Source organism: Pseudomonas sp. NBRC 111130 (assembly GCF_001320485.1).
GTDB classification, from domain to species: Bacteria; Pseudomonadota; Gammaproteobacteria; order Pseudomonadales; family Pseudomonadaceae; genus Aquipseudomonas; species Aquipseudomonas vlassakiae.
This window is the reverse complement of sequence record NZ_BCBG01000039.1, coordinates 1-52,499: the sequence shown is the minus strand read 5'-3', so window position 1 is coordinate 52,499 and position 52,499 is coordinate 1. Positions and strand designations below refer to the sequence as shown.

Here is a 52,499-nt window from a genome sequence, read left to right as displayed (position 1 = left end):
AACGCCTCGGCCTCACTGCCAAACGCCACCTGGTTCTTCTGCGAAACCTGGCTGTACCCCGGGCACCCACTGGCCAGGTGATACACATGGCTATTGCGGTTACCCACCACCGCACCACTTGCCGCCGTACTGGCCAGCGTCGGCTTGGCCGCCTCTTTCACTGCCGTGGCCGGCACCACAGCCGCACCTTGCGGGGTATACCCCAACGCCCACTTGCGCTCACCGGTCACGAACGGGTTGTTGTGCCCCATGATCGCGGCAATGCGCTGGTCACGCTGCTTTTCCCATGCTGTCACCGGGTGTTGCTTGTCCCAGGCCATCAGCACCTGTTGCTGCTGGCGCGACATGCTCAGCTTGTAGCGATCGAACATGTAGAACGTGGTGCGTGCCACCAGCCCCTTCACCTCGTCGCGTGGCTCGGCGGTTTTCTGCTGGAAGTCGATCCTGGTGGTGCACTGGCCGTACTGCGGCGCAACGCCAGAGACCATGCCGTAGTTGAAGTTGCTGCGGTCTCCGTTCACTTCGCCCACGGACGGGTAGAGGTTGAACAGGTCGGCCTCCATGGCGCGGAAGGTCGGGTCGCTGTCGACGCACTGCTCGCGCCCGCCGTTCTGCCAGCACTGGCGCTGGTGGCCGAAGGTCCAGGCCGGGACGATGTGCTCCCACTCGGTACGCTCGGCGCGGGTCTGCAGCTTGCGGGTTTCATAACCACAGGATTTCAGGTCGACCCGGCCGCCAGACTTGCCCACCCAGGTCCACTTGCAGCCACAGTACAGCTCGCCCATGGCGCTGTTGCCCTGGTCCTGGTAGATCTTCTGTTTGGCGACCACCTTGGCTTCGGTGAAGGTGGCGGGCGGGGTGGCGAAGGCGGCGGGGATGGCGGCGAAGGCGAGGGCGACGGCGCAAAGCAGTTTCTTCATGAAATACGTCTTAGGCTTACAAAAAAACGCGATTATACGGCTTGAACGCTTTGATAGAAGAGAGATGAAAGGCTTGCACTTGAGCGCTGCGGCGCTATCGTTTGCGGGTCGTGATCCAGTCGAGCGCGTTGTCATGCAAATCGCCCCGTCGCCTCTCAACGAGGCAGCCCGCCTGTGTTTCCTCGAGAGCCTGAACATTCTCGATACCCCGGCCGAGGAAACCTTCGACCGCATTACCCGGTTGGCCAGTGTGCTGCTCGCGGTGCCTATGGCCCTGGTGTCGCTGGTCGACATGAACCGCCAGTGGTTCAAGTCGCGCCAGGGCATCGATGTCGCCGAGACGACGCGCGATGTGGCGTTCTGTGCCCATGCCCTGCATGCCGAAGATGTTCTGGTGATCCCGGATGCCAGCGCCGATCCGCGTTTCGAAAACAACCCGCTGGTGACCGGTGGGCCAGGCATCCGCTTCTACGCCGGTGTGCCGCTGCGCTTTGCCGGCGAGCTGACCGTGGGCACTCTCTGTGTGCTGGACACCCGGCCCCGCCAGGTGTCGGAAACCGAGTTGGCGCACTTGCGCGACCTGGCGCGGATCGTCGAGCGCGAGATGCTGCACCGTAGCCTGGCCATCGACTCGGGCAGCGCGGTGCAACACGCGGAGCAGGGCGCCCTGGCCTCTTCCGAGGCGCGTTTTCACCGGGTGTTCGCCAACAGCCCAACGAGCAAGGCGCTGGTGGGCCTTGATGGGCGCATCCTTGAGCCCAACCGGGAATTTTGCCAGTTGCTGGGCAGGGCCAAGGAGTGGCTGGTGCTGACCCGCTTGGGTGAGTTGATCGACCCTCAGGACCTGGCCAAGCTGGACGAGCCCTGGCAGCGGATCGTTGCCGGTGAGCAGGATGCGCTGGTCATCGAAGTACGGCTGGTGACCCCTGGCAATGGCGCCTTGTGGAGCGAGCTGAGTGTTTCGGCGCTGCGCAACGAGCGCGGCGTTACCGAGCAGCTGGTGGTGTTCGTGCGCGACATCAGCGAGCGCAGGCGCCGCCAGCAGCAACTGCAACGCTACCAGGCGACCCTGGAGCAGCAGGTGGCGCAGCGCACCGAAGAGCTGGCCCGCAGCCAGGAAACCCTGCAAGCCATCGCCGACAATATCCCGGTGCTGATCGCGCATATCGGCACCCACCTCGAATACCGCTTCAACAACGCCGTGTACCGGCAGATTTTCGGCGTCGAGCCGACCCAGCTCAAAGGCCGCAAGGTGCGGGATGTGCTGCCGGCGGATGTGTATGAGCAGCTGTTGCCTTGCTTCCAGAAAGCGCTGGCCGGCGAGCGGGTGGAGGCTGACAACGTGCGTTACAGCCTCGACGACCCGCGGATCTGGCACGCGACGTATGTGCCCGATATCCGCAACGGCAAGGTCGAGGGCTTTTTCGTCATGTCGCTGGATGTGACCGAACGCAAGCGCAAGGAAAAGACCCTGCTCGACCAGGCCACGCTCGACCCGCTGACCGGGCTCCCCAACCGCGCGGCGTTGCATGAGGAACTGGACTTCGCCTTGAAGCAGCGGGCGGCGTTTGCCTTGTTCTTCATCGACCTGGATGGCTTCAAGCAAGTCAACGACCAGCATGGCCACGAAGCGGGCGATGCCGTGCTGCAGGCTGCTGCGGGGCGCATGCTGGCGATCATGCGTGCCGATGACATGGTGGCCAGGCTGGCCGGAGACGAGTTCGTGGTGATCGCCCAGGCCGTCGCCAATCAGGCGTCAGCCCGGGATATCGCGCGCAAGCTGTGCGATGTGCTGTCGGCGCCGGTTGCGGTGGAGGGGGTTGAAGTGGTTGTGGGGGCCAGTATCGGAGTTTATCTGAACTTGTCCGGGCATGACCCGCAGAGTGCCGAGGAGGCTTTGGCGTTGGCGGACAAGGCGATGTATGAGGCCAAGCGAGGGGGGCGGAACAGGTTTAGGCTGGTGGGGGATTGAGGGAGATCGCCTGAAGAGGGCATCAGGCCTCCATGTGCCTGCCACAACAGTTGTAGCGCCTGTGAGATCGAGCGCCGCCCGCGCGGCGCATCGCGGGCAAGTCGGATCGCCGCACCGCCGCTCCCACATCTGTTTCGGGCCAGTTATTCCTGTGCCGCCAACAGGATCCGCCTTGTTCGCATGGCGATACATCTCGGTGGCTCCACCTGTCTCCTGTCATGCACCAAGGCGGTCCCTGTTGGCTTCACAGGAGGGACTGGCCCGAAACAGATGTAGGAGCGACCTTGGTCGCGATGCGCCGCGCGGGCGGCGCTCGATCTCACAGGCGCTACAACTGTCGTGGCAGGCACATGGAGGCCCTGATGCCATCCTCGGCCAATCACACCCCCAAATACCGCAACCCCCACAACACCCCCATACCCACCGCCAAGGTCAGGAGCGTACTGCGCGTACGCCAGGCAACCAATCCGGCCACCACAGCCGCCGGTATCTGCGGGTTGCTCCAGTCGATACCCGGCTGCCCGGCCTTGAACACCACGGCCGGCAGCACCAGTGCCGCCAACACGCTGGCCGGCACATACACCAGCGCACGGCGCAACATCGGTGGAATGCGTAACGTACCGTAGAACTCGATGAACGACAGCCGTATCGCGAAGGTGCCCAGGCCAATCAGGGCAAAGGTGATCCATGGGTTGATGTCGGTCATGGCGCCTCCGCTGCCACGGCTGCGCCCTTGCGCAGCTGTTCGATGCACAGCCCACAGAGCACGCCGCCCAGCGAGGCGACCAGCAAGCCGAGGTTGTAGGGCAGGTCGTGTGCCAGCACCGCCAGCGCGCCACCCACCGCCGCAGCGCCCAGCATCGCCGGGTTACGGATACCCGGTACCAGCAATGCCAGGAACGACAGCGGAATGGCAAAGCCCAGCGACCAGGACTCCGGAATGCCCGTCCCCAAGTACACCCCGGCCAGCACCGCCAGGTTCCAGCCGAACCACATCGGCAAGGCGGTGCCCAGGTAGTAGGGGAAGGCAAATCGCCCGAGGCCGTTGGTACCGAATTTCAGGCTGCACAGGGCGAACGACTGGTCGGACAGCAGGTAGGACAACGACCAGCTCTTGCGCCGCGGCAGATCGCTCAGGTGCGGGGCCAGGGCAGCGCTGTACATCAGGAAGCGCAGGTTGATCACCAACGCAGTCACCACCATTGTCAGCGGCAGCGCGCCGCTCTGCATCAGTTGCAGCACCACCATTTGCGCGGAGCCGGAATAGAACAGCAGGGTCATGCCCATCGCATCGAGCGGCGACATGCCGATACCGATGGCCGTGACCCCGGTAATCAGACCGAACGGCACCATGCCGGTCATGAGTGGCAGAACTGCGCGGACACCCTCGGTGAATGCGTGCATCGCGCTTTTGTAATGCATGGGAGTTCCTTGGAAATTCATCAGGCTCGCTCAAGGTAAAACCCGCACAGCTTGGTCACAACGCAGATTTCTGGAATATTAGGCCTAAAAAAACTAGGCCTGAAACCATGTCACTCGATTCACCCACCCGGCACACCCTGCAGCTCAATGCCCTGCGCGCGTTCGAAGCCTCGGCACGGCTCGGTGGCTTTGCCCGGGCTGCCCACGAATTGAAGGTAACGCCCGGGGCGATTGCGGCGCTGATCAAGACCCTGGAAGCCCAATACGGCGCCGCTCTGTTCGAGCGCCATGCCAAGGGCGTACGCCTGACCCCACTGGGCGAAAGCGTGAAGACGCAGTTCACCGAGGCCTTCGATGCGGTGGAGGAGGCTGCCCGTACCTTGCGCCGGCTGGCCGCGCCGCAGCGGGTGCATATCGTCACCTCGCCGGCTTTGGCCCAGCTGTGGATCGGGCCGCGGCTGCCGCGCCTGACCGAAATGCTCGCCCCCATCGAGGTCTCCGTGACGGCGGTCGATGAACCGCCCAACCTCAAGCGCAGCCCGTTCGACCTTTGCCTGTTCTACGTCGAGCAGGTCGAGCGTGGCCAGTGCAAGCTGGCCGATGAAGATATCCTGCCGGTGTGCAGCCCCGCGCTGGCCGCGCAGATTACCGCGCCGGCAGACCTGGCCAATGCGCGCTGCATCAAGGATGTCGGTTGGCAGGACTGGGATGTCTGGTCGGCGGCGATCATGCCTGAACAGCACTTCGTGGCCCGAGGCCCGGGTTTTTCCCTTTATTCGATCGCGGTGCAGCAAGCCTTGCTGGGCGCCGGTGTGCTGATCGGGCGCAGGAGCCTGATCCAGCCGTATCTCGACAGCGGCGAACTGGTCGCCCCCTTGGCCCGTTCGGTGCCATTGGGGTTGACCATCGCGGCATGGCGCTTGCCGGGTGCCACGGGCAACCCACGCGTGGCAGCGGTGGAAGAGGCCTTGAAGCGGCTGGCCTGAAGTGGCCAACGTTGCGCTGGCCACACCCAGGCTTCAGACCTGCTCGGTTTGCGCTGTCTGCGCGGCCACCTTGGCCTGGGTCTTGAGCTCGATGTCTTCCTTCATGCGCTGGGCGATCTGGTCATCGACCTTGGCCTGTTGCTCAGGTGGCAGGGCGTTGTAGTCGTCCTCGGTCATGCCCAGTTCCTGGAGGATCTTTTCCTTGATCTTCTCTTCCGGCGATTTGGCCATGTAGTCGCGGAAATCCTGCACTGCATCGCTGGTTGCCTGGGTGCTGGCGCCGGCCTGCTGGCGGGCGGCGAGGTCGGGGTTCTGCAGCATCACCTTGAGCTTGGCGAAGGCCTCTTCGCGGGCATCGTCGGCAGTCTGCTGCGAAGTGCTGCCCTGGCTGTTCTGCTGCGCAGACGCATTGCTGGCGGCCAGCGGCGCACGGAACGGTACCAGCTCGGCCTGCGCCTGGTCGTGGTTGATGCGCTGCTGCTGGTGCACGGTGGCCTGCCAACCCAGGCCATTGAGAGTGATTGCCATGTTCTCCTCCTTGGACGTTGCAAAGCCAGAAAGGCAGGGCAAGTCCCATGCCAGCCGTGCAGGCCGCGAAAATAGGACGTTCAGGCTATTTTGATCGTTGGTCGCCAGGCATATGCTTGCCTGTCACAGGAAACAAGTTGCCGCCTGCGGCAAACACAAGCACTGTCGGCAGCCCCTTCATCGGGGCGCAGTTGCTGGACACCAGGGAGAGCGTCCATGAGTCAGGAAGCGATGCCGGCACCTGCCGGCTTCAGTGAACAGCAGCTGGCCACCCTGTTCGCGTTGATCAGCGATGGCATCTGGGACTGGAATGCCAATACCGGCTACGTCTACCGCAACCCTGGCTGGTACGCCATGCTCGGCTACGAAAGCCATTCCATGGCCAACACCGTACTGACCTGGGAAAGCGTGATCCACCCCGAGGACTACCCCCGGGTGATGGCGCACTTCGAGGCCTATATCAACCAGCGCAACGAGCGCTATCTCATCGAGTACCGCTGCCGCTGCCACGATGGCAGCTACCTGTGGGTCGAGGACAGCGGCCATATCATCGACCGCAACGAGGATGGCTCGGTGGCGCGCATGCTCGGCGCGCACCGCAATATCGATGCGGGCAAGCGCCTGGTGGCGCAGCTGGAGCAGAAGAATCATTCGCTGGAAACCCAGGTGGCCGAGCGCACCCGCGAGCTGTCGTGGGTCAACCAACAATTGCAGCGCCAGCTGGACGAGAACCGCATTTTGGCCGAGCGCGACGCGCTGACGCGTATCGCCAATCGCTACCGTTTGGAGAAGACCCTGCAGCAGGAGTGCGAGCGGGCCAAGCGCTTCCGCCAGCCGCTGGCGCTGGTGGCCATGGACCTGGATGATTTCAAGCCGATCAATGACCGCTATGGCCACGCCCGTGGCGATGCGGCGTTGATCCGCGTCGTCGAAAACCTGAGCACCAGCCTGCGTGAACTTGACCTGCTGGCGCGCTGGGGCGGCGACGAGTTCGTCATGGTGCTGCCGCAGACCACGCTGGGCGAGGCACTGGACCTGGCGGGGCTGTTGCGCCGGGCGATGGAGCGGCTTGAACCGGTGGGTGATTACCGGCTGACCATGAGTTATGGCGTGGTGCAATGGCAGGAAGGGGAAGGCCAGGAAGCGCTGCTGGCCCGGGCTGACAAGGCCTTGTACCGGGCCAAGGAGGCGGGCAAGAACACGATTTCCGAGTGAGTCGCGGTCATTGTCTGTCTCGCTTGATTCTCAAATGCTGGCGCAATCCCTGTGGGAGCGGGCGTGCCCGCGAAGCAGGCACCGCGATGGATGGCACGGGCTTCGCCCGTGTTCGCGGGCGCGCCCGCTCCCACAGCGTTCGTGCAGTGCCTGGATAAAAAAGACCCGCGGCGCCAGGGGCGCAGCGGGTCAAATCGGCCTGGGCCGCTTCAGTGTCAGATATGCAGTGCGTGGCCTAGCGCGCGCAGTGCTGCTTCCTGCACCGCCTCTCCCAGCGTCGGGTGAGCATGGATGGTGCCGGCCACATCTTCCAGCCGTGCGCCCATCTCCAGCGACTGGGCAAACGCCGTGGACAGTTCCGAAACCGCCACGCCAACCGCCTGCCAGCCCACGATCAGGTGGTTGTCACGCCGCGCCACCACCCGTACGAAACCGCTTTTCGATTCCAGGCTCATGGCCCGGCCATTGGCGGCGAACGGGAACTGCGCGACGATGCAGTCCAAGCCTTGCTGGCTGGCTTGCTCCGGCGTCTTGCCCGCCACCACGACCTCCGGGTCGGTGAAGCACACCGCGGCAATCGCTGCAGGTTCGAAACGCCGGGTCTTGCCGGCAATGATTTCGGCAACCATCTCGCCTTGGGCCATGGCGCGGTGGGCGAGCATCGGCTCGCCGGCCACGTCACCGATGGCCCAGACGTTGCGCATGCTGGTGTGGCAGCGCTCGTCGATGGCGATGGCGGCGCCGTTCATTTTCAGGTCCAGGCATTCCAGGTTGAAGCCTTTGGTCCGTGGCCGCCGGCCGACGGCCACCAATACCCGGTCGGCTTCCAGGCGCAGTTGCCCGCCCTGGCCATCGCTGGCCAGCAAGCAGCCGCTTTCGTAGCCTTCGACGCTGTGGCCCAGGTGCAGGGCGATGCCCAGCTTCCTCAACGATTCGGCCACCGGCGCAGTCAGTTCGCTGTCGTAGGTAGGTAGAATGCGCTCACGCGATTCCACCACGCTGACCTGCGCGCCCAGCTTGCGATAGGCGATGCCCAGCTCCAGGCCGATGTAACCGCCGCCCACCACCACCAGGTGCTTGGGCAGGGCCTTGGGCGCCAGGGCTTCGGTGGAGGAGATGATTGGCCCGCCGAGCGGCAGCATCGGCAGTTCGACGCTGTTCGAGCCGGTGGCCAGCAGCAGGTGTTCGCACTGGATGCGCTGGCCGTCGACCTCGACCTGTTTGCCGTCGAGGATCTTCGCCCAACCGTGAATCACCTTGACCCCATGCTTTTTCAGCAAGGCGGCCACGCCGGTGGTCAGGCGGTCGACGATGCCGTCCTTCCAGGCCACGCTCTGGCCGAGGTCCAGGCGCGGGCTATCGACGCTGATGCCCAGCGGCGACTGCCCGGCGAAACGTGCGGTCTGGTGGAACTGCTCGGCCACGTGGATCAGCGCCTTGGACGGGATGCAGCCGATGTTCAGGCAAGTGCCGCCCAGGGCCTGGCCTTCGACCAGCACGGTAGGGATGCCCAGTTGCCCGGCGCGGATGGCGGCCACATAGCCGCCGGGGCCGCCACCGATGATCAGCAGGGTGGTGTCGATGATCTGGGACATGCTCACTCCAGGAACAGACAGGCAGGTTGTTCAAGCAGGCCACGCACGGCCTGGATGAACTGCGCGGCATCCATGCCATCGACCACCCGGTGGTCGAACGAGCTGGACAGGTTCATCATCTTGCGCACGACGATCTGGCCGTCGATCACCACCGGGCGCTCGACGATGCGGTTGACGCCGACGATCGCCACTTCCGGGGTGTTGACCACCGGGGTGCTGACGATGCCGCCCAGTGCGCCGAGGCTGGTCAGGGTGATGGTCGAGCCGCTCAGTTCTTCACGGCTTGCCTTGTTGCTGCGTGCGGCGTTGGCCAGGCGCGAGATTTCGCCGGCATTGGCCCACAGGCTGCCAGCCTCGGCATGGCGCAGCACCGGCACCATCAGGCCGTTGTCGCCCTGAGTGGCGATGCCCACATGCACAGCACCATGGCGGGTGATGACCTGAGCTTCGTCGTCATAGGTGGCGTTGATCTGCGGGAAGTCGCGCAACGCCACGACCATGGCGCGGACCAGGAACGGCAGCAGGGTCAGCTTGCCACGCGTGTTGCCGTGCTTGGCATTGAGTTGCTGGCGCAGGGCCTCAACAGCGGTGACGTCGATCTCTTCCACGTAGCTGAAGTGCGCGACGCGACGCTTGGCGTCCTGCATGCGCTGGGCGATCTTGCGGCGCAGGCCGATCACCTGCACCTGCTCGCTGTCGGTGCGCTTGGCATAGCCACTCGGCGCCTGGCCGGCAGCGCTGTGCGGCTTGCTCATGAAGGCGTCGAGGTCTTCGTGCAGGATGCGCCCGGCCGGGCCGCTGCCATGCACGTAGCGCAGCTCGATACCGGCATCCAGGGCGCGCTTGCGCACCGCCGGCGAGGCCAGCGGCTTGTCGCCCGGCTGGCGCGGCACGATCGCTGCTTCAACGTGCTGCTCGGGTGCCTGCAAGGCTGCCGGCTGCGGCACTTTCGCTTCTGGCTTGGGGGCAACAGGCGGCACGGGCGCGCTGTGCGCTTCCACAGGTTTGGCCTGCGGCACATCCACATGGTTGCCGCTGCCTTCCACTTCGATGCGGATCAGCTCGCTGCCGACCGCCATCACCTCACCTGGCTGGCCACCCAGGGCCAGCACCTTGCCGCTGACCGGCGAAGGGATTTCCACGGTGGCCTTGTCGGTCATGACATCGGCCACCACCTGGTCTTCGGCGATCACGTCGCCGACCTTGACGAACCATTCCACCAACTCGACCTGCGCGATGCCTTCGCCAATGTCCGGCATCTTGATGACGTGCGTGCCCATTCAGACCTCCATGACCCGTTTCAATGCCGCGCCTACCCGCGAAGGGCCTGGGAAGTAGGCCCATTCCTGTGCGTGGGGGTAGGGGGTGTCCCAGCCGGTGACGCGTTCGATCGGCGCTTCGAGGTGATGGAAGCAGTGCTCTTGCACCAGCGACACCAGTTCGGCGCCGAAGCCGCAGGTGCGGGTCGCTTCATGCACGACCACGCAGCGGCCGGTCTTCTTCACCGACGCGACGATGGTCTCCAGGTCCAGCGGCCAGAGGCTGCGCAGGTCGATCACTTCGGCGTCGACGCCGGTCTCCTCGGCGGCCACCTGGGCCACGTAGACCGTGGTGCCGTAGGTCAGCACGGTGACATCGTTGCCCGGGCGGGTGATCGCCGCCTTGTCCAGCGGCACGGTGTAGTAGCCGTCCGGCACGGCGCTTTGCGGGTGCTTCGACCAGGGCGTGACAGGGCGGTCGTGGTGGCCGTCGAACGGGCCGTTGTACAGGCGCTTGGGCTCGAGGAAGATTACCGGGTCGTCGCATTCGATCGAGGCGATCAACAGGCCTTTGGCGTCATACGGGTTGGATGGCATCACCGTGCGCAGGCCGCAGACCTGGGTGAACATCGCTTCCGGGCTCTGGCTGTGGGTCTGGCCGCCATAGATGCCGCCGCCGCAGGGCATGCGCAAGGTCAGCGGGGCGATGAACTCGCCGGCCGAACGGTAGCGCAGGCGGGCCATCTCCGAGACTATCTGGTCCGAGGCCGGGTAGAAGTAATCGGCGAACTGGATTTCCACCACCGGGCGCAGGCCGTAGGCACCCATGCCCACGGCAGTGCCGACGATACCGCTTTCCGAAATCGGCGCGTCGAACACCCGCGATTTGCCGTACTTGTTCTGCAGGCCTTCGGTGCAACGGAACACGCCGCCGAAGTAACCGACGTCCTGGCCGTAGATCACCACATTGTCGTCGCGCTCGAGCATGACATCCATGGCTGAGCGCAGGGCCTGGATCATGGTCAGTGTGCTGGTGGCCATGGCGGTTTCCGGGTTGATGCTGTTGTTGTGATCGTTCATCTCAGACCCCCAGTTCCTGGCGCTGACGGCGCAGGTGGTCAGGCATTTCCTTGTACACGTCCTCGAACATCGAAGCCGCGCTCGGGATGTGGCCGTTGGCCAGGGTGCCGTACTGTTCCGCTTCCTTCTGCGCAGCGATGACCGCGGCTTCGAACTCGGCAGTGGTGGCCTGGTGTTCTTCCTCGGACCAGTGACCGATCTTGATCAGGTGCTGCTTCAGGCGGGCGATCGGGTCGCCCAGCGGGAAGTGGCTCCAGTCATCGGCCGGGCGGTACTTGGACGGGTCGTCCGAGGTCGAGTGCGGGCCGGCGCGGTAGGTGACCCACTCGATCAGCGAGGGGCCCAGGCCGCGGCGGGCGCGTTCGGCGGCCCAGCGCGAGGCGGCGTAGACGGCGACGAAATCGTTGCCGTCGACCCGCAGCGAAGCGATGCCGCAACCCACGCCACGGCCGGCAAAGGTGGTCTGCTCGCCACCGGCGATGGCCTGGAAGGTGGAGATCGCCCACTGGTTGTTTACCACGTTGAGGATCACCGGGGCGCGGTAGACGTGGGCGAAGGTGAGGGCGGTGTGGAAGTCCGACTCGGCGGTGGCGCCGTCGCCGATCCAGGCCGAGGCGATCTTGGTATCGCCCTTGATCGCCGAAGCCATGGCCCAGCCGACCGCCTGTACGAACTGGGTCGCCAGGTTGCCGCTGATGGTGAAGAAACCGGCTTCGCGCACCGAATACATGATGGGCAGCTGGCGGCCCTTGAGCGGGTCGCGCTCGTTGGACAGCAGTTGGCAGATCATCTCGACCAGCGACACGTCGCGGGCCATGAGGATGCTCTGTTGGCGATAGGTGGGGAAGCACATGTCGGTGCGGTTGAGCGCCAGCGCCTGGGCGCTGCCGATGGCTTCTTCGCCCAGGCTCTGCATGTAGAAGGACATCTTCTTCTGGCGCTGGGCAACCACCATGCGGCTGTCGAAGATGCGCGTCTTGAGCATTGCGCGCATGCCTTGGCGGAGGATTTGCGGGTCGATGTCCTCGGCCCATGGGCCTTGGGCGTTGCCTTGCTCGTCGAGCACGCGGACCAGGCTGTAGGACAGGTCGGCAGTGTCGGCAGCGTCGACATCGATCGGCGGTTTACGGACTTGCCCTGCGTCGTTCAGGCGCAGGTAGGAGAAATCGGTCTGGCAGCCTGGCCGGCCGGTGGGCTCGGGCACATGCAAACGCAGGGGGGCGTACTCGTTCATGCTTTTTACGCTCGCTCGGATGTTGTTTTTGTGAGCTCTGAAGCGGCCGCCGCTGAGTACCGGCTTGTGACTGGTAGGTCAGCGTCATCTACATCTTAGTGGCAGGGCAGGAGAATTTTTCTCTCAAGTTGATTGCCTTTGCCTGACGGTGGAGATAAACATTCCGGATAAACACAAAAAACCGGTGAATTTGTCTCATGCGCAAGCTCGATCGTACCGATATCGGCATTCTCAACAGCCTCCAGGACAATGCCCGCATCACCAACGCAGAACTGGCGCGCTCGGTGAACCTGTCGCCGACGCCCTGTTTCAACCGGGTCAAGGCCATGGAAGAGTTGGGGGTGATCCGCCAGCAGGTGACCTTGTTGTCGCCGGAAGTGCTGGGGCTGGATGTGAATGTGTTCATTCATGTCAGCCTGGAGAAGCAGGTGGAGCAGGCGTTGCACCGCTTCGAGGAAGAGATCGCCGAACGGCCCGAGGTGATGGAGTGCTACCTGATGACCGGCGACCCGGATTACCTGTTGCGCGTGCTGTTGCCGAGCATCCAGGCGCTGGAGCGGTTTCTCGATTACCTGACGCGGTTGCCGGGGGTGGCCAATATCCGTTCGAGCTTTGCCCTCAAGCAGGTGCGGTACAAGACGGCGTTACCGTTGCCTTCCAATGGCATGACTTTGCGCGAATAATTTTCACCTTTACTGGCCTCTTCGCGGGCTCGCCCGCTCCCACAGGACAGCACGAGCCTCAGGCATTGTGTGATCCCTGTGGGCAAGCCCGCGAAGAGGCCGGAACAGGCAACACAGGGGGTGCTTGATATTTTAAACACCCCAAGCCTATGTTGTTGTCAGCCTATAACAACAAGGACAAGCGTCATGACCACCGCCGCCCACCGCTCGCTGGCCGAGCACCTCCAGGGCATCGACCAGATCGAATGCGTCACCCCCGACCTCAACGGCATTCCCCGCGGCAAAGTAATGACCGCCGAGGGCTTCCTCGAAGGCCGCCGCCTGCAGATGGCCCGGGGAGTGATGCTGCAATGCATCATGGGCGGCTACCCGCCGGCGCGTTTCTATGGCAGCGATGACGGCGACCTGGCCCTGGTGGCGGAGCCCTCGCAGATTCACCGGCTGCCCTGGAGCGAAGAAGGGCTGGCGCTGGCCATTTGTGACGCCAATGAACTGGATGGCCGGCCCTCGGCGCTGTCCACCCGTGGTCAGCTCAAGGCGGTGATCGCCCGCTACGCCGCCTTGGGCCTGGCACCGGTGGTGGCGACCGAGCTGGAGTTCTTCGTCTTCGCCCCCAACACCGACCCGCAGCAACCCTTCTTGCCACCCATGGGCAAGGATGGCCGCCGCGAGCTTGGCCATTCGGCGTTCAGCGTCAGCTCCAACAACGGCCTGCGTCCGTTCTTCCAGGAGGTCTACCAGTGCATGGCGGCCCTGGGCCTGCCGCGTGACACCTTCATGCACGAAATGGGCGTGAGCCAGTTCGAGATCAATTTACTGCACGGCGACCCCCTGTTGCTGGCCGACCAGACTTTCCTGTTCAAGCACCTGCTCAAGGAGGTGGCGCTCAAGCACGGTCTGAGCGTGGTATGCATGGCCAAGCCATTGGCGCACACTCCGGGCAGCTCCATGCACATTCACCAGAGCGTCGTGGAGATCGCCAGTGGGCGTAATGTGTTCAGCGACGAGCAAGGCCAGCCGACCGAGGCCTTCTACCACTTCATTGGTGGGCAGCAGGCGTGCATGGCCGACTTCACCGCGCTGTTCGCGCCCAACGTCAACTCCTACCAGCGGCTCTGCCATCCCTACGCTTCGCCGAACAATGCCTGCTGGTCCGAGGACAACCGCGCGGCCGGCCTGCGCATTCCGGCCAGTGCCCCGGTGGCGCGGCGGGTCGAGAACCGCCTGCCGGGTGCCGACGCCAACCCCTACCTGGCCATTGCGGCCAGCCTGGCCGCCGGCCTGCACGGTATCGAGCAGCGCCTGCAGCCTGCCCCGGCGATCCAGGGCGAGTTCGAGGTGCCGGAACCCCTGAGCCTGCCGTGCACCCTGCATGCGGCGCTTGAGCGTCTCAAGCGCAGCGGCCTGGCGCGGGAACTGTTCGGCAGCGAGTTCATCGAAGGCTACATTGCCAGCAAGACCCTGGAACTGACGGACTTCTTCAACGAGATCACCCCCTGGGAACGGCGCGTGCTGGCAGCACAGGCCTGATCGCGACACAATCGGCACTGGACGCGCCCCTGTCCGCTTATTTGGCGGGCAGGGGACTGCGCCGTGGCCATTTTGCTTTTATGCTTGCCAGCAAGCCAACGCCACCTGACCACGGAGCTCGACGGGACGTATGCGAAACATCTGGAAGCCCTTTCAGTCGTTGTATTTCGCCGCCTTGATGATGTTGATCGGCTCGGGCCTGCTCAGTACCTACCTGGCGCTGCGCCTGGCGGCCGATCATGTCGACAGCCTGTGGGTCGGTGCCTTGATGGCCGCCAACTACTTCGGCCTGGCCGTGGGCGGCAAGGTCGGCCACCGCCTGATCGGCCGGGTAGGGCACATCAGGGCCTACGCCACGTGCGCTGGCATCGTCTGCGCGGCCGTGCTGGGGCATGGCATGACCAGCTGGTTGCCGGTGTGGGTCGGGCTGCGGATGATCGTCGGCCTGGGGATGATGTGCCAGTACATGGTCATCGAAAGCTGGCTCAATGAGCAGGCCGAGGCCAAGCACCGAGGGGCGGTGTTCAGTGGCTACATGATTGCGTCCTACCTTGGCCTGGTGCTTGGCCAGCTGATCCTGGTGGTGCACCCGCAACTGGGCCCGGAACTGTTGATGCTGGTGGCCATGTGCTTCGCCCTGTGCCTGGTGCCGGTGGCGATGACCCGGCGCATCCACCCGGCACCCCTGCGCCCGGCACCGATGGAGCCCAAGTTCTTCATCAAGCGGGTACCGCAGTCGCTCAGTACGGTGCTGGGGTCAGGCCTGATCGTCGGTTCGTTCTATGGCCTGGCGCCGCTCTACGCCTCCAGCCAGGGCTTGTCTACCGAGCAGATCGGTCTGTTCATGGGTTGCTGCATCTTTGCCGGGCTGCTGGTGCAATGGCCCTTGGGCTGGTTGTCCGACCGCTACGACCGGGCGGTGCTGATCCGCAGCGTTGCAATAGGCCTGGCGCTGGCTTCGGTGCCGCTGGCATTGCTGCCGAGTGTGCCGCTGGAGGTGTTGTTCAGCATAGGCTTCGTGATTTCATTGTTGCAGTTCTGCCTGTACCCGCTGGCCGTGGCGTTTTCCAATGACCATGTAGAGAGCGAGCGGCGGGTGTCGCTGACGGCCATGCTGCTGGTCACCTATGGCGTCGGTGCCTGTATCGGGCCGCTGGCGGCGGGGGTACTGATGAAGGTGCTGGGGGCGCAGATGCTCTATGCGTTCTTCGCGTTCTTCGCTTTGGTACTGGTGTGGCGCATCCGGCCGAAGGCGGTCACCGGGCTGCACCAGGTGCAGGATGCGCCGCTGGGCCACGTGGCCATGCCGGCGGCCGGTTCGCCGCTGTCGGCGGCGCTCGACCCGCGGGTGGATGAGCAGACCGTGCAGGAGGTGATGCAGGCGCCGGTGGCGGCTGAGGATACAGAGGATGATCAGAAGGCCGAGCCGGTTGCCGAGGCTCGGGCAGAGGATGAGGTCAGCAAGTCGGTTTAAGCCTGTGCCGGCCTCTTCGCGGGCTTGCCCGCTCCCACAGGTACTGCAAAGGTTTCGAGACCGGTGCAGTCCCTGTGGGAGCGGGCGAGCCCGCGAAGAGGCCTGTCCTGCAAACATAGAAACAGAAACGCCACCCGATGGGTGGCGTTCTTGTATTGGCAGACGACTCAGTAGTCGTCCTTGTCGAACCGCCGCGCCTCACGCTGCAGCTGGTAGACAAAACTTTCGACCTTGCGCTGTGCCTGGCCATTGAGGTTATGGAAACGCACACCGGCGAAGGTGGTGTTGATCCGCTCTTCATAGTGCAAGTGGCGCAGCTCGACCATGGTGTCTACCAGGCCCAGCGGGTTGCTGGCCTTGAAGCGCTCGTATACCTGGCCCAATTGCAGGCGGTCCTCGACATTGCCCTCGAAGCGCAGCTTGCAGCCGGTGGCAGAGATGTCCAGCAGCTTGCCGCGCAAGGCTCCGTTACCCTTGAGGTAGCTGCCGTCGAGAATGATGTCGACCAGTTGCGACAGCTTCAGCGCGGCGCGGAAGGCATTGCGACGCTGGTGGTAGGTCATCTCTTCGGGCATCGCGCCACGGTAGCAGCGGTGGCCGTCCACTTCGCTGATCTTCAATTCATGATTGCACTCCCAGGCGATGCGCACACCGTCATGGAAGCCTTCGACGCGAAACGGTTCGCCGTTTTCGATGAATTTCTCGCCGTCGCGCGGGATCATTTCGTCCAGCGCGAGGATATTGCTGTCACGGTCCACGTGTACCACGTAGCTCTGGAACCGCTGGCTGCGCTCATGGAAGGTGATGATCAGCGGATCATGGCTGTCTTGCAGCTGGCGCAGGTTGGCCGCGATCTCCAAGGGCGTGTTCAGCACCTTCGGCGGTTGCGGGGCATCGGTTTCATTGAACACGGGTTTTCAATCTCCAGGCAAAAACGACACACGCAAGTAACGGCATTTTGCCAGTATGTTCCGTGCCTTGATAGAAGTAATCACACTTGGCTGAGCGCCCGGGGCTTGGCAAGTGGAGAAGTGGCGCCACGGCTGTCATAGAGCGACGGTGCTTCGCCACCCTGAAGGATTCTGATCTGGTTGGCCGTGACGTGTTGTTGCACCTGGATGATCCGGCCATTGGTCTCGTTGACCTTCTGGCAGGCATCCATCAGCTGGGTCAGCACATCGAGCTGCTGCATGATCAGCTCGCCGTTGTCCGATTGTGCCGCCAATGCCTGCACGCCGGCACGGTTGGCGCTCAGGCCAAGGCTGGCAAGCAGGTTGTTGCGGCGCGTGCCTTGCTGCTCGAGCAGGACGATCAGCGACTGCTTGCGGGCGAGGATGCCCTCCAGCGGCGCCATGTCGCGACCGTGCAAGGCCACTGACTCCTGCTGGAGCAGGTCGAGCAGTTCCTGGGTCGGAGCGATGTCGTCTTCGATCAGTTGCAGCAAAGTGATGTCGTGCATGGCTAACTCTTGGCTTTACATAGCGTCCGTGAAGTCAGCGCGCCGAACGGTCAGCGCTGGGCTTCGAAATCGAGCAGTTTGCTGGCGACGCGGCCGGCATCGACCTGATAGCTGCCGTCTGCGATCGCCTGCTTCAACTGAGCCACGCGGGCACTGTTGACGACGGGCTGGTCGCGCAGCTTGTCGCTGACCTTTTGCAACTGCTGTGCCTCTTGGCTGAGGTGTACCGCTTCTCCGCTGGCGCTTTTTGGCGCTTCTTGGGTTTCGCCGGTTTTCTCGGCGTTGCCGGACGTGGCGTTGCCACGAACGCCGCCCGTGATGGACGGAGAATTATTCAAACGACTGAAGTCGATGACCATGATCAGAAACCTCTGGGTATTTGGACGCTTGCCTTGTTTTCGGCCAACCCGAAAGAAACTTTAGGCGTAAATGCATAGCCGCCTGTCAGCAAGCTCGCGAACCCGTGTTCTGACACAGTTTAGGAAAAGCGGTTCCTCACCGCCAGCGCAATCTACATGGCGACCTCGACCTGCCCGGGGCCGGTGACACGGGCTTTTACCACGCGCTGCGAATTGAGGTTGCGTACGCGGATCTGTTCGCCTTGGCCGCCCTTGGCCAAGGCTTCGCCAGGCATGCGCACGCTCAAGGTGCCGCTGCGCGCGGTAATCACCACATGATCGCCTTTACGCACCACTTCGGCTTGCTCCAGGTGCTGCGGCGTGAGGACCTGGTCGAGTACGGTCGGGCGCAGCATCTTCATGCCTACCGCCTGGTCGAGGTCGGTGAGAAAGCCCTGGGGCAGCGTGCCGACGTCACGCTCGCGCAGGGCCACGTCAGCTTCGCCAACGACGTTGTCGCGCTTGAGCGGGCGGGTCACCACCACCACATCGCGGAACAGCTTCACGGTTGCCGGCACGAAGATGGTCCACGGCGCGCTGCCGTCACAGCGGACCCGCACGGTGACCCGGCCAAGCGGTTGCGCCGGGCTCTCCAGCGAGGCGTCCAGCTGCTGGCTGCACAGTGGCATGCGCAGACGCGGATCGAGCGGGTTGACCTGGATTTCGTAGCGCCCGGGCGTCTGGGTGGTGGCCAGGTAATCCTCGACACTGAATTCAAGAAACCCTTGGGTGACACCGATAAGCTGTTCAGGCAAGGTAACCGCATCCGCCAGCGTGCGAACGCCGGGTGCCAGCAGGCACAGCACGGCGAGCGTGCCGCTCAGCAGGCGCGTCAGTCGTCGGAAATTTGTCGTTTTCGTGTACATGGCGCTCAAAAAAGCAAAGCCCGTGCCGACTTGGTGGTCATGTAGCACCAAAAAGGCAGAACGCATAAGGAGTCAGGCATGGCGGGGGTAATGGATTCAGTCAACCAGCGTACGCAGCTGGTTGGGCAGAATCGCCTGGAATTGCTGCTGTTCCGTCTCAACGGGGCGCAGCTGTACGGCATCAACGTGTTCAAGGTTCGCGAAGTGCTGCAGTGTCCGGAGCTGACCGTGCTGCCCAAGTCGCACCCGGTGGTGCGCGGCGTGGCCAACATTCGCGGGGCGACCATCCCGATCCTCGACCTGTCGATGGCGACCGGCCTGCCGGGGTTGCAGGAAGACACGCGCAACAGCTTCGTGATCATCACCGAGTACAACACCAAGACCCAGGGCTTTTTGGTGCACTCGGTCGAGCGCATCGTCAACATGAACTGGGAAGAGATCCATCCGCCACCCAAGGGCACGGGCCGCGACCACTACCTGACCGCCGTCACCCGGGTCGACAACCGCATGGTCGAGATCATCGATGTGGAAAAGGTGCTGGCCGAAGTGGCGCCATCGTCCGAGTCGGTGTCTGCCGGCGTGGTCGATGCCGAGGTGCAGGACAAGGCCACGCTGCTGCGGGTGCTGACCGTCGACGATTCGTCGGTGGCGCGCAAGCAGGTCAGCCGCTGCCTGCAGACGGTGGGGGTGGACGTGGTGGCGCTCAACGATGGCCGACAGGCGCTCGACTACCTGCGCAAGCTGGTGGAGGAGGGCAAAAAGCCTGAAGAAGAGTTCCTGATGATGATCTCCGACATTGAAATGCCGGAAATGGATGGCTATACGCTTACCGCAGAGATCCGCAGCGATCCGCGCATGCAAAAATTGCACATCTGCCTGCATACTTCGCTGTCCGGGGTATTCAACCAGGCGATGGTCAAGAAGGTCGGGGCGGATGATTTCCTGGCCAAGTTCAAGCCGGACGACTTGGCCCAGCGCGTGGTCGACCGGATCAAGGCAGCGAATTGAAGCAGCCGGGGCATGTTTCCGGCACCAGTGATTTAAAAGAGGCGGCAGTAGTGTCTACGGGTAATTTGGAGTTCGAACAGTTCAGGGTCTTCCTGGAAAAAGCCTGTGGCATCCTGCTGGGCGAGAATAAGCAGTACCTGGTTTCCAGCCGTCTCAACAAGTTGATGGAGCAGCAGGGCATCAAGAGCCTGGGCGAGCTGGTGCAGCGGATCCAGACCCAGCCGCGGGGTGGCCTGCGCGAACAGGTGGTGGATGCGATGACCACCAACGAAACCCTGTGGTTTCGCGATACCTACCCGTTCGAAGTGTTGAAGAACAAGGTCATTCCCGAGTTCATCAGGAACAACCCCGGGCAGCGCCTGCGCATGTGGTCGGCGGCTTGCTCCTCGGGGCAGGAGCCGTACTCGATCTCGATGGCCATCGACGAGTTCGAGCGCAGCAACCTGGGCCAGTTGAAGATGGGGGCTCAGATCGTGGCCACCGACCTGTCCGGCTCGATGCTGACCAACTGCAAGACCGGTGAGTACGACAGCCTGGCCATCGCCCGTGGCCTGTCCCAGGAGCGCCTGCAACGTTACTTCGACGCCAAGGGGCCGGGGCGCTGGGCGGTCAAGCCGGCAATCCGTAGCCGCGTCGAGTTCCGCTCGTTCAACCTGCTCGACAGCTATGCGAGCCTGGGCAAGTTCGACATCGTGTTCTGTCGCAATGTGCTGATCTACTTCTCGGCACAGGTGAAGAAGGACATCCTGATGCGTATCCACAGCACCCTGAAGCCTGGGGGCTACCTGTTCCTCGGTGCCTCGGAGGCGCTGAACGGGTTACCGGACCACTACCAGATGGTCCAGTGCAGCCCGGGGATCATCTACCAGGCCAAGTAAGCGAAAAGGCCGGCAACTCAAGTTGCCGGCCTTTTTGTTTGCCTGCGCCGGCCTCTTCGCGGGCATGCCCGCTCCCACAGGGTCATCACAAGTCTCCAGGATAGCGCAGTACTTGTGGGAGCGGGCGAGCCCGCGAAGCAGGCAACGCGGTTTGACGTCAATTTTTTGATTTGCCGCTTTTGCCACCCGGCAATTGCCGCTTTCGCTTCGCCAGGCGGAAGCAGTTTGCCGCTTTTCTGGCATCACGCCATCAGCCTTCAGTGCCACACCCCAGCATTTCCGGGCTTTCGGGAATGTGGCACAGCCCTTGCTATACCTTGCTCAACGAAATTCCGGCCAACCTTCGAAGGTTTTCCCGACATGAGCATCAGTTTCGACAAGGCGCTTGGCATTCACGAAAAGGCACTGGGCTTCCGCGCCCAGCGCGCCGAAGTGCTGGCCAACAACATCGCCAACGCCGATACGCCCAACTACAAGGCGCGTGACATGGACTTCTCCTCGGTGCTCGCCGCCGAGAGCCAGAAGCAGCAAAGCGGCCGCTTCGCCATGGACCGCACCAACAGCCGCCACATCGAGGCCGAAGGCCTGGCAATGGCCGACGACACCCTGCAGTACCGCGTGCCGACCCAGCCATCGATCGACCAGAACACCGTGGACGCCCAGATCGAGCAATCGAACTACACGGAGAACGCCATCGGTTTCCAGGCCAGCTTCACCTTGCTCAACAGTAAATTCAAAGGGCTGGTTTCGGCCCTGCGCGGAGAGTAATTCATGTCCCTTTCCAGTGTTTTCAACATTGCCGGCAGTGGCATGAGCGCGCAGAACACCCGCCTCAACACCGTCGCCTCGAACATCGCCAACGCCGAGACCGTGTCGTCGAGCATCGACCAGACCTACCGTGCGCGCCACCCGGTGTTCGCCACCACCTTCCAGAACGCGCAAAGCGGCGTCAGCCAGTCGCTGTTCGAGGATCAGGGCGAGGCGGGGCAGGGCGTGCAGGTCAAGGGCATCGTCGAAGACCAGAGCAACCTGGAGGCGCGCTACGAGCCGAATCACCCGGCGGCGAACAAGGACGGCTACGTCTACTACCCGAACGTCAATGTGGTCGAGGAGATGGCTGACATGATCTCCGCCAGCCGCGCGTTCCAGACCAACGCCGAGCTGATGAACACCGCCAAGAACATGATGCAGAAAGTGCTGACCCTGGGTCAGTGATAAGGAAGCCGGACCATGGCCATCGATACCTCCACTACCGGTGTCAATCTCAACGACGTCCTCGCGGCGTCCGGTGTCAACACTGGCACCAAGAAGACCACCACCGATACCGCGTCCCAGACCGGCAACAGCACACTGGGCAAGGATGCGTTCCTGCAGTTGCTGGTGACCCAGATGCAGCACCAGAACCCACTCGACCCGCAGGACAACGGCGAGTTCGTGGCCCAGCTGGCCCAGTTCAGCAGCCTGGAAGGCATCACCTCGCTGAACGAGTCGGTCACCAACATCACCAGCGCCATGGCCTCGTCCCAGGCGCTGCAGGCCTCGTCGCTGGTCGGTCGCTCGGTGATCGTGCAGAACGACAAGGCGGTGGTCGATACCGCCGAAAGCTTCAATGGCCAGTTCGTCGTGCCGCAGGCCATCGACGGGGCGAAGATCACCGTCAAGGACAAGGACGGCAACACCGTCAAGACCATCGAAGTGGGTGAGCAGAAGGCCGGCTATGCCGACTTCATCTGGGATGGTACCAACGCGAGCGGCGAGAAGGTCGACCCGGGTACCTATACCTTCACGGCCAGCACCACGGTGGACGGCAAGTCGGTGCAGATGAACACCCTGTTGCCGGCCAAGGTCACCAGCGTCAGCTTCAACACCACGGGCGAGATGGTGCTCAACCTCGCCGGGGTCGGCAAGGTTTCCCTGTCCGACGTACAAACCATCGGAATCTGAGGCCGGAACGGCACAAGGAGCAACAGCATGTCTTTCAATATCGGCCTTAGCGGTCTGTACGCTGCCAACAAGCAGCTGGATGTTACCGGCAACAACATTGCCAACGTCAACACCACCGGTTTCAAGTCGTCGCGTGCCGAGTTCGCCGACGTCTATGCCGGCGCCAACCGCCTGGGCGTGGGCAAGAACCAGGTAGGCAACGGTGTGCGCCTGGCTGCGGTTTCCCAGCAGTTCACCCAGGGTGACGTGAACAACACCGGCAACGTGCTGGACATGGGTATCCAGGGTCAGGGTTACTTCGTGCTGTCGGACAACGGCTCGATGGTCTACACCCGTGCCGGTGCCTTCCAGACCAGCAAGGACAACTATGTCGTTACCTCCGATGGCCTGCGTCTGCAGGGCTATGCCGCTGATGCCAACGGCAATATCAAGAAGGGTGTCCTGACCGACCTGAAGATCGATACATCGGCCCTGGAACCCAAGGCTACCAGCCTGATCGACCAGGGCATCAACCTGAACTCCTCGGCCAAGTCGATCCCGTTGCCGTCGGTTCCGCCCGTTGCCGGTGACATCGTCTTCGACCCGACTGACGAAACGTCGTACACCAAGTCGTTCTCGACCAAGATCTACGACAGCCAGGGCAACGAGCACACCATGGAGCAGTTCTATCGCAAGACCGATACGAACCAGTGGACCATGTACACCCTGGTCGACGGCCGCAACCCGATGGACCCGACCAGCACTGCCCCGCTGACCGGCACCATCGCCTTCAACAGCGATGGCAGCGTCGCCTCGATGGCCACCGACACCACCGGCGTGCCGGCCGGCGCCGAATGGAGCGTGACCAACAACACCTTCACGCTCAAGGGCTGGATCCCGGCTACCCAGGATGCCAGCGGCAACTGGATCGCCAACGGTTCCACCGAGAACACCAGCGGCTTGCGCATGTCGATGAACAGCACCACTTCGTACAACACCGAGACCGCGCGCATGTCGCAGTCCCAGGATGGTTACGCCACCGGTATCCTGTCGAGCCTGAGCATCGACTCCACGGGGGTGATGTTCGCCAGCTTCAGCAACCAGCAGTCGCGCGCCATCGGCCAGGTGGCACTGGCCAGCTTCGCCAACGACCAGGGCCTGCAGCAGATTGGCGGCACCCGCTGGACCGAGACCTACTCCTCGGGCATCCCGGGCATCGATGCGCCGAAGACCGGCACCCTGGGCAGCGTCGAGTCCAACTCGCTGGAAAACTCCAACGTCAACCTGACCCAGGAGCTGGTCGAGTTGATCAAGGCGCAGAGCAACTACCAGGCGAACGCCAAGACCATCTCCACCGAAAGCACCATCATGCAGACCATCATCCAGATGACCTGATGGTCGCTGGCTGAGCGTGTCTGGACGAGCCCCTTTCCCGTGAAGGGGTTCGTCGTATTTGCGGGAGGGAATATGAAAAGGCTGGTTGTCGCATTGATTGCCGCTTTCTGCCTGTATCAGGCCCAGGCCGGCACCGCGCCGTGGTGGCGCTGGGAAAGCCAGGCGGATGGCCGGCTGGTGTGCTCGCAATGGCCGCCGGGGGAGGGCTGGAAGAAGTTTGCCGGCCCATTCAGCAATGGCGGATGCCGCGAGCCTTGATTGGCCTGTGCCGGCCTCTTCGCGGGCGCGCCCGCTCCCACAGGGTTTGCACTGATTTCAGGGGCTGTGCTGTACCTGTGGAAGCAACTGTCTTGCTCAGATGTTAAAAGCTGGCGCGACTCCTGTGGGAGCGGGCTTGCCCGCGAAAGGGCCGGTACAGGATTGCCGCGATCGGCAATCCGGCGCCGGATAACCGGCGGCGCCTGAGTGGCAGAACCCCGAAAAAGCCCGTATTCACGGGCTTTTTCAGCATTTGAAAAAGTTGGTTCGGAACTTGCTTTAGAGCCTGCACAGCAACGGCGAGCGGCAAACGATCGTCAGTGCAGCGGAGGATGACTGTGGACAAGATGCTTTACGTGGCCATGACCGGCGCCAGCCAGAACGCGCTGGCGCAGAAGGCCCACGCCAACAACCTGGCGAACGTTTCCACCAATGGTTTCCAGCGCGACCTGGAGCAGGCGCGCTCGATGCCGGTGTTCGGTGACAGCTTTCCGTCGCGGGCGTTTGCCATGACTGAACGCCCGGCTACCGATTTCAGCGAAGGGCCGATGGTCGAGACCGGGCGTGACCTGGACGTGGCCGTGTCCGGGCAGGGCTTCATTGCCGTGCAGGCGCCGGATGGCAGCGAAGCCTACGTGCGCACCGGCAGCCTGAACATCGACGCCCTCGGCGTGCTGCGTGCCGGCAACGGCATGCCGGTGATCGGCAACGGTGGCCCGATCGCCATTCCGCCTGAGCAGAAGGTTGAAGTGGGTGCCGACGGTACCATCAGCATCCGCTCGATGGGTGAAGACCCGCGGGTGATGGCCGAGGTCGATCGCATCAAGCTGGTCAACCCGGACATGAAGAGCATGACCAAGGGCCTGGACGGGCTGATCCACACCCAGAACGGCCAACCGGCTGCTGCCGACGTCAATGTGCGGGTGGTGTCGGGCTTCCTCGAAGGCAGCAACGTCAACGCCGTTGAAGAAATGACCTCGGTGCTGGCGTTGTCCCGCCAGTTCGAGCTGCACGTGAAAATGATGAACGCGGCCAAGGAAGGCGATGAAGCCATGGCGCGTGTTTTGCAAATCGGCTAACCAACTGTGAACGGGTGCCGTAAAACAGGCGCACGAGGAGAATACTGATGCTTCCGGCTCTTTGGGTCGCTAAAACCGGCCTGTCCGCCCAGGACACCAACCTGACTGTCATTTCCAACAACCTGGCCAACGTCTCGACCACCGGCTTCAAGCGTGATCGTGCCGAGTTCGCCGACCTGCTGTACCAGATCAAGCGTCAGCCAGGCGCGCAGTCGACCCAGGACAGCGAGCTGCCGTCGGGCCTGCAGGTCGGTACCGGTGTGCGCATCGTCGGCACCCAGAAGAACTTCCAGACCGGCAGCCTGCAGACCACCGAGAACCCGCTGGACATGGCGGTCAATGGCCGTGGTTTCTTCCAGGTACTGCAGCCGGACGGCACCGTCTCGTACACCCGTGACGGTACCTTCCACCTGAACTCCGACGGCCAGATCGTCACCGCCCAGGGTTTTGCCCTGGAGCCGGCGATCGTGGTACCGAACGATGCCCAGACCTTCACTGTCGGCCAGGATGGCACCGTGTCGATCACCACCGCCGGCAACCCGGCTGCACAGGTGATCGGTAACCTGCAGACCGCCGACTTCATCAACCCGGCCGGCCTGCAGGCGATCGGCGACAACCTGTTCCTGGAGACCGCCGCCAGCGGCGCGCCACAGGTTGGTACTCCAGGCCTGAACGGCTTCGGCACCACCCTGCAGCAGACCCTGGAAAACTCCAACGTCAGCACCGTGGAAGAGCTGGTGAACATGATCACCACCCAGCGTGCCTACGAGATGAACTCCAAGGTCATCTCCACCGCCGACCAGATGCTGTCGTTCGTGACTCAGCAGCTGTAAAAGCCCAAGTCCAGGTTCTACTCCCGTTACACCGTGAGGTAAGTGTCATGAAGCGTCTGTTGTCTGTATTCGCCCTGGGGGGGGCGGTTGTGCTGGCTGGTTGCGTCGCGCCGACGCCCAAGCCGAACGACCCGTATTACGCGCCGGTTCTGCCGCGTACCCCGCTGCCGGCTGCAGCCAACAACGGTTCGATCTACCAGGCAGGTTTCGAGCAGGGCCTGTACACCGACCGCAAGGCGTTCCGCGTGGGTGACATCATCACCATCACCCTCAACGAACGCACCTCGGCGAGCAAGAACGCAGGTTCCCAGATCCAGAAGAACAGCAAGGCCGACATTGGCCTGACCTCGCTGTTCGGCTCCAACCCGAACACCAACAACCCGTTCGGCAGCGGCGACCTGTCGCTGGAAGCCGGCTACAGCGGTGACCGCACCACCAAGGGCGACAGCAAGGCCACCCAGGGCAACACCCTGACCGGTTCGATCACCGTCACCGTGGCCGAGGTGCTGCCCAACGGCATCATCGCCGTGCGCGGTGAAAAGTGGATGACCCTCAACACCGGTGAAGAGCTGGTGCGTATCGCCGGCCTGATCCGTGCCGACGACATCGCCACCGACAACACCGTGCCGTCCACCCGGGTGGCCGATGCGCGCATCACCTATTCGGGCACCGGTTCGTTTGCCGATGCCAGTCAGCCCGGCTGGCTGGACCGCTTCTTCATGAGCCCGCTTTGGCCCTTCTGAGTACGGATGAACATGTTCAACGTTAGGCAGCTGATAGCCGCGACCCTGCTCCTGTCCTGCGCGTTCGGTGCCCATGCCGAACGCCTCAAGGACATTGCCAGCATCTCCGGCGTGCGTTCCAACCAGTTGATCGGCTATGGCCTGGTGGTGGGGCTCAACGGCACGGGTGACCAGACCACCCAGACCCCGTTCACCCTGCAGACCTTCAACAACATGCTGTCGCAGTTCGGCATCAAGGTGCCGCCAGGCTCCGGCAACGTGCAGTTGAAGAACGTCGCCGCGGTGTCGGTGCATGCCGACCTGCCGGCGTTCGCCAAGCCGGGCCAGGTGGTGGATATCACCGTTTCGTCGATCGGCAACTCCAAGAGCCTGCGCGGCGGCAGCCTGCTGATGACTCCGCTCAAGGGGATCGACGGCAACGTCTACGCGATCGCGCAAGGCAACCTGGTGGTCGGCGGCTTCGATGCCGAGGGCCGTGACGGCTCGAAGATCACCGTCAACGTTCCGTCGGCCGGCCGTATTCCTGGCGGTGCCTCGGTCGAACGTGCGGTGCCGAGCGGCTTCAACCAGGGCAACAGCCTGACCCTGAACCTCAACCGCCCTGACTTCACCACCGCCAAGCGCATCGTCGACAAAGTCAACGACCTGCTCGGCCCAGGTGTGGCCCAGGCCGTTGATGGCGGCTCGGTGCGGGTCACCGCGCCGATGGACCCGAGCCAGCGGGTCGACTACCTGTCGATCCTCGAGAATCTCGAGATCGACCCGGGCCAGGCGGTGGCCAAGGTCATCATCAACTCGCGTACCGGTACCATCGTCATCGGCCAGAACGTCAAGGTCTCGCCGGCGGCGGTGACCCACGGCAGCCTGACCGTGACCATCACCGAAGACCCGATCGTCAGCCAGCCGGGGCCGTTCTCCAACGGCCAGACCGCGGTGGTTCCGCGTTCGCGGGTCAATGCCGAGCAGGAAGCCAAGCCGATGTTCAAGTTCGGTCCGGGGACCACGCTGGATGAGATCGTCCGCGCGGTCAACCAGGTCGGCGCGGCACCGGGCGACCTGATGGCCATCCTCGAAGCACTGAAACAGGCCGGCGCCTTGCAGGCCGACCTGATCGTGATCTGAGGACGCCGCGGATGAATTCGAAAAGCCTGGTCTCCAGCCACGCCGACAGCGGTGCCTACACCGACCTCAATCGCCTGAGCTCGCTCAAGCACGGTGATCGCGACAGCGATGCCAACGTGCGCAAGGTAGCCCAGGAGTTCGAGTCGCTGTTCATCAGCGAGATGCTCAAGGCCTCGCGCAAGGCCAGCGATGTGCTGGCCGATGACAACCCGATGAACAGCGAGACGGTCAAGCAGTACCGCGACATGTACGACCAGCAGCTGGCCGTGAGCATGTCCCGCGAGGGTGGCGGTATCGGCCTGCAGGACGTGCTGGTGCGCCAGCTGTCGAAGCACAAGAGCACCCCGGTCAACACCAGCCCGTTCCCACGCGTCGACGGCAGCGCGCCGACGCTGTGGGGCAACAAGGTGGCCGACCCGGTGCAGGCTACCCAGTCCACGGCCACGCGCAACGATGTCGCCGCGCTCAACTCGCGGCGCCTGGCGCTGCCGGGCAAGCTCACCGATCGCCTGCTGGCCGGCATCGTGCCTTCGGCCACCAGCCCGGCCGCAACCACCCATACCGCCGCCGTGCCGGCCCGTGACGGGCAGCAGGTGGCCAAGGCCATCGCCATCCCGGACAACGGCCTGCGCATCACCGGCCGTGCCGTGGCGCAGCCGCCACTGGCGCCGAAGAAAGCTTTTGCCGACAGCGACGAATTCGTCGCCACCATGCTGCCGATGGCCGAGCAGGCCGCCAAGCGCATTGGTGTCGATCCGCGTTACCTGGTGGCCCAGGCCGCCCTGGAAACCGGTTGGGGCAAGTCGGTGATGCGCAACAGCGATGGCAGCAGCAGCCACAACCTGTTCGGCATCAAGGCCAGCAGTAACTGGCAAGGTGATTCGGCGCGGGCGATCACCAGCGAATTCCGCGACGGCCAGTTCGTCAAGGAGACCGCAGCGTTCCGTTCCTATGACTCGTACCAGGACAGTTTCCACGACCTGGTGAGCCTGTTGCAGAGCAATTCGCGCTATCAAGATGCGGTGAAGTCGGCCGATAACCCAGAACAATTCGTGCGAGAGCTGCAAAAGGCCGGTTACGCCACCGACCCGAACTACGCCAGCAAGATCTCGCAGATCGCAAGACAGATGAAGTCGTACGAGAGCTACGCAATGCTCGGTACCACAACGAAACTTTAAGGGTATGGAACCATGGCGAGTCTGATCAATATTGGTATGTCGGGGCTTGGCGCCGCGCAGTCGGGGATGTACACCCTCGGTAACAACATTGCCAACGCCGATGTCGAGAGCTACTCGCGCCAGCAGAACGTGCAGAAGACCAAGGGCGGCCAGCAGGTCGGCCAGGTGTTCATCGGCAGCGGCACCACCCTGGCCGACGTGCGTCGGGTGTACAACGCGTTCCTCGAGAACCAGCTGCGCACCACCACCTCGCTGAGCAGCGACGCCACCTCGTACCTGAATCAGATCACCCCGCTGGACACCGCCCTGTCGAGCAGCGACACCGGCATCACCGCCGCGCTGCAGAGCTTTTTCACCGCGTTGCAGGACGCCTCGGCCAAACCGACCGAAGATGCCTCGCGCCAGCTGCTGCTGACCAGTGCTCAATCCCTGGCCAAGCGCTTCAATACCCTGTCGTCCCAGTTCAACCAGCAGAACAGCGACATCAATTCCAACATGGCGTCGATCGCCGACAAGGTCAATGCATTGACCAAGTCGATTGCCGACCTCAACGGCCAGATTTCCAAGATGACGGCGGTCAACGGCCAGCCCAACGACCTGCTCGACCAGCGCGATGGCGCGGTGCGCGAGTTGTCGGCGCTGATCGGTGCCGACGTGGTTGAGCAGAAGAACGGCAACTATGACGTCTACCTGAAAAACGGCCAGGCCCTGGTGCTGGGCAACACCACTCAGACTATCGGCGTCGAGCCGAGCGCCACCGACCCGACCCGCATGAGCCTGATCCTCAATCGCGGCTCGACCAAGATGGACATCACCAACAGCACCACAGGTGGTGAGCTGGGCGGCCTGATCCGCTACCGCAAGGAAACCCTCGACCCGGCGATGAATGAGCTTGGCCGTGTGGCCCTGGTGGTGGCCGATGCCATCAACAGCCAGCTTGCGCAGGGGATCGACAAGAATGGCGAGTTTGGTGCGGCGATGTTTGCCGACATCAACAGCGCCGCAGCCATCAGCCAGCGCAGTATCGCCAAGGCGGGCAACAGCGCAGGCTCCGGCAACCTCGATGTCACCATCAAGGACACCGGCAAGCTGACCACCAGCGATTACCAGGTCACCTTCACCAGCGACAAACAGTACACCGTGCGCAAGTTGCCCGATGGTACCGACATGGGCACCTACAGCCTGGACGACGACCCGGCGCCGGTCATCGATGGTTTCAGCCTGGCGCTCAATGGTGGCGCCCTGAGCGCGGGTGACAGCTTCAAGATCACCCCGACGCGCAACGCTGCTGCCAACATCGAAGCGACCCTGACCGATCCCAAGCGCCTGGCCATGGCCGCGCCTTTGACCGGCACCAGTGGTTCGGGCAACAAGGGCACCGGCGCCATCACCCAGCCGACCCTGACTTCCGAGCTGGATATCTACGATGCAGCCCAGCGTGCCGACCTGCAGACCGGCATCAAGTATTCGACGCCGGTCAAGCTGGTGTTCGGTGACGACACTGCCTCGCCGCAGGCGTATACGATGTACGACTCCAAGGGCAATGCCATTGGCAGCGGCACCATCGTGCCGGGCCAGGACAACAAGCTGCAGTTGTCGGTGCCGATGGTCGATGCCAGTGGCAACCCGATCATGGATGGCGCCACGCAGAAGACCTTCAGCTTCGAGATGACCGTCTCCGGCACACCGAAGAACGGTGACAGCTTCACCGTGGCAATGACCGCGTCGGGTTCGGCCGACAATCGCAACGCCCAATCGGTGCTGGACCTGCAGACCAAGGGTACCGTCGAAGTCGGTGCCGACGGCAAGGGCATCAGCTTCACCGATGCCTATGCCAAGCTGGTGTCAAACGTGGGCGGCAAGGCCGGCCAGGCACAGATGGACAGCGACGCCACCAACGCGCTGCACACCTCGGCCCTGGAAGGGCGCAATGGCTTGTCCGGGGTATCGATCGATGAAGAAACCGGCAACCTGATCAAGTTCCAGCAGTACTACACCGCGTCGTCGCAGATCATCAAGGCGGCCCAGGAAACCTTCGCCACCCTGATCAACAGTCTTTAAGGAGCCGTAGATCGTGAGCGTACGCATCTCTACTTCGCAGTTCTACAACACCACCCAGTCCAACTATCAGAAGAACTTCGCCAATGCGGCGAAGAGCCAGCAGGACGCCAGCGACAATATTCGCGTGCGTTCAGCCAAGGACGACCCGGTGGGCGCCGCGCGTCTGCTGCAGCTTGAGCAGCAACAGAACCTGCTCGCCCAGTACAACGGCAACACCACCAACGTGCGCAATGCCCTGGGCACCGCCGAAAGCACCCTGAACTCGATCGGCACCATCCTGCAGCGGGTCAACGAACTGGCGGTCAGCTCCGGTAACGCCGGTTTCGCCGACGCCGACCGCAAGGCCAACGCCGCCGAGCTGGACTCGCTGGAGCAGCAGCTGTTCAGCCTGATGAACAGCAAGGACGAGAACGGCAAGTACATCTTCTCCGGCTCCAAGGGTGACACCCAGCCCTACGTGCGCAACGCTGATGGTACCTACACCTACCAGGGCGACCAGTCGCAGCTGAAGCTGCAGGTGGGCGACATGCTCAGCCTGGCCGCCAACGAGACCGGCTACGACGCCTTCGAGCAGGCGCTGAACACCAGCCGCAGCCAGACCACGCTGACCGCGCCGGCTACCGATGATGGCCGCGTCAGCCTGTCCAACGGCCAGGTCTCCGGCAGCGCCACCTACAACGACCGTTTCCGCAGTGGCGAGCCTTACAGCATCGAATTCACCAGCAGTACCGAATTCAAGATCACCGACGCCAGCGGCACCGATGTCACCCTTGAGGCGACCCAGGGTGGCAAGTTCGACCCCAACGGCGAAAATACCCAGATCACCTTCCGCGGTGTCGACCTGCGCCTGGAAATCAGCTTCAAGGCCGGTGATTCCGCTGACCCGGATGCGGCGATTGCCGGCCACACCTTCAGCCTTGCCTCCAAGCCTGACCAGATCAGCGGCACTCGCAGCCCGGGCAACGCCTCGTCGGCACAGATTACCGGCGCCAGCGTGGTCGACCAGGCCGCCTACAAGGCCGCGTTCCCGGAAGGTGCGGTACTCAAGTTCACCAGCGCCACCGATTTCGAGCTGTATGCGGCACCGGTCAGTGCCAACAGCAAGCCGATCTCCTCGGGCACGTTGAGCGGTTCCACCGCAACGGCCATGGGCGTGCAGTTCGAGCTGTCGGGGGCGCCGAGCGCCGGCGACTCGTTCTCGGTCAAGGTCGACACCCATCAGACTCAGAACATCCTCGACACCATCAGCCAGCTGCGCGCCGCGCTGAACACCCCGATCGACGGTGATCCGGCGGCTGCGCAAACCTTCAAGGCAGCGCTGGACTCGGCCATCGGCAACATCGCCAGCGCCACCAATCAGGTGACTTCGTCGATCGCCTCGATCGGTGGCCGGGGCCAGGCGCTGGACGTGCAGGCCGAGACCAATTCGGCGCTGAGCGCGGAGAACACCAAGACCCAGACGTCGATCCGCGAAAGCGATCCGGCCGAAGTGATGATCCGCCTGACCATGCAGACCAACATGCTGCAAGCCTCGCTGCAGGCATACGCCAAGGTCGCCGGCCTGTCGCTGGTCAACTACATCTGATAACGCTGCGTGCGTAGTCAATCGTGCGCTGTCACCGTCAGGTGCGGCGCACTTTTTTTTGCAAGGTCGTCAACGTGAACGAAAAGCCTCTCGTCAGTATCGTCATCCCCGCCTACAGCTCGCGGTTCTTCGCCATGGCCCTGCAAAGCGCACTGGGCCAGACCTACGATGCACTGGAGGTGCTGGTCTGCGACGACAGCGAAAGCGAGGAGATCGAGGCGATCGTCAACGCCCTCGACGATGAGCCCCGTGTGCGCTATGTGCGCAATGCCCGGCACCTGGGCTTTGTCGGCAACCTGCTGCGCGCCGTCGAGCTGGCCCGTGGCGAGCTGGTCAAGGTGCTGTGCGACGACGATCGGCTGTTCCCGCAATGCGTGGCACATCAGGCCCAGGCCCTGCAGCAGCATGAGGAAGTCGGCCTGGTGCTGTCCCAGCGCGTGCTGTGCGACGAGAACAATTTCATCCTGCCGATGCGCATTGCCAATGCGCGCTTCGCCAACGTCGACAGCCTGTTCAAGGGCGAAGACATGTTGGCGATGCTCGACGGCCGGCCGGTGAACTTCCTCGGCAACTTCTCGGCCGCGCTGATGCGCCGCGAGCAGGCCCTGCAGTGGCTGCAGGCACTGACCGGTGATGGCCTGAGCTTTGTCGCGCTGCTTGACCTGGCGCTGTTCGCCTGCCTGATGCGCCGTGGCAACATGATCATGCTCAGCGAGCCCGGCCTGATCGAGCGCCTGCATCCGCAGCGCCTGAGCAAGCAGGATGCGGTGGTGCAAGGGGCGCCGCAGGAGTGGCGCTGGATGATGCAGATGCTCGCCGCACGCAGCGGTGAAGCGGCACCGGCCAGCGGCTGGGTGCGCTATGTACCGCTGACCGAGGCGCAGGAGCAGCCGCGCCAGTGGCAGGAACTATGCGTGGCGCGGATCATCAGCAACTGGCAGACCCGCCTGGGCGGCCGGGTCGGCAGTGACTGCGAGAGCTATGCCGAGCTGTACCAGCAATGGCTGGCGGCGCGCCGCTTCAGTGACGTGCAGCGCGGCCTGCTGCCGCAGGCGATCGCCGCCTGGCCGCAGCAGCCGCGCATCGTGCCGCTGGTGCTGGATGTCGCAGGCGATGCCGGGGCGCTGGAGCAGACCCTGCAAAGCCTGGCACGGCAGCTGTACCCGGTGCATGCCTGCGTGGTCCTGAGCGATGCCGCGCCCGTCAGCACGCTAGCGCTGGTGCAGCAACCGCTGCAGGCCGACTGGCCGCAGCAGCTCAACCAGCTGCTGGCCTCGCTGCAGGATGCCGACTGGGTCTACCTGCTGCGCGCTGGCGACCGCCTGAGCGAGTCGGCCACGTTGCTGCTGGCCGAGCGTGCGGCCGTGTTCCCGAGCCTGGCCTGTGCCTACAGTGACGAAGGGGCCTGGCTGGATGGCTTGCCGGGTGAGCCGGTCTTCAAGCCGGACTTCAACCTCGACCTGCTGCGCAGCTACCCCTACGTTGGCCGTACCCTGGCCTTTGCCCGCGAGGCGATCGTCGACCTGGGCGGCTTCGATGCCGGCTTCACCGAGCTGGCACCGCATGACCTGCTCTGGCGCCTGGTCGAGACCCGCGGCCCGCAGGTCATCGAACATATTGCCGAAATCCAGGTGCAGTCGAGCTTGAGCTTTGCGCAGTGGTTGTCGCTGCCTGAGGTGATCGCCCAGAGCGAGGCGGTGCTTGCCGCACACCTGCGGCGCCTGGGTGTGGCGCACAGCATCCGGCACGACGACCTGGCGCTGCTCAATCGCGTCCACTACCTGCACGGCGACACCCCTTTGACCTCGATCATCGTCCCGGTGGGCCGCGACTTGGTCAGCTTGCAGTCGTGTGTCGAAGGCCTGATCGAGCGTACCGCCCAGGGGCGATACGAAGTGCTCATGGTGGCGGGGGCTGCCGCCGAGGGTGACATGGCAGCCTGGCTGCAGGCCATGGACGAGCTGGGTGCCGACATGCTGCGAGTGATCCGCAGCCCTGGCGACTCCCGCATCCAGTTGATTGACACTGCCGCCGCGCAGGCGCGTGGTGACTACCTGCTGTTGCTCGACCCTGGCGTGCAGGTGCTCGACGGCCATTGGCTGGACGAGATGCTGCAGCACGCCCAGCGCCCGGAAGTGGCGGTGGTCGGTGCCCGGCTGGTCGATGGCCAGGGGCGGGTGGTCGAGGCGGGCTGGGTGCTGGGGGCGTCCAGCGTGGCCGGCCCGGCGTTTGCCGGCGAGGATATGCAGTCGCGCGGCTACCTGCAGCGTTTGCAGGTGGTACAGAACTGGAGCGCCGTCGGCGGTGCCTGCCTGATGGTGCGCAAGCGCGTCTTCGACGACCTCGGTGGCTTGGCTGCGCAGCCGCTCGGCCAGGGCATGGCTGAGCTCGACCTGTGCCTGCGTGCCGGCGCCCAGGGCTATCTGGTGGTGGGCACGCCGTATGCCACCCTGCTCAAGCGCGAGGTGCCGGCCGAGTCCGACGGTCTCGACCGGCAAGTGCTGCTGGAACAGCAACAGGTGTTCTGCGAGCGCTGGCTGAGCAAGGTGATCCGTGACCCGGCCTACAACCCGAACCTTGGGCTGGCTGCCGCCGACTTCAGCCTCGAACCGAGCCTGCGCGGCAGCTGGAGTCCGCTGTGCGCCCGTGCCCTGCCGTCGGTGCTGGGCTTGCCGATCAACGACAGCGCCGTTGGCCACTACCGTGTCGAGCAGCCGTTCAAGCAGCTGGAAGCGGCCGGGCGTGTGGTCGGACGGGTGGTCTACGAATCGCCGACCGTGGTCCAGTTGGCACGCATGGACCCGGATGTGATCATTCTGCAATTGCGGCACAACGATGACTCGGTCCGCGACATCGAGCGCATCGCCCGTTTTTCCAATGCCCGACGCATCTTCGAGATCGACGACTACGTGCTCAGCGCGCCGAAGAAGAACACCCATGCGCGCAACAAACCGGCCGACATCGAGCAGCACCTGCGCCGCGGCATCAGCCTGTGCGACCGTGTCGTGGTGACCACCCAGGCGCTCGCCAACGCGCTGTCGGACATGCACCACGACATCCGCGTGGTACCGAACATGCTCGCCCCGCACCTGTGGACGCAGCTGCCGCCCAGTCGCCGGGGCACCTCCAGCAAGCCGCGGGTGGGCTGGGGAGGGGGCACCAGCCACAGTGGCGACCTGGAAATCATCGCCGACGTGGTGCGCGAGCTGGCCGACGAGGTGGAGTGGGTGTTCTTCGGTATGTGCCCGGATGTGCTCAGGCCGTATATCCACGAATACCACCCGGGCGTTCCGCTGGCGCTTTACCCGGCCAAGCTGGCCAGCCTCAACCTCGACCTGGCCCTGGCGCCGCTGGAATTCCACATCTTCAACGACTGCAAGAGCAATCTGCGCTTGCTGGAATACGGTGCCTGCGGCTATCCGACCATCTGCACCGACACCGAGGCCTACCGTGGCTACCTGCCCTGCACGCGGGTCTATGGCAATGGCACCGAGGAATGGCTGCGGGCGATCCGTTCGCACCTGGCCGACCCGGTAGCCAGCTACCGCATGGGTGACGAGCTGCGCGAGGCGGTGATGCGCGACTTCGTGTTGCGCGACGACAACCTGCGCCATTGGGAATGGGGCTGGTTGGCCGACTGAGATCCATCTCGAACAATCCGCAAACCCTGTGGGAGAGGGTTTACCCGCGAACACCGGCAAAGGCGGTGCCAGGCATCGCGTAGGCTGATTCGCGGGTAAACCCGCTCCCACAGAAATTGCGTTTCGCCTGGAGCCAGATTGGCGCATTTCCTGCAGTAGCCCTCGATATCGCCATAAATCCTTCGCCCTGGCGGTGCCGGCGGCGCGAAGTACATGAGGAAATCGATGAAGGCAGTCATTCTGGCGGGTGGGCTCGGCACGCGGATCAGCGAAGAGTCGCATCTGAAGCCCAAACCGATGATCGAAATCGGTGGCAAGCCAATTCTTTGGCACATCATGAAGCAGTATTCGGCGCACGGTATCCACGACTTCGTGATCTGCCTGGGCTACAAGGGCTACGCGATCAAGGATTTCTTCGCCAACTACTTCCTGCACACCTCCGACGTCACCTTCGACATGCGCGCCAACCGCATGGATGTCCATCAGAACTACAGCGAGCCATGGCGCGTGACACTGGTCGACACCGGCGAGGAAACCATGACCGGCGGCCGGCTGCGCCGTGCGGCCCGTTACCTGGAAGGTGAAAAGGCGTTCTGCTTCACCTACGGCGACGGGGTTTCCGACATCGACATCGGTGCGCTGGTCGACTTCCACCATGCCCACGGCCGGTTCGCCACGGTCACCGCCGTGCAGCCGCCGGGGCGTTATGGCGCCCTGCAGCGCGACGGCGACCAGGTGCTGGGCTTTACCGAAAAACCACGCGGCGATGGCGGCTGGATCAACGGTGGGTTCTTCGTGCTGTCCCCTGAGGTGCTGCCCTATATCGACGGCGACACCACCTCCTGGGAAGCCGAGCCGCTTTCGCGGTTGGCCAGCGAGGGGCAATTGCATGCCTTCGCCCATGAAGGTTTCTGGCATCCGATGGACACCCTGCGCGACAAGAATCACCTCGAACAGCTGTGGAGCAGCGGGGAGGCACCATGGAAGCAGTGGGCCTGAGCCCTGCGTTCTGGGCTGGCAAGCGCATCCTGGTCACGGGCCACACCGGTTTCAAGGGCAGCTGGCTGGTGCTCTGGCTGCAGAGCCTGGGTGCCAAGGTGACCGGCTTCGCCCTGGATCCGGCGACCGAGCCGAGCCTGTTCGAACTGGCCCGGGTCGGCGAGGGCATCGATGACCGCCGTGGCGACGTACGTGATCTCGGCGTATTGCTGGAACTGATCGCCGAGGTGCAGCCGGAAATCGTCCTGCACCTGGCGGCCCAGCCGCTGGTCCGGGAGGGCTACCGGGACCCGCTGGGGACTTACTCCACCAATGTCATGGGCACCCTCAACCTGCTGGAGGCGATCCGCCAGGTCGGGGGCGTGCGTGCCTGTGTGGTGGTCACCACCGACAAGGTCTACGCCAACCAGGAATGGGCCTGGCCCTATCGCGAGAACGAAGCGTTGGGCGGGCATGACCCCTATAGCAGCAGCAAGGCCTGCTGCGAGCTGCTGGCCCAGTCCTACGCGGCATCGTTCTTTCCACTCGATAAGCATGCCGAGCACGGCCTGAGCCTGGCCACCGCCCGCGCCGGCAATGTGCTGGGCGGGGGCGACTTTTCCCCTGAGCGGCTGATCCCCGATGTGCTCAAGGCCTGGTCCGCGGGGGAGCCGGTGACGCTGCGCCTGCCCCAGGCGGTACGCCCCTGGCAGCACGCCCTGGAGCCGCTGGCTGGCTACCTGGCGCTGGCGGCTGGCCTGTATCAGCAAGGCCCGCGCTTTGCCGGCGCGTGGAATTTCGGCCCCGGTGACGACGACATGTGCAGTGTCGGCGAGGTCGTCCAGTTGCTCGCCGGGCAATGGCCGCAGGCGCCGGGGGTGGAACTGCAGAAAAGCGAGATGCACGAAGCCGGGCTGCTGCGCCTGGACAGCTCGCGCGCACGCCAACTGCTTGGCTGGCGCCCGCGCTGGACACTCGGCGAATGCCTGGAGCAAACCCTGAACTGGCACCTGGCCTGGCGCAAGGGCATGGACATGCGCGCGGTCTGCCTGACCCAGCTGAGCCTTTACCAGGAGTCGCTGTGAGTCAGTACAGCTTGCATGCCTTGCCGCTGTCGGGCCTTGCCCGCATCGAGCACCGCCGCGCTGAAGACGCCCGTGGCGCCTTCTCGCGGTTGTACTGCGAAGACAGCCTGGAGCGCTTCGGCGCGCCGTTCCACATCCGCCAGATCAACCGTTCGCTGACCCGTCAGCGTGGCAGTGTGCGTGGCCTGCACTACCAGGCCGGACCGCAGCCGGAAAGCAAGTACATCACCTGCATGCGCGGTGAGGTATGGGACGTGGTAGTCGACCTGCGCGCCGATTCGCCGACGTTCCTGCACTGGCACGCCGAGCATCTGCAGGCCGGCGACGCGAGCAGCCTGCTGGTGCCGGCAGGCTTCGCCCACGGCTTCCAGGCCCTGAGCGACGATGCCGAGCTGCTGTACCTGCACAGCGCCGACTATGCCCCCGAGCATGAGGGCGGGCTGTCGGTGTTCGACCCGCGCCTGGCGATCGCCTGGCCGTTGCCCGTGATCAACCTCTCGGCCCGGGATGAGCTGCATCCTTGGCTGGACGACTGCTTTACCGGAGTGACCGTATGAATTGCCGTGGTTGTGGCAGCGCCTTGCACCTGCCATTGATCGACCTGGGAACCTCGCCGCCTTCGAACGCCTACCTGCGTCCCGAGCAACTGGCCGAGGCTGAACAGTGGGTGCCGCTGAAGGTGGCGGTGTGCGAACAGTGCTGGCTGGTGCAGACCGAAGACTACACGCGCGCCGAGCAGCTGTTCGACGCCGATTATGCTTATTTCAGCTCCTACTCCAGTTCCTGGCTGGCGCATGCCGAAACCTACGTGGCGGGCATGGTCGAGCGCTTCGCGCTGGGCCAGGATAGCCGCGTGGTCGAGATCGCTGCCAATGACGGTTATCTGCTGCAGTACGTGGCGGCACGTGGCATCCCGTGCCTGGGCGTCGAGCCGACCCGCAGCACCGCTGCGGCGGCGCGGGCCAAGGGCCTGGAGATCCGTGAAGTGTTCTTTGGCCGTGAGGTGGCCGCGCAGCTGGCCGCCGAAGGCTGGAGCGCCGACCTGATGGCGGCCAACAACGTGCTCGCCCATGTGCCGGACATCAACGATTTCCTCGGGGGCTTCGCGACCTTGCTCAAGCCAGCCGGCGTCGCCACCTTCGAATTCCCCCACCTGCTGTCGCTGATTGCCGAACACCAGTTCGACACCCTGTACCACGAGCATTACTCCTACCTGTCCCTGACCGCTGTGCAGGGCCTTTGCCAGCGCAATGGTCTGGAGATTTTCGACGTGCAGGAACTGCCTACTCATGGCGGTTCGCTGCGGGTATTCGTGCAGCGCGCCGACGGCCAGCGCCGGCCTGCGCAAGCGGCCGTCGCCAGCCTGCTGGCCCTGGAAGAGGATGTGGGCGTGCGCAGCGCCGGGTTCTATTCGAGCCTGGCGCCGGCCGCCGAGCGCATAAAGCTGCAGCTGTTGCGATTCCTGCTCGATGCCAAGGCCGCAGGCAAGCGTGTGGTCGGCTATGGGGCGGCCGCCAAGGGTAACACCTTGCTCAACTATGCCGGCGTCAAGGCTGACCTGCTGGCTTGGGTGGCCGATGCCAACCCGCACAAACAGGGCAAGTTCCTGCCGGGCAGCCGTATACCCGTGGTGGCGCCGGCGCGCCTGGCCGAGGAGCAGCCGGACTATGTGCTGGTGCTGCCGTGGAACCTGCTGCGCGAGGTCAGCGAGCAGCAGGCCGGCATCCGCGAGTGGGGCGGCAAGTTCGTGATCGCCGTGCCTGAGCTGACCGTGCTATGACCGGTCTGCATGTGCTGGTGACAGGCGCCACCGGGTTCGTTGGCCGCCACCTGGTTACCGAACTGCTGGCCCGTGGCTGCCGGGTGCGCGCCATTGCCCGCGACGTGCAGCGCGCACGCAGCATGCCGTGGTTCGACCAGGTGCAGTTCGTCGCCGGCGACCTGCACCAGGCCGATGCCGAGCAGGTGGGGCGCTGGGTCGAGGGCATCGATGCGCTTGCCCACCTGGCCTGGCCAGGGTTGCCCAACTATCAGGCGTTGTTCCATCTGGAGCAGAACCTGATGGCCGACTACCGCTTCATCAAGTACGCGGTCGAAGCTGGCGTGCGCCAGGTGCTGGTCACCGGCACCTGCTTCGAGTACGGCATGCAGAATGGCCCGCTGGACGAGCAGTGCCCGGCTCGCCCGGGCAATCCCTACGGGCGGGCCAAGCACAGCCTGCATCAGTTCCTCCAGGCGTTGCAGTTGCACACGCCGTTTGTTCTGCAATGGGCGCGGCTGTTCTACCTGCATGGCCAGGGGCAGAACCCCAACAGCCTGCTGGCCGCCCTCGACCGTGCCATCGACAGCGGTGCGACGGCCTTCGACATGTCTGCCGGCGAGCAGCTGCGCGATTTCCAGCCCGTCACCGAGGCCGCGCGGCAGCTGGCCGGGCTGCTGCACTGCCGGGCGTTCTCCGGCGTGGTCAACTGTGCCAGCGGCCAGCCGCGGGCGGTGCGCAGCCTGGTCGAGCAGCGCCTGCGCGAGCGCGGCGCCAAGGTGGCGCTCAACCTCGGCCATTACCCCTATCCAAGCCACGAGCCGATGGCGTTCTGGGCCGTGACCGAGCGACTCACGCAACTGCTGGCTGCCCAAGGAGAACCTGATGGCCTATGAACTGTATCGTGCGGTCGGCCTGCCCGTACTGCAGAATCGCACCTTCGCCGATGCCGCCAGCGCGCAGGCATCCGCCAGCGGCGATCTGTGCCTGGTTCAGGACGAGCGTACCGGTCTGGTCTACAACCAGGCCTTCGACGCCTCCCTGCTCAGCTACGACAGCGACTACCAGAACGAACAGGCCCTGTCGCCGGCGTTCCAGCGTCACCTGGACGCGGTGGAGGGCCTGGTGGCCCGGCACTTCGCCGGTCAGCGCCTGATCGAGGTGGGGTGTGGCAAGGGCTACTTTCTCGAACTGCTGCGCCAGCGTGGCCACCAGGTGACCGGCATCGACCCGGCCTACGAGGGCGACAACCCGGACGTGATCAAGGCGCCGTTCACCCGCGCCCTGGGGCTGGCCGCCGATGCGGTGGTGCTGCGTCACGTGCTGGAGCATATCGCCGACCCGCTGGCCTTCCTCGGGGCTATCGCCGACGCCAACCAGGGCGGGCTGATCTACATCGAAGTGCCATGCCTGGACTGGATCCTCGAGCACCGTGCCTGGTTCGACCTGTTCTACGAGCACGTCAACTACTTCCGCCTGGACGACCTGCGCCGCTGCTTCGGCAAGGTGCTGGAATCCGGGCACCTGTTCAACGGCCAGTACCTGTACATCGTCGCCGACCTGGCCAGCCTGCGCGAGCCAGCCTTCGATGGCCAGCGCCTGCAACTGCCGTCTGGTTTCAGCGCCAGCCTCGAACGTGGCCAGGCCCTGGTGCGCGAACACGCCGGGCGCGGCGCGGCGATCTGGGGCGCCTCGTCCAAAGGGGTGATCTATTCGCTGTACCTGCAGCGCGCTGGCGTGCAGGTCGACCATGTGATCGATATCAACCCGGCCAAGCAAGGCCGCTATCTGCCGCTGAGCGGCCTGCGCGTGTCCTCGCCTGAAGAAGCGCTGGCCAGCATGCCCGATGGTGCGCAGGTGTTCGTGATGAATTCCAACTACCTGGACGAGATCCGCCGTGACACCGGCAACCGTTTCGTCTACCACGCGGTCGATGACGCCGCGTTCCAATGACCTTTGCAGAGACCGCCTCCATGACTGATACCAACGTCCACCAGGCCTTCGTCGCCGAGTGCAACGAGCAGATCGCCGCCCAGGGCCAGGACCAGAAGCTCCAGGGCCTGGCACGCGACCTGTTCAACGAATCGGCCAAGCACAAGTACAGCTACCACTTCTCGTGGATGGGCCGGCCGATCATCCAGCTGCCGCAGGACATGGTCGCCATGCAGGAACTGGTGTGGCGCATCAAGCCGGACCTGATCATCGAGTGCGGCATCGCCCACGGCGGTTCGATCATCTACTACGCCTCGCTGCTGCAGCTGCTGGGCCATGGTGAGGTGCTCGGCATCGACGTCGACATCCGTCCGCACAACCGCAAGGCCATCGAGGAGCACCCGATGGCGCACCGCATCAGCATGCTCGAAGGCTCGAGCATCGCGCCGGAGATGGTCGCCAAGGTGCGCCAGTTGGCCGAAGGCAAGAAGGTCATCGTCGTGCTCGACTCCAACCATACCCACCAGCACGTGCTCGACGAGCTGCGGGCCTATGCGCCGCTGGTATCGGTGGACAGCTATTGCGTGGTAATGGATACCGTGGTCGAGGACATGCCGGCCGACTTCTTCCCGGACCGCCCCTGGGGCCATGGCGACAACCCCAAGACTGCCGTGTGGCAATACCTGAAAGAGAACAGCGACTTCGAGATCGACCGCCAGGTGCAGGACAAGCTGTTGCTGACCGTCGCGCCGGACGGCTATCTGCGCCGCGTGCGCTGATTCTTCCTCAAGGTCCCCAGGAACACCCTTATGCAGCTTGAAAAGAACACGCCCATCGACAGCGGCCTGCGCGAGCGCTTCACGCTGGTGTTGATCACCCATAACCGCCCGGCGTTCCTGCGCCGGACCTTGCATTACTACCGCGACTTCCCGGCGAGCATCCTGGTGCTCGACTCGTCGAACCAGGCCGATGCCACGCTGCAGGCGGACTACCCGCAGGTGGATTACCGCCACCTGCCGCAGTACACCTACCGCGGCCTGCAGGAAAAGCTCAGCTATGGCGTGAACGAAGTGCGCACGCCGTTCATGACCTTTGCCGCGGACGACGATTTCCTGTTGTTCGATGCCATGGCGCAGTCGGTGGAGTTCCTGACGCAGAATCCGGACTACGGCGTCTGCCATGGTTACGGCATGATGTACGTGGCGCACGGTACCGAGGTGCATTTCTATCGTCGGGACAAGCGTGTGCAGGAGGATTATTGCAGCGACGATCCGGCCCAGCGCCTGGTCGAGTTCATGGGCCAGTTCCTGCCACCGTTCTACGCGGTCACCCGTACCGACCTGCTGCAGCAGTGGTATGCGCTGTTGCCGCCGGGCACCAGCTTCGAATGGCAGGAGATTGGCCACACCTTCTATCTGCTGGCCAACGCCAAGGCGCGCATCCTGCCGATCCCCTACGCGGTGCGGGAGGCCAACCTGGGCGGCTCGGACCACAACACCAATGTGCTCACCGTGCTGGCCAACCGCGATGAGCGCAGCTGCCAGGAGCGCGAGCAGTTTGCCGAATTCCTCGCCTCGGTTCCCAGTGCAATTGGCGCGCTGGGCGTCGAACAGGCCAGGCAGGTGGCCCTGGCCGGTTTCCAGGCCATGAGCGAAGGCCTGCTCAGCGGCCGTGCCCTGCACGGTTGCATGATCGTCACCTCGCGCTGGCATGTGCCGAGCCCTGAGCCGCAGCGGATCTTCGGCAAGCAGCAGTTCGTCGAGATGCCGTTCTACAACCAGCCGATGTTCGACCTGCTGGCAGAGCTGGAATTTCTTATCCATGCCATGCCGTGCGGGCGCCTGCAGCTGCGTGAGCTGGAGGCCATTCTGGTGCGCCAGCAGGCGCTGCTGCAGGTCAACGACAATGACAACGAACGCACGCTGCGCGCACGGCTCTGGCAGGCGCTGGCGCTGAGCCCGTTCAACCGGGTGGTGGTGCAGCGTCTGCTGGCCTCGCTCGAGGCCGTCGGTGACGAGGCCGAGGCCGCGCCCTTGCGCCCTTGGCTGGCGCGTCTGGAGGCCCTGCCGAGCTACGACAGCCAGGCGTTGCTCGATGCGCTGCCGTCCGGCCAGCTGCTGAGCTGGCTGGCGGCACGTGCCCCGGATGGCATTCAGCTGAACCTGGCCAGGCAACGCCTGGCCGCCGCCAACGGCGGGCCGAGCTTCGGCATCGTGCTGCTCGACCTGGAGGCGCAGATGGACAAGCTGCAGGCTACTTTCGACAGCCTGATGGCCGGGCCATGCCGTAATTTCAAGGTCGTGGTGCTGACCAGCGGCGACCTGCCGATGGTCACCCATGCAGGGCAGACCGTGCATTTCGTCAAGGCCGACGGCAAGGATCACGTGCGCATCATCAACCAGGCGGTTGCCGAGCTGGGCAGCGACTGGGTCATCCTCGCCGAGGCCGGCGATCGCTTTACCGCCAGCGGGCTGCTGCGAGCCAGCCTGGAGCTGCTGGAGGTGGAGGGTATTCGTGCGGTGGCCATGGATGAGGTGCAGGTACAGGCCGATGGCCGCCTGCGCGAAGTGCTGCGTCCGGGTACCAGCCTCGATCTGTTGCAGAGCGTGCCAGGGGCGATGGCGCGGCACTGGCTGCTGCGTCGTGATCTGGTGCTGGCCGCCGGCGGGTTCGACAGCCAGTATCCATTGGCACTGGAGTTCGACCTGCTGCTGCGTCTGATCGGCGATGAGGGCCTTGCCGGCCTGGCGCACCTTGCCGAACCGCTGCTGATCTGCGCCGCGCCAAGCGCCGGCAGCCAGGACCAGGAGCGCGCGGTGCTGACCCGGCGCCTGGCCGAGCGCGGCTATACCGCCACCGTCGGCTCGGTGCATCCGGGCACTCACCAGATCGACTACCGTCATCCTGAACGGCCCGTGGTGTCGGTGCTGTTGCACTGCCAGGACAATGCCGATGAGCTGCAGCGCTGCCTGGTCAGCGTCCTGCAGCGCACCCGTTACCAGAACCACGAGATCGTCATTGCCGACAACGCCAGCCAATCGCCACCGCTGCGCGAGTGGCTGGCCAACCTGGCGGCCGCTGGCAGCCGCGTGCGGGTGGTCCGCAGCGAACAGCCGCTGGCGCCTGTGGCCATGCTCAACCTCGCCAGCCGTGAGGCCCGGGGCGAGTACCTGGTCCTGCTCGACAGCGCGGCCGAGGTGCTCAACGCCAATTGGCTGGAAGGCCTGCTAAACCAGGCTCAGCGCCCCGAGGTCGGGGTGGTCGGCGGCAAGCTGCTGGGGGCCGATGGCAAGGTGGTCGAGGCCGGGCTGGTGCTGGCGGGACAGGCGGGCATCCGCCCGGCGTTCCAGGGCGCGGCCAAGGATGCGCCGGGTTACTTGCAACGCCTGCAGGTGGAGCACAACGTGGCGGCGGTCTCCGGCTGCCTGATGGTGCGCACGCAGGTGCTGCACGCTCTGGGTGGCCTGGATGAGCAGCTGGCCACCCTCCGCGCCGCGCAGGTGGACCTGTGCCTGCAGGTTGCCGGGGCGGGCCTGCTGGTCGTCTGGACCCCGCAGGCTCAGGTGGTGCGCCATGGTGACGTGGAGCAACTGGTGGCCCCGGCGCATGCGCAGGATCCGTTCTATAACGCCGCCCACAGCCGCTGCGCGGCGTTGTTCACCCTGGATCCGCACAGCCGGGTGGAGTGGCAGGCGCTGTGCAGCTGAACGCTGCCTGCTGAGCGATGAACGCCATGGGCGCCCCCGCGCCCATGGCGTTTTCGTTTGCATCAGCCAGGCGCTTTGCCCATTCGACAAAAAGAGCGTGACTTGAGAGTCAGAACGCGCATCTTCACTGTATATTGTCGAAACCGGGAACCGCCGCGTCGCCCCCGGACAAACCGCCAAGGATCGGATCAACCGTATCGCTTGGCGTTTTGCCGTTCGGCCCAGGCGGGTATTTCGCTGTTACTGAATTGGGAAGCCATATGATTGGCATTAAAAGCATCGCCAGTTACGTGCCGGTCGAAGGCGTGGACAACTACGCCCAAGGCGCGAAATTCGGCAAGGACCAGGATTTCATCTTTGGCAAGATCGGTTCGACCTTCTTGCCACGCAAGGAAGCCGCGCAGGAAACCTCCGACCTCTGCGTAGAGGCCGTGAACAACCTGTTCGCCGCCAATCCGTCGCTGGACCCGGCAAGCATCGATGCGGTGATCGTGGTCACCCAGAACGGGGATGCCGAAGGGCTGCCGCACACTGCGGCGATCGTCCAGCACAAGCTGGGCCTGTCGACGGCCGTCGCCGCTTTCGATATTTCCCTGGGTTGCTCGGGCTACGTGTATGGCTTGTATGCCATGAAGGGCTTCATGGAAGCCGCTGGCCTGAAGAACGGCCTGCTGATCACCGCCGACCCCTATTCGAAGATCGTCGACCCCGAAGACCGCAACACCACCATGCTGTTCGGTGATGCCGCCACCGCCACCTGGATGGGCGAGGGCGCAGCCTGGCAACTGGGCAAGTCGCTGTTCGGCAGCGACGGTGGTGGTGCCGAGCATCTGCGTACCACCGATGGCAAGTTCTTCATGAATGGTCGCCAGGTCTACAACTTCGCCCTGGTCAAGGTGCCGGCGCACCTGCAGCAACTGCTCGAAACCAGCGAGCTGCAGGCCGGCGACATCGACCTGTACTGCCTGCATCAGGGCAGCGCGGCGATCGTCGATGCGGTGTCGGCGCGCTTCATCGAAGGCGAGCACAAGCAGAAGTTCGTCAAGGACATGGTCGAGACCGGCAATACCGTGTCGTCGAGCATTCCGCTGCTGCTGGAAAAGCACGTGCTCGGCTCCCAGCACAAGCGCGTGGCCCTGAGCGGTTTCGGCGTCGGTCTGTCCTGGGGTTCGGCAATCATCGAGCGCTGCGATTGAGCGAACAGTGCTGAAGCAGACGCCGCCGTTTCCAGGCGGCGTTTTCTTTTCTGCGTGGCTGCCGCCAGTGCCTGCATTCTGGCGTCAAGACCTTGATTTCATTGAGCTGGCAGGATGCCAGCAAATTTTTTCGAAAATCCGCTAAAGAAACCCGCCCTGACGAAGATAACTATTACGAAGGTTCTCTGTGCCACACCCGGCGAATTGCCAAGGCCGGAAGCCGTAGTACCCAATCCAACGAGGAATTCGTCATGGCTTTGACCGTTAACACCAACACCACCTCTCTGGGCGTTCAGAAAAACCTGAACCGTGCTTCCGATGCTCTGAGCACCTCGATGACCCGTCTGTCTTCCGGCCTGAAAATCAACAGCGCCAAAGACGACGCCGCCGGCCTGCAGATCGCTACCCGTATGACCTCGCAGATCCGCGGTCAGACCATGGCAATCAAAAACGCCAACGACGGTATCTCGGTTGCCCAGACCGCTGAAGGCGCGATGCAAGAGCAGACCAACATCCTGCAGCGTATGCGTGAACTGGCCGTCCAGTCGCGTAACGACACCAACAGCAAGGACGACCGCGACGCTCTGAACAAAGAGTTCGCCCAGATGTCCGACGAACTGAGCCGTATCGCCAAGTCCACCCAGCTGAACGGCAAGAACCTGCTGGACGGCAGCGCTGGCGTACTGACCTTCCAGGTCGGTTCCAACTCCGGTGCCAACAACCAGATCAGCATCCGTCTGGACAGCGGTTTCGATGCCCAGACCCTGAGCGTCGACTCGGCCGCCATCGCCATCACCGGTTCGACCAGCGCCGAAGCTGAAGCCAGCATGAACGCTGCGCTGGACGCGATCGACAAGGCTCTGCAGACCATCAACACCACCCGTGCCGACCTGGGTGCTTCGCAGAACCGTCTGACCTCTACCGTCAACAACCTGCAGAACATCAACGAGAACGCCGAAGCCGCTCGTAGCCGTGTTCAGGACACCGACTTCGCTGCCGAAACTGCTCAGCTGACCAAGCAGCAGACCCTGCAGCAAGCTTCGACTTCGGTTCTGGCCCAGGCCAACCAGCTGCCTTCCGCTGTACTGAAGCTGCTTCAGTAATCGCTGATGGCGACCGGCGGGGGAGTGCACGTTGAGGCGCTTCCCCGCCTTTTCATTGCGAGGTGGTAAGTCATGGACATGAGCGTCAAGCTGAACCTGTCCTACCCGACTGCTCGTCCGGCCGAACCGGCCGCCGACAAGCCGGTTGCCCGCACGGCTGAAGCGCCGCGTGGCAGTGGTATGCTGGAGGACAAGGCAGTCACGGCTGCCGAGCAGGCACACGATGCCGAAAAGGTGAAAAACGCCGTTTCGGAAATCGAGAAGTTTCTCAGTTCGACCCGACGCAACCTGGAGTTCTCCACTGATGAGGAGTCCGGCAAGATCGTGGTCAAAGTCATCGCCAGCGAGACTGGAGAGCTGATTCGCCAGTTGCCTTCGGAAGAGGCCCTGCGAATCGCCCACAGCCTGAGCGATGTAAACAGTCTTTTGTTCGACGCCAAGGCCTGACCGGCGGCGAATGCCGGAAGGCGAGATTCATGTCAGTCTTGCAGGAGCAGGACTGACGCTTCGAAAAGAGGGATAACGTTATGGCGAGCACACTTGTTTCCAGTATCGGCCAAGGTACTGGTCTGAACATCACTGACATGGTCAATGCATTGGTCACCGCCGATACTGCCGCCAAAAAGGCGCAGATCACCCGGCAGACCAGCAACAACTCGGCCATGATCTCGGGTGTGGGCTCGCTGCGCAGTGCCCTCACCGCGTACCAGGACGCGATGAAGAAGCTCAACGACCCGAAAGCGCCGTCGTTCAATGCTTATGCAGCGAAGTCGGCCAACGAGTCGGTGGTCAAGGTCACCGCAGGCAACACGGCAGTCGCCGGCAACTACGACATCATGGTCAACAAGTTGGCTACTGGCTCCAAGGTGGCCAGTCAGTCGTTCGCCGGGGGCTCGACCTCGGCCATCAGCGCCGGCCAGCTCAGTGTCAGCCAGGGTGGCAACACCTGGAAGCTCGACATTGCCAGTGGTGCGACCCTGGAAAGCGTGCGCGACCAGATCAACAAAGAGCTTGGCGTCCAAGGTATCTCGGCCAACATCGTCAACGGCGAGGGTGGTGCGCGCCTGGTGCTGAGCTCGACCACCACTGGTGCTGGCTCCGACCTGTCGCTCACCGGGATCCCCGAGCTGGAGATCGATGGCACCACGAAGATGACCGAGGCCGGTGGCGCGGGCTACATCACCGGCCTGGCTCAGGATGCCGAGCTGACCATCGACGGGCTGAAGGTGACCAGTGCCAAGAACACCGTGGACAATGCCATCAGTGGCATGACCCTGGAGCTCACCGGTACCACGCCGGTTGGCAGCACCACCGGGACCAGTGTCACCGTGTCGGCGGACAACGATGGTCTGCAGAAGTCGATCCAGTCGTTCGTCGATGCCTACAACACCTTGCAGAAGGCGATCACTTCGCTGACCTCGACTTCCAAGGATGACAACGACAACCTGGTGCTCGGCCCGCTGACCAACGACCCGACCACCCGTTCGTTGGTCAACGATATCCGCAAGGTGCTCTCGGAAGTGGGGGCGGGCAGCCAACTGACCACCCTGAGCCAGTTGGGTATCAATACCACCAAGGATGGTACCCTGGAGTTCAACTCCACCAAGTTCACAGCTGCGATGAGCGACAAGAAGCTGGGTTCGGAAGTGCAGGAGTTGTTCACTGGCACCAATGGCATCTTCGATCGCATGAACAAGGCCATCGATCCCTACAACTCCAGCGATGGCAGCCTTGCCACGCGCAAGGCCAGCCTGGACAAGGTCGCCAAGAACCTGGCTGACCAGCAGTTGGCATTGGACCGTCGCACCGAGTCGCTGACCGAGTCGCTGACCAAGAAGTTCGTGGCAATGGACACTGCGGTGGCCAAGCTCAATGCCCAGGCCAATCAGATCAAGTCGGTGTTCGATGCGCTGAACGCCCAGGCGAAGAACTCCTGATCGGCATCGCGACGCGAAGACACCAGCAAAGCGACAAAAGCCCGGCAGCGCCAGCAAGCGCGCCGGGCTTTTCGTTTTGCCGCTAAAGTTTTTTGACGTCTCGGCGATACACAGGGTACAAGCAACCTTTTTTGCAGCAACGAGGTAGATCCATGAACCCGATGTTGGCCCTTCGGCAATACCAGAAAGTCAACGGCGTGGCCCAGACATCCGAAGCCAGTCCTCACCGCCTGGTGCAGATGCTCATGCAGGGCGGGCTGGACCGCATGGCGCAGGCCAAGGGTGCGATTGCGCGCAACGATATCGCCCAGAAAGGCATCCTGATCGGCAAGGCCATCGACATCATCGGCGGCCTGCGCGAGGGCCTGGATCTGGAAAACCACGCCGACAGCCTGGCCGAACTGGACAGCCTGTACACCTACATGAGCCGCCGCCTGATCGAAGCCAACGCCAAGAGCGACCCGGCCATCATCGATGAAGTGGCGCGGCTGCTGATTACCGTCAAGGAAGGTTGGGACGCCATCGGCGAGCAGTCGTCGGCTTCCTGAGCCAGGAGGAGGGTGCCATGAGCGATGTAATCGCCCGAATCGAACAGACCCGCCAGTTGTTGCTGACGGCACTGGAGAAGCGCGACTGGGATGCGGTGGGTGAACTGGATCTGGATTGCCGCCTGCGTATCAATGATGTACTAGGCGAGGCGCACGGCCAGGAAGCCGACGTTCGCGACAGTCTTGAGCAATTGCTGGTCGTTTACCGGCAACTGATTGAAGTTGCAAGTGGTGAGCGTCAATCAATAGTCGACGAGATGACACAAATCCGTCAGGCGAAAAATGCCGCTAAGGTATACCATCTGTTCAGCTGACCACAGATGTGCAAAAAGCCGGGCGCCATTAATTTGACTGCATCGGCTTTTTTGACTTTACTAGTGGCTGTTTTCGAATTCCAGACGTCCGAACACTGACCATTCAGTCGGAGATGTCGAGCATGCCCTGAAAAGGGCGCCGATATGACTAGGGAAGTTGCTATTGCATGTGGCGTGAAACCAAGATTCTCCTGATCGATGACGACAGTGCACGCCGCCGCGATCTGGCGGTGGTCCTGAACTTTCTCGGCGAAGAAAACCTCCCTTGCTCCAGCCAGGACTGGCAGCAAGTCGTAGGGAGCCTGTCTTCGAGTCGTGAAGTGCTCTGCGTGCTGATCGGTACCGTCAATGCCCCGGGCAGTGTCCTTGGGCTGCTTAAGACAGTGGCTGGGTGGGATGAGTTCCTTCCGGTTTTGCTGATTGGTGAAATTTCTTCTGTGGAGTTCCCGGAAGAGTTGCGCCGTCGGGTCCTGTCCAACCTTGAAATGCCGCCGAGCTACAGCCAGTTGCTCGATTCGCTGCACCGCGCCCAGGTCTATCGCGAGATGTACGACCAGGCGCGGGAGCGCGGTCGGCAGCGCGAGCCCAACCTGTTCCGCAGCCTGGTCGGCACCAGCCGTGCCATCCAGCACGTGCGGCAGATGATGCAGCAGGTGGCCGATACCGACGCCAGCGTGTTGATCCTTGGCGAGTCCGGCACTGGCAAGGAGGTGGTCGCGCGCAACCTGCACTACCACTCCAAGCGCCGCGAAGCGCCGTTCGTGCCGGTCAACTGCGGGGCGATCCCTGCCGAATTGCTGGAAAGCGAACTGTTCGGCCATGAGAAGGGCGCCTTCACCGGCGCGATCACCAGCCGTGCCGGGCGCTTCGAGCTGGCCAATGGCGGTACGCTGTTCCTCGACGAGATCGGCGACATGCCGTTGCCGATGCAGGTCAAGCTGCTGCGTGTGCTGCAGGAACGTACCTTCGAGCGCGTGGGCAGCAACAAGACCCAGAGCATCGACGTGCGCATCATTGCGGCGACGCACAAGAACCTCGAAACCATGATCGAGGGTGGGACGTTCCGCGAAGACCTGTACTACCGCCTCAATGTGTTCCCGATCGAGATGGCGCCACTGCGCGAGCGCGTGGAAGACATCCCGTTGCTGATGAACGAGCTGATCTCGCGCATGGAGCACGAGAAGCGCGGTTCGATCCGCTTCAACTCCGCCTCGATCATGTCGCTGTGCCGGCATGGCTGGCCGGGCAACGTGCGGGAGCTGGCCAACCTGGTCGAGCGCATGGCGATCATGCATCCGTATGGGGTGATCGGGGTGTCGGAGCTGCCGAAGAAGTTCCGTTACATCGATGACGAGGACGAGCAGCTGGTCGACAGCCTGCGCAGTGACCTCGAAGAGCGCGTGGCAATCAATGGCCATGCGCCGAACTTCAGCAATCATGCGATGTTGCCGCCGGAGGGCCTGGACCTGAAGGATTACCTCGGTAGCCTCGAGCAGGGCCTGATCCAGCAGGCGCTGGACGATGCCAACGGTATCGTTGCTCGCGCGGCTGAACGTTTGCGCATTCGCCGCACCACCCTGGTCGAGAAGATGCGCAAATACGGCATGAGCCGCCA

48 protein-coding genes are annotated in these 52,499 nt (G+C 63.6%); 36 read left to right on the top strand and 12 right to left on the bottom strand.

Going from position 1 to position 52,499, the window contains the following annotated elements; all coding sequences use genetic code 11:
- Positions 1-920, bottom strand: a 920-nt coding sequence (locus tag APH33_RS17430) for an endonuclease (protein ID WP_054886343.1), incomplete at its 3' end; no start/stop codon positions are given.
- A 133-nt stretch (positions 921-1,053) separates the two neighbouring features.
- On the opposite strand from APH33_RS17430, the gene APH33_RS17425 reads away from it, so the two are divergent.
- Positions 1,054-2,892, top strand: coding sequence for a diguanylate cyclase domain-containing protein (locus tag APH33_RS17425; protein ID WP_177332415.1), 1,839 nt, complete (start codon positions 1,054-1,056; stop codon positions 2,890-2,892).
- 379 nt (positions 2,893-3,271) lie between these two features.
- On the opposite strand, the gene APH33_RS17420 is transcribed toward APH33_RS17425, so the two are convergent.
- Positions 3,272-3,598 carry an AzlD domain-containing protein gene (locus tag APH33_RS17420; protein ID WP_054886341.1) on the bottom strand — a complete coding sequence of 109 codons (327 nt, stop codon included), beginning with the start codon at positions 3,596-3,598 and terminating at the stop codon, positions 3,272-3,274.
- Positions 3,595-4,314 (bottom strand): AzlC family ABC transporter permease, encoded by a 720-nt coding sequence (locus APH33_RS17415; RefSeq protein WP_054886340.1) that lies wholly within the window; start codon positions 4,312-4,314, stop codon positions 3,595-3,597. Before APH33_RS17415 ends, APH33_RS17420 begins: the two co-directional genes overlap by 4 nt.
- A gap of 107 nt (positions 4,315-4,421) precedes the next feature.
- Between APH33_RS17415 and APH33_RS17410 the strand changes: the two genes are divergently transcribed.
- Positions 4,422-5,300: a LysR family transcriptional regulator gene (locus tag APH33_RS17410; protein ID WP_054886339.1), complete on the top strand. Its 879-nt coding sequence runs from the start codon at positions 4,422-4,424 to the stop codon at positions 5,298-5,300.
- 33 nt (positions 5,301-5,333) lie between these two features.
- Here the strand turns inward: APH33_RS17410 and APH33_RS17405 are convergent, their stop codons facing one another.
- Positions 5,334-5,828 carry a hypothetical protein gene (locus APH33_RS17405; protein WP_054886338.1) on the bottom strand — a complete coding sequence of 165 codons (495 nt, stop codon included), beginning with the start codon at positions 5,826-5,828 and terminating at the stop codon, positions 5,334-5,336.
- Between the two features lie 216 nt (positions 5,829-6,044).
- Between APH33_RS17405 and APH33_RS17400 the strand changes: the two genes are divergently transcribed.
- Positions 6,045-7,043: a sensor domain-containing diguanylate cyclase gene (locus APH33_RS17400; protein WP_054886337.1), complete on the top strand. Its 999-nt coding sequence runs from the start codon at positions 6,045-6,047 to the stop codon at positions 7,041-7,043.
- A 215-nt stretch (positions 7,044-7,258) separates the two neighbouring features.
- On the opposite strand, the gene lpdA is transcribed toward APH33_RS17400, so the two are convergent.
- Genes lpdA through APH33_RS17380 form a run of 4 tightly spaced genes read right to left on the bottom strand, consistent with a single transcriptional unit; the run spans position 7,259 to position 12,211 of the window.
- Positions 7,259-8,638 carry a dihydrolipoyl dehydrogenase gene (lpdA, locus tag APH33_RS17395; RefSeq protein ID WP_054886336.1) on the bottom strand — a complete coding sequence of 460 codons (1,380 nt, stop codon included), beginning with the start codon at positions 8,636-8,638 and terminating at the stop codon, positions 7,259-7,261.
- Positions 8,639-8,640: 2 nt separating this feature from the next.
- Entirely contained in the window at positions 8,641-9,918 is a 1,278-nt protein-coding gene (locus APH33_RS17390) for a dihydrolipoamide acetyltransferase family protein (RefSeq protein WP_054886335.1), read from the bottom strand.
- A complete protein-coding gene (locus APH33_RS17385) occupies positions 9,919-10,977 on the bottom strand; it encodes an alpha-ketoacid dehydrogenase subunit beta (RefSeq protein WP_054886334.1) in 1,059 nt (352 codons plus the stop codon).
- Between the two features lies 1 nt (position 10,978).
- Positions 10,979-12,211 carry a 3-methyl-2-oxobutanoate dehydrogenase (2-methylpropanoyl-transferring) subunit alpha gene (locus APH33_RS17380; RefSeq protein WP_054886333.1) on the bottom strand — a complete coding sequence of 411 codons (1,233 nt, stop codon included), beginning with the start codon at positions 12,209-12,211 and terminating at the stop codon, positions 10,979-10,981.
- Between the two features lie 197 nt (positions 12,212-12,408).
- Here APH33_RS17380 and bkdR point away from each other — a divergent pair, with 197 nt between their 5' ends.
- From bkdR to APH33_RS17365, 3 genes are all read left to right on the top strand, one after another.
- Positions 12,409-12,894 carry a Bkd operon transcriptional regulator BkdR gene (gene bkdR / locus APH33_RS17375; RefSeq protein WP_012315571.1) on the top strand — a complete coding sequence of 162 codons (486 nt, stop codon included), beginning with the start codon at positions 12,409-12,411 and terminating at the stop codon, positions 12,892-12,894.
- Positions 12,895-13,182: 288 nt separating this feature from the next.
- Positions 13,183-14,424, top strand: coding sequence for a glutamine synthetase family protein (locus APH33_RS17370; RefSeq protein WP_177332417.1), 1,242 nt, complete (start codon positions 13,183-13,185; stop codon positions 14,422-14,424).
- 130 nt (positions 14,425-14,554) lie between these two features.
- Positions 14,555-15,898 (top strand): MFS transporter, encoded by a 1,344-nt coding sequence (locus APH33_RS17365; protein ID WP_054886331.1) that lies wholly within the window; start codon positions 14,555-14,557, stop codon positions 15,896-15,898.
- 167 nt (positions 15,899-16,065) lie between these two features.
- Here the strand turns inward: APH33_RS17365 and APH33_RS17360 are convergent, their stop codons facing one another.
- From APH33_RS17360 to flgA, 4 genes are all read right to left on the bottom strand, one after another.
- Positions 16,066-16,809, bottom strand: a complete 744-nt coding sequence (locus APH33_RS17360) for a flagellar brake protein (RefSeq protein WP_054886330.1) — start codon at positions 16,807-16,809, stop codon at positions 16,066-16,068.
- Between the two features lie 80 nt (positions 16,810-16,889).
- Positions 16,890-17,357: a flagella synthesis protein FlgN gene (locus APH33_RS17355; protein WP_054886329.1), complete on the bottom strand. Its 468-nt coding sequence runs from the start codon at positions 17,355-17,357 to the stop codon at positions 16,890-16,892.
- A gap of 50 nt (positions 17,358-17,407) precedes the next feature.
- On the bottom strand, positions 17,408-17,716 hold the full coding sequence (gene flgM / locus APH33_RS17350) for a flagellar biosynthesis anti-sigma factor FlgM (protein ID WP_054886328.1): 309 nt from the start codon (positions 17,714-17,716) through the stop codon (positions 17,408-17,410).
- Between the two features lie 152 nt (positions 17,717-17,868).
- Positions 17,869-18,621, bottom strand: coding sequence for a flagellar basal body P-ring formation chaperone FlgA (gene flgA, locus APH33_RS17345; RefSeq protein ID WP_054886327.1), 753 nt, complete (start codon positions 18,619-18,621; stop codon positions 17,869-17,871).
- A gap of 78 nt (positions 18,622-18,699) precedes the next feature.
- Here flgA and APH33_RS17340 point away from each other — a divergent pair, with 78 nt between their 5' ends.
- From APH33_RS17340 to fleQ, 30 genes are all read left to right on the top strand, one after another.
- Positions 18,700-19,629, top strand: a complete 930-nt coding sequence (locus tag APH33_RS17340) for a chemotaxis protein CheV (protein WP_054886326.1) — start codon at positions 18,700-18,702, stop codon at positions 19,627-19,629.
- 50 nt (positions 19,630-19,679) lie between these two features.
- Positions 19,680-20,507 (top strand): protein-glutamate O-methyltransferase CheR, encoded by an 828-nt coding sequence (gene cheR, locus APH33_RS17335; protein ID WP_054886325.1) that lies wholly within the window; start codon positions 19,680-19,682, stop codon positions 20,505-20,507.
- Positions 20,508-20,867: 360 nt separating this feature from the next.
- Positions 20,868-21,275: a flagellar basal body rod protein FlgB gene (gene flgB / locus APH33_RS17330; RefSeq protein WP_054886324.1), complete on the top strand. Its 408-nt coding sequence runs from the start codon at positions 20,868-20,870 to the stop codon at positions 21,273-21,275.
- 3 nt (positions 21,276-21,278) lie between these two features.
- On the top strand, positions 21,279-21,722 hold the full coding sequence (flgC, locus tag APH33_RS17325) for a flagellar basal body rod protein FlgC (protein WP_027921143.1): 444 nt from the start codon (positions 21,279-21,281) through the stop codon (positions 21,720-21,722).
- A gap of 15 nt (positions 21,723-21,737) precedes the next feature.
- Positions 21,738-22,451, top strand: a complete 714-nt coding sequence (flgD, locus tag APH33_RS17320) for a flagellar hook assembly protein FlgD (protein WP_054886323.1) — start codon at positions 21,738-21,740, stop codon at positions 22,449-22,451.
- A 27-nt stretch (positions 22,452-22,478) separates the two neighbouring features.
- Entirely contained in the window at positions 22,479-23,825 is a 1,347-nt protein-coding gene (gene flgE / locus APH33_RS17315; RefSeq protein ID WP_054886322.1) for a flagellar hook protein FlgE, read from the top strand.
- A gap of 72 nt (positions 23,826-23,897) precedes the next feature.
- Positions 23,898-24,083, top strand: a complete 186-nt coding sequence (locus APH33_RS17310) for a hypothetical protein (RefSeq protein ID WP_054886321.1) — start codon at positions 23,898-23,900, stop codon at positions 24,081-24,083.
- A gap of 338 nt (positions 24,084-24,421) precedes the next feature.
- Complete coding sequence (gene flgF, locus APH33_RS17305; RefSeq protein WP_054886320.1) at positions 24,422-25,162, top strand: flagellar basal-body rod protein FlgF; 741 nt, start codon at positions 24,422-24,424, stop codon at positions 25,160-25,162.
- Between the two features lie 47 nt (positions 25,163-25,209).
- The gene (flgG, locus tag APH33_RS17300) at positions 25,210-25,995 is read left to right on the top strand and encodes a flagellar basal-body rod protein FlgG (protein WP_027921148.1); all 786 of its coding nucleotides are present in this window, start codon (positions 25,210-25,212) and stop codon (positions 25,993-25,995) included.
- A gap of 47 nt (positions 25,996-26,042) precedes the next feature.
- Positions 26,043-26,738, top strand: a complete 696-nt coding sequence (gene flgH, locus APH33_RS17295; protein WP_027921149.1) for a flagellar basal body L-ring protein FlgH — start codon at positions 26,043-26,045, stop codon at positions 26,736-26,738.
- 12 nt (positions 26,739-26,750) lie between these two features.
- The gene (locus APH33_RS17290; protein ID WP_027921150.1) at positions 26,751-27,860 is read left to right on the top strand and encodes a flagellar basal body P-ring protein FlgI; all 1,110 of its coding nucleotides are present in this window, start codon (positions 26,751-26,753) and stop codon (positions 27,858-27,860) included.
- Positions 27,861-27,871: 11 nt separating this feature from the next.
- Positions 27,872-29,038 carry a flagellar assembly peptidoglycan hydrolase FlgJ gene (gene flgJ, locus APH33_RS17285; RefSeq protein WP_054886319.1) on the top strand — a complete coding sequence of 389 codons (1,167 nt, stop codon included), beginning with the start codon at positions 27,872-27,874 and terminating at the stop codon, positions 29,036-29,038.
- 12 nt (positions 29,039-29,050) lie between these two features.
- Complete coding sequence (gene flgK / locus APH33_RS17280) at positions 29,051-31,099, top strand: flagellar hook-associated protein FlgK (RefSeq protein WP_054886318.1); 2,049 nt, start codon at positions 29,051-29,053, stop codon at positions 31,097-31,099.
- Positions 31,100-31,112: 13 nt separating this feature from the next.
- Positions 31,113-32,684: a flagellar hook-associated protein 3 gene (locus APH33_RS17275; protein WP_054886317.1), complete on the top strand. Its 1,572-nt coding sequence runs from the start codon at positions 31,113-31,115 to the stop codon at positions 32,682-32,684.
- Positions 32,685-32,758: 74 nt separating this feature from the next.
- Positions 32,759-36,325: a glycosyltransferase gene (locus tag APH33_RS17270; RefSeq protein WP_054886316.1), complete on the top strand. Its 3,567-nt coding sequence runs from the start codon at positions 32,759-32,761 to the stop codon at positions 36,323-36,325.
- A 225-nt stretch (positions 36,326-36,550) separates the two neighbouring features.
- Positions 36,551-37,324, top strand: coding sequence for a glucose-1-phosphate cytidylyltransferase (rfbF, locus tag APH33_RS17265; protein WP_054886315.1), 774 nt, complete (start codon positions 36,551-36,553; stop codon positions 37,322-37,324).
- On the top strand, positions 37,306-38,388 hold the full coding sequence (gene rfbG, locus APH33_RS17260; protein ID WP_054886314.1) for a CDP-glucose 4,6-dehydratase: 1,083 nt from the start codon (positions 37,306-37,308) through the stop codon (positions 38,386-38,388). The genes rfbF and rfbG overlap by 19 nt, the downstream gene beginning before the upstream one ends.
- Complete coding sequence (locus tag APH33_RS17255) at positions 38,385-38,945, top strand: dTDP-4-dehydrorhamnose 3,5-epimerase family protein (RefSeq protein WP_054886313.1); 561 nt, start codon at positions 38,385-38,387, stop codon at positions 38,943-38,945. Before rfbG ends, APH33_RS17255 begins: the two co-directional genes overlap by 4 nt.
- A complete protein-coding gene (locus APH33_RS17250) occupies positions 38,942-40,168 on the top strand; it encodes a class I SAM-dependent methyltransferase (protein ID WP_054886312.1) in 1,227 nt (408 codons plus the stop codon). The genes APH33_RS17255 and APH33_RS17250 overlap by 4 nt, the downstream gene beginning before the upstream one ends.
- Positions 40,165-41,043 (top strand): NAD(P)-dependent oxidoreductase, encoded by an 879-nt coding sequence (locus tag APH33_RS17245; protein WP_054886311.1) that lies wholly within the window; start codon positions 40,165-40,167, stop codon positions 41,041-41,043. The genes APH33_RS17250 and APH33_RS17245 overlap by 4 nt, the downstream gene beginning before the upstream one ends.
- A complete protein-coding gene (locus tag APH33_RS17240) occupies positions 41,033-42,100 on the top strand; it encodes a class I SAM-dependent methyltransferase (RefSeq protein WP_054886310.1) in 1,068 nt (355 codons plus the stop codon). Before APH33_RS17245 ends, APH33_RS17240 begins: the two co-directional genes overlap by 11 nt.
- A 20-nt stretch (positions 42,101-42,120) precedes the next feature.
- Positions 42,121-42,858 carry a cephalosporin hydroxylase family protein gene (locus APH33_RS17235; protein WP_054886344.1) on the top strand — a complete coding sequence of 246 codons (738 nt, stop codon included), beginning with the start codon at positions 42,121-42,123 and terminating at the stop codon, positions 42,856-42,858.
- 30 nt (positions 42,859-42,888) lie between these two features.
- A complete protein-coding gene (locus tag APH33_RS17230) occupies positions 42,889-45,786 on the top strand; it encodes a TIGR00180 family glycosyltransferase (RefSeq protein WP_054886309.1) in 2,898 nt (965 codons plus the stop codon).
- 260 nt (positions 45,787-46,046) lie between these two features.
- Entirely contained in the window at positions 46,047-46,982 is a 936-nt protein-coding gene (locus APH33_RS17225) for a ketoacyl-ACP synthase III (RefSeq protein ID WP_054886308.1), read from the top strand.
- Positions 46,983-47,233: 251 nt separating this feature from the next.
- Positions 47,234-48,085, top strand: coding sequence for a flagellin domain-containing protein (locus tag APH33_RS17220; protein WP_054886307.1), 852 nt, complete (start codon positions 47,234-47,236; stop codon positions 48,083-48,085).
- A 72-nt stretch (positions 48,086-48,157) separates the two neighbouring features.
- Positions 48,158-48,532, top strand: coding sequence for a flagellar protein FlaG (locus APH33_RS17215; protein ID WP_054886306.1), 375 nt, complete (start codon positions 48,158-48,160; stop codon positions 48,530-48,532).
- 80 nt (positions 48,533-48,612) lie between these two features.
- Complete coding sequence (gene fliD, locus APH33_RS17210) at positions 48,613-50,022, top strand: flagellar filament capping protein FliD (protein WP_054886305.1); 1,410 nt, start codon at positions 48,613-48,615, stop codon at positions 50,020-50,022.
- A gap of 152 nt (positions 50,023-50,174) precedes the next feature.
- A complete protein-coding gene (gene fliS, locus APH33_RS17205; RefSeq protein WP_054886304.1) occupies positions 50,175-50,570 on the top strand; it encodes a flagellar export chaperone FliS in 396 nt (131 codons plus the stop codon).
- A gap of 17 nt (positions 50,571-50,587) precedes the next feature.
- Positions 50,588-50,884 carry a flagellar protein FliT gene (locus tag APH33_RS17200; protein ID WP_054886303.1) on the top strand — a complete coding sequence of 99 codons (297 nt, stop codon included), beginning with the start codon at positions 50,588-50,590 and terminating at the stop codon, positions 50,882-50,884.
- A 167-nt stretch (positions 50,885-51,051) separates the two neighbouring features.
- A partial coding sequence (gene fleQ, locus APH33_RS17195; RefSeq protein ID WP_054886302.1) for a transcriptional regulator FleQ occupies positions 51,052-52,499 on the top strand: 1,448 nt, incomplete at its 3' end.

Bases quoted from the DNA above. Each gene is read 5' to 3' on its own strand.
- APH33_RS17425 (WP_177332415.1), top strand. From the start codon at position 1,054: ATGCAAATCGCCCCGTCGCCTCTCAACGAGGCAGCCCGCCTGTGTTTC.
- APH33_RS17420 (WP_054886341.1), bottom strand. From the start codon at position 3,598: ATGACCGACATCAACCCATGGATCACCTTTGCCCTGATTGGCCTGGGC.
- APH33_RS17415 (WP_054886340.1), bottom strand. From the start codon at position 4,314: ATGCATTACAAAAGCGCGATGCACGCATTCACCGAGGGTGTCCGCGCA.
- APH33_RS17410 (WP_054886339.1), top strand. From the start codon at position 4,422: ATGTCACTCGATTCACCCACCCGGCACACCCTGCAGCTCAATGCCCTG.
- APH33_RS17405 (WP_054886338.1), bottom strand. From the start codon at position 5,828: ATGGCAATCACTCTCAATGGCCTGGGTTGGCAGGCCACCGTGCACCAG.
- APH33_RS17400 (WP_054886337.1), top strand. From the start codon at position 6,045: ATGAGTCAGGAAGCGATGCCGGCACCTGCCGGCTTCAGTGAACAGCAG.
- lpdA (WP_054886336.1), bottom strand. From the start codon at position 8,638: ATGTCCCAGATCATCGACACCACCCTGCTGATCATCGGTGGCGGCCCC.
- APH33_RS17390 (WP_054886335.1), bottom strand. From the start codon at position 9,918: ATGGGCACGCACGTCATCAAGATGCCGGACATTGGCGAAGGCATCGCG.
- APH33_RS17385 (WP_054886334.1), bottom strand. From the start codon at position 10,977: ATGAACGATCACAACAACAGCATCAACCCGGAAACCGCCATGGCCACC.
- APH33_RS17380 (WP_054886333.1), bottom strand. From the start codon at position 12,211: ATGAACGAGTACGCCCCCCTGCGTTTGCATGTGCCCGAGCCCACCGGC.
- bkdR (WP_012315571.1), top strand. From the start codon at position 12,409: ATGCGCAAGCTCGATCGTACCGATATCGGCATTCTCAACAGCCTCCAG.
- APH33_RS17370 (WP_177332417.1), top strand. From the start codon at position 13,183: ATGACCGCCGAGGGCTTCCTCGAAGGCCGCCGCCTGCAGATGGCCCGG.
- APH33_RS17365 (WP_054886331.1), top strand. From the start codon at position 14,555: ATGCGAAACATCTGGAAGCCCTTTCAGTCGTTGTATTTCGCCGCCTTG.
- APH33_RS17355 (WP_054886329.1), bottom strand. From the start codon at position 17,357: ATGCACGACATCACTTTGCTGCAACTGATCGAAGACGACATCGCTCCG.
- flgM (WP_054886328.1), bottom strand. From the start codon at position 17,716: ATGGTCATCGACTTCAGTCGTTTGAATAATTCTCCGTCCATCACGGGC.
- flgA (WP_054886327.1), bottom strand. From the start codon at position 18,621: ATGTACACGAAAACGACAAATTTCCGACGACTGACGCGCCTGCTGAGC.
- APH33_RS17340 (WP_054886326.1), top strand. From the start codon at position 18,700: ATGGCGGGGGTAATGGATTCAGTCAACCAGCGTACGCAGCTGGTTGGG.
- flgB (WP_054886324.1), top strand. From the start codon at position 20,868: ATGAGCATCAGTTTCGACAAGGCGCTTGGCATTCACGAAAAGGCACTG.
- flgC (WP_027921143.1), top strand. From the start codon at position 21,279: ATGTCCCTTTCCAGTGTTTTCAACATTGCCGGCAGTGGCATGAGCGCG.
- flgD (WP_054886323.1), top strand. From the start codon at position 21,738: ATGGCCATCGATACCTCCACTACCGGTGTCAATCTCAACGACGTCCTC.
- flgE (WP_054886322.1), top strand. From the start codon at position 22,479: ATGTCTTTCAATATCGGCCTTAGCGGTCTGTACGCTGCCAACAAGCAG.
- APH33_RS17310 (WP_054886321.1), top strand. From the start codon at position 23,898: ATGAAAAGGCTGGTTGTCGCATTGATTGCCGCTTTCTGCCTGTATCAG.
- flgG (WP_027921148.1), top strand. From the start codon at position 25,210: ATGCTTCCGGCTCTTTGGGTCGCTAAAACCGGCCTGTCCGCCCAGGAC.
- flgH (WP_027921149.1), top strand. From the start codon at position 26,043: ATGAAGCGTCTGTTGTCTGTATTCGCCCTGGGGGGGGCGGTTGTGCTG.
- APH33_RS17290 (WP_027921150.1), top strand. From the start codon at position 26,751: ATGTTCAACGTTAGGCAGCTGATAGCCGCGACCCTGCTCCTGTCCTGC.
- flgJ (WP_054886319.1), top strand. From the start codon at position 27,872: ATGAATTCGAAAAGCCTGGTCTCCAGCCACGCCGACAGCGGTGCCTAC.
- flgK (WP_054886318.1), top strand. From the start codon at position 29,051: ATGGCGAGTCTGATCAATATTGGTATGTCGGGGCTTGGCGCCGCGCAG.
- rfbF (WP_054886315.1), top strand. From the start codon at position 36,551: ATGAAGGCAGTCATTCTGGCGGGTGGGCTCGGCACGCGGATCAGCGAA.
- rfbG (WP_054886314.1), top strand. From the start codon at position 37,306: ATGGAAGCAGTGGGCCTGAGCCCTGCGTTCTGGGCTGGCAAGCGCATC.
- APH33_RS17250 (WP_054886312.1), top strand. From the start codon at position 38,942: ATGAATTGCCGTGGTTGTGGCAGCGCCTTGCACCTGCCATTGATCGAC.
- APH33_RS17245 (WP_054886311.1), top strand. From the start codon at position 40,165: ATGACCGGTCTGCATGTGCTGGTGACAGGCGCCACCGGGTTCGTTGGC.
- APH33_RS17240 (WP_054886310.1), top strand. From the start codon at position 41,033: ATGGCCTATGAACTGTATCGTGCGGTCGGCCTGCCCGTACTGCAGAAT.
- APH33_RS17235 (WP_054886344.1), top strand. From the start codon at position 42,121: ATGACTGATACCAACGTCCACCAGGCCTTCGTCGCCGAGTGCAACGAG.
- APH33_RS17230 (WP_054886309.1), top strand. From the start codon at position 42,889: ATGCAGCTTGAAAAGAACACGCCCATCGACAGCGGCCTGCGCGAGCGC.
- APH33_RS17225 (WP_054886308.1), top strand. From the start codon at position 46,047: ATGATTGGCATTAAAAGCATCGCCAGTTACGTGCCGGTCGAAGGCGTG.
- APH33_RS17220 (WP_054886307.1), top strand. From the start codon at position 47,234: ATGGCTTTGACCGTTAACACCAACACCACCTCTCTGGGCGTTCAGAAA.
- APH33_RS17215 (WP_054886306.1), top strand. From the start codon at position 48,158: ATGGACATGAGCGTCAAGCTGAACCTGTCCTACCCGACTGCTCGTCCG.
- fliD (WP_054886305.1), top strand. From the start codon at position 48,613: ATGGCGAGCACACTTGTTTCCAGTATCGGCCAAGGTACTGGTCTGAAC.
- fliS (WP_054886304.1), top strand. From the start codon at position 50,175: ATGAACCCGATGTTGGCCCTTCGGCAATACCAGAAAGTCAACGGCGTG.
- APH33_RS17200 (WP_054886303.1), top strand. From the start codon at position 50,588: ATGAGCGATGTAATCGCCCGAATCGAACAGACCCGCCAGTTGTTGCTG.